Annotated in this window: 31 protein-coding genes and 1 pseudogene (1 of these 32 only partly in view); 16 read left to right on the top strand and 16 right to left on the bottom strand. The window is 58.1% G+C overall.

The genetic code is table 11. The annotated features are described in order from the left end of the window. Positions 1 to 1,984: Ig-like domain-containing protein (locus tag B5F28_RS14735; protein ID WP_343212750.1), on the top strand; the 1,984-nt coding region annotated here is incomplete at its 5' end. Positions 1,985 to 2,202: 218 nt separating this feature from the next. Here the strand turns inward: B5F28_RS14735 and B5F28_RS08615 are convergent. From B5F28_RS08615 to B5F28_RS08580, 8 genes are all read right to left on the bottom strand, one after another. Continuing rightward, positions 2,203 to 3,447, bottom strand: a complete 1,245-nt coding sequence (locus B5F28_RS08615; protein ID WP_247643443.1) for a sensor histidine kinase — start codon at positions 3,445 to 3,447, stop codon at positions 2,203 to 2,205. Further along, complete coding sequence (locus B5F28_RS08610) at positions 3,444 to 3,866, bottom strand: response regulator transcription factor (RefSeq protein ID WP_087295259.1); 423 nt, start codon at positions 3,864 to 3,866, stop codon at positions 3,444 to 3,446. The genes B5F28_RS08615 and B5F28_RS08610 overlap by 4 nt, the downstream gene beginning before the upstream one ends. Before the next feature lie 95 nt (positions 3,867 to 3,961). Beyond that, on the bottom strand, positions 3,962 to 6,763 hold the full coding sequence (locus B5F28_RS08605; RefSeq protein ID WP_087295257.1) for a glycoside hydrolase family 2 TIM barrel-domain containing protein: 2,802 nt from the start codon (positions 6,761 to 6,763) through the stop codon (positions 3,962 to 3,964). A gap of 152 nt (positions 6,764 to 6,915) precedes the next feature. Then, positions 6,916 to 8,619: a DUF2264 domain-containing protein gene (locus B5F28_RS08600; protein WP_087295255.1), complete on the bottom strand. Its 1,704-nt coding sequence runs from the start codon at positions 8,617 to 8,619 to the stop codon at positions 6,916 to 6,918. A gap of 34 nt (positions 8,620 to 8,653) precedes the next feature. After that, a complete protein-coding gene (locus tag B5F28_RS08595; protein ID WP_087295253.1) occupies positions 8,654 to 9,814 on the bottom strand; it encodes a glycoside hydrolase family 88 protein in 1,161 nt (386 codons plus the stop codon). Positions 9,815 to 9,915: 101 nt separating this feature from the next. Continuing rightward, on the bottom strand, positions 9,916 to 10,776 hold the full coding sequence (locus B5F28_RS08590; RefSeq protein ID WP_087295251.1) for a carbohydrate ABC transporter permease: 861 nt from the start codon (positions 10,774 to 10,776) through the stop codon (positions 9,916 to 9,918). A gap of 18 nt (positions 10,777 to 10,794) precedes the next feature. Next, complete coding sequence (locus B5F28_RS08585; protein ID WP_087295249.1) at positions 10,795 to 11,712, bottom strand: carbohydrate ABC transporter permease; 918 nt, start codon at positions 11,710 to 11,712, stop codon at positions 10,795 to 10,797. Between the two features lie 109 nt (positions 11,713 to 11,821). Then, positions 11,822 to 13,138: an ABC transporter substrate-binding protein gene (locus tag B5F28_RS08580; RefSeq protein WP_087295246.1), complete on the bottom strand. Its 1,317-nt coding sequence runs from the start codon at positions 13,136 to 13,138 to the stop codon at positions 11,822 to 11,824. A gap of 300 nt (positions 13,139 to 13,438) precedes the next feature. Here B5F28_RS08580 and B5F28_RS08575 point away from each other — a divergent pair, with 300 nt between their 5' ends. The 7 genes and pseudogenes from B5F28_RS08575 to B5F28_RS08545 all read left to right on the top strand — a co-directional run bounded on the left by B5F28_RS08575 (position 13,439) and on the right by B5F28_RS08545 (position 20,793). Then, positions 13,439 to 15,238: a sensor histidine kinase gene (locus tag B5F28_RS08575; protein ID WP_143424717.1), complete on the top strand. Its 1,800-nt coding sequence runs from the start codon at positions 13,439 to 13,441 to the stop codon at positions 15,236 to 15,238. Between the two features lie 14 nt (positions 15,239 to 15,252). Next, positions 15,253 to 16,521, top strand: coding sequence for a response regulator (locus tag B5F28_RS08570; protein ID WP_275532615.1), 1,269 nt, complete (start codon positions 15,253 to 15,255; stop codon positions 16,519 to 16,521). Further along, a complete protein-coding gene (locus B5F28_RS08565; RefSeq protein WP_087295240.1) occupies positions 16,515 to 18,338 on the top strand; it encodes a heparinase II/III domain-containing protein in 1,824 nt (607 codons plus the stop codon). Before B5F28_RS08570 ends, B5F28_RS08565 begins: the two co-directional genes overlap by 7 nt. Positions 18,339 to 18,417: 79 nt before the next feature. Next, positions 18,418 to 19,233, top strand: a complete 816-nt coding sequence (locus tag B5F28_RS08560) for a carbohydrate-binding protein (RefSeq protein ID WP_087295238.1) — start codon at positions 18,418 to 18,420, stop codon at positions 19,231 to 19,233. 115 nt (positions 19,234 to 19,348) lie between these two features. Beyond that, the gene (locus B5F28_RS08555) at positions 19,349 to 19,666 is read left to right on the top strand and encodes an L-rhamnose mutarotase (protein ID WP_087295236.1); all 318 of its coding nucleotides are present in this window, start codon (positions 19,349 to 19,351) and stop codon (positions 19,664 to 19,666) included. 94 nt (positions 19,667 to 19,760) lie between these two features. After that, positions 19,761 to 20,579, top strand: a pseudogene (locus B5F28_RS08550) (VTC domain-containing protein). Continuing rightward, positions 20,515 to 20,793, top strand: coding sequence for a sensor histidine kinase (locus B5F28_RS08545; RefSeq protein ID WP_343212749.1), 279 nt, complete (start codon positions 20,515 to 20,517; stop codon positions 20,791 to 20,793). The pseudogene B5F28_RS08550 and the gene B5F28_RS08545 overlap by 65 nt, the downstream one beginning before the upstream one ends. Positions 20,794 to 20,907: 114 nt before the next feature. On the opposite strand, the gene argF is transcribed toward B5F28_RS08545, so the two are convergent. From argF to B5F28_RS08515, 6 genes are all read right to left on the bottom strand, one after another. Continuing rightward, positions 20,908 to 21,819 carry an ornithine carbamoyltransferase gene (gene argF / locus B5F28_RS08540; protein ID WP_087295234.1) on the bottom strand — a complete coding sequence of 304 codons (912 nt, stop codon included), beginning with the start codon at positions 21,817 to 21,819 and terminating at the stop codon, positions 20,908 to 20,910. Beyond that, positions 21,816 to 22,982 (bottom strand): acetylornithine transaminase, encoded by a 1,167-nt coding sequence (locus B5F28_RS08535; protein WP_087295232.1) that lies wholly within the window; start codon positions 22,980 to 22,982, stop codon positions 21,816 to 21,818. Before B5F28_RS08535 ends, argF begins: the two co-directional genes overlap by 4 nt. After that, positions 22,969 to 23,844: an acetylglutamate kinase gene (gene argB, locus B5F28_RS08530; RefSeq protein ID WP_087295230.1), complete on the bottom strand. Its 876-nt coding sequence runs from the start codon at positions 23,842 to 23,844 to the stop codon at positions 22,969 to 22,971. Before argB ends, B5F28_RS08535 begins: the two co-directional genes overlap by 14 nt. A gap of 10 nt (positions 23,845 to 23,854) precedes the next feature. After that, positions 23,855 to 25,075 (bottom strand): bifunctional glutamate N-acetyltransferase/amino-acid acetyltransferase ArgJ, encoded by a 1,221-nt coding sequence (gene argJ / locus B5F28_RS08525; RefSeq protein WP_206423061.1) that lies wholly within the window; start codon positions 25,073 to 25,075, stop codon positions 23,855 to 23,857. A gap of 51 nt (positions 25,076 to 25,126) precedes the next feature. Continuing rightward, on the bottom strand, positions 25,127 to 26,053 hold the full coding sequence (gene argC / locus B5F28_RS08520) for an N-acetyl-gamma-glutamyl-phosphate reductase (RefSeq protein WP_087295228.1): 927 nt from the start codon (positions 26,051 to 26,053) through the stop codon (positions 25,127 to 25,129). A 275-nt stretch (positions 26,054 to 26,328) separates the two neighbouring features. Beyond that, complete coding sequence (locus B5F28_RS08515) at positions 26,329 to 27,687, bottom strand: alpha-L-fucosidase (RefSeq protein ID WP_087295226.1); 1,359 nt, start codon at positions 27,685 to 27,687, stop codon at positions 26,329 to 26,331. Positions 27,688 to 28,013: 326 nt separating this feature from the next. Here B5F28_RS08515 and B5F28_RS14890 point away from each other — a divergent pair, with 326 nt between their 5' ends. Then, positions 28,014 to 33,740: an InlB B-repeat-containing protein gene (locus B5F28_RS14890; RefSeq protein WP_158097555.1), complete on the top strand. Its 5,727-nt coding sequence runs from the start codon at positions 28,014 to 28,016 to the stop codon at positions 33,738 to 33,740. Between the two features lie 76 nt (positions 33,741 to 33,816). On the opposite strand, the gene B5F28_RS08505 is transcribed toward B5F28_RS14890, so the two are convergent. Both B5F28_RS08505 and B5F28_RS08500 read right to left on the bottom strand, forming a co-directional pair. Next, positions 33,817 to 35,604 carry a sensor histidine kinase gene (locus B5F28_RS08505; protein WP_158097554.1) on the bottom strand — a complete coding sequence of 596 codons (1,788 nt, stop codon included), beginning with the start codon at positions 35,602 to 35,604 and terminating at the stop codon, positions 33,817 to 33,819. Next, positions 35,601 to 36,677 carry a response regulator transcription factor gene (locus tag B5F28_RS08500; protein WP_087295220.1) on the bottom strand — a complete coding sequence of 359 codons (1,077 nt, stop codon included), beginning with the start codon at positions 36,675 to 36,677 and terminating at the stop codon, positions 35,601 to 35,603. The genes B5F28_RS08505 and B5F28_RS08500 overlap by 4 nt, the downstream gene beginning before the upstream one ends. A 253-nt stretch (positions 36,678 to 36,930) precedes the next feature. Here B5F28_RS08500 and B5F28_RS08495 point away from each other — a divergent pair, with 253 nt between their 5' ends. From B5F28_RS08495 to B5F28_RS08465, 7 genes are all read left to right on the top strand, one after another. Further along, on the top strand, positions 36,931 to 37,884 hold the full coding sequence (locus B5F28_RS08495) for an ABC transporter permease (RefSeq protein WP_087295218.1): 954 nt from the start codon (positions 36,931 to 36,933) through the stop codon (positions 37,882 to 37,884). A 51-nt stretch (positions 37,885 to 37,935) separates the two neighbouring features. Continuing rightward, entirely contained in the window at positions 37,936 to 38,841 is a 906-nt protein-coding gene (locus B5F28_RS08490; protein WP_087295265.1) for a carbohydrate ABC transporter permease, read from the top strand. 83 nt (positions 38,842 to 38,924) lie between these two features. Beyond that, positions 38,925 to 40,469, top strand: coding sequence for an ABC transporter substrate-binding protein (locus tag B5F28_RS08485; protein ID WP_247643441.1), 1,545 nt, complete (start codon positions 38,925 to 38,927; stop codon positions 40,467 to 40,469). Between the two features lie 111 nt (positions 40,470 to 40,580). Beyond that, positions 40,581 to 42,038 (top strand): sulfatase family protein, encoded by a 1,458-nt coding sequence (locus B5F28_RS08480; RefSeq protein WP_087295216.1) that lies wholly within the window; start codon positions 40,581 to 40,583, stop codon positions 42,036 to 42,038. Between the two features lie 35 nt (positions 42,039 to 42,073). Further along, positions 42,074 to 42,763, top strand: coding sequence for a class II aldolase/adducin family protein (locus B5F28_RS08475; RefSeq protein WP_087295214.1), 690 nt, complete (start codon positions 42,074 to 42,076; stop codon positions 42,761 to 42,763). Between the two features lie 18 nt (positions 42,764 to 42,781). Beyond that, a complete protein-coding gene (locus B5F28_RS08470) occupies positions 42,782 to 44,212 on the top strand; it encodes a rhamnulokinase (RefSeq protein ID WP_087295212.1) in 1,431 nt (476 codons plus the stop codon). Between the two features lie 16 nt (positions 44,213 to 44,228). After that, positions 44,229 to 44,231, top strand: partial view of an L-fucose isomerase gene (locus tag B5F28_RS08465; protein WP_087295210.1) — the beginning only. Its footprint extends 1,782 nt past the window's final position; only the first 3 of its 1,785 coding nucleotides appear in the window; the start codon lies at positions 44,229 to 44,231; its stop codon lies beyond the right edge, outside the window.

Genomic DNA, 44,231 nt, shown 5'->3' with positions numbered 1-44,231 from the left:
GAACCAGGACGGCTACACCCTGCGGGTGTACGGCGACGGTGACTGGGAGTTCTACCGCGGCGGCACCAAGCTGTCCAGCGGCAAGGTGGAAGCCGATGCCGAGGGCAAGTACGCTGTGCAGGTTCATGCCAACGGCAACATGATTACTGCCTGCCTGGACGGCCAGGTGGTTTACAGCTACACCGACTCCAATCCCATGGACGCAGGCCGCGTCAAGCTGAGCAGCCCCTGGAGTGTGGTCTACTTCGATAACCTGAAGGTGACCACCATCGAGGGAACCATCCCCTACGCCACCAGCATGGTGGATGGCCAGGATGACAGCGTGACCTACGCCGATAAGAGCGTGTGGGATATCACCAAGCCCGGCGGCGGCAGCGCCGACAACTGGTACCGCACCATGAGCGTGACCAGCACTGCGGGCGCTGAATTCACCTTCGACTTCCCTGTGGCCGGCACCGGCTTTGCCATTACCGGCGGCAACGACGGCAGCGCCGTTCTGGATGTCTATGTGGACGGCAACCTGGTTGCTGAAAACGCAAAAACTTCCTCCAGCGGCACCCGTTTTGAGACCTACACTCTGACCGGCCTGACCAACGACAAGCACTCCGTGAAGGTCGTTCTCAAGTCCGGCACTCTGCAGATCGACGCGCTCTACACCCTGGGTGAGGAGCTGGAAGTGAGCGGAACTGCTCTGGTTTCCATTGAGAGCGAACTGCCCACCGGGCTGACTGTTCTGAGCAATGGCCGCCTGCCCGCCAGCGCTCTGCCCAGCACCGTAATGGTAAAGGACAGCAATGGCGAAATCAAGGAGATGCCCATTGTCTGGGAAGGCAATGAACCCGACAACTTCACCAACGTGTACGGCACCAATGATGTGGTTGGTGTGGTACAGGGCGGCATCACCGTTCTGGGTATGCCCCTGACCGCAAACGTATCCGTGCAGGTCGTACCCAACAACCTGGTTTACTTCATCGATACCGTCTGCAACCTGAACGATGCAAATGCACCGGAGACCACCGAGTACTATGAACTGGTGAAATCTATGCTGGGCGATCAGCTGCTGAACGATAAGTTCGATCAGTTCAAGACCAGTGACAACACCTGGGGTCTGGTGGACACCGATGTTGGCACCAAGGGCTGGTCCGGCACCGCTGACATGTGGGCCACCGGTATTTACGGTAAGGAGAATAAGGTGGGTGAGACCATCTCCTACGACTTCTATCTGGAAGCCGGCGAATATACCATCACCTCTGCCCATCAGGAGTGGTGGTGGATGGACCGCCCGATGAAAGCTACCGTTTCCTATGGCGATACTGTTCTGGATGCGGGCACCTTCGGCGTGAGCGGCTCCAACCTGAGCCAGCTGAACGAGTTCACCTTCACGCTGGATGAGGCTGCAACCGTTCGTTACACCATCACCTGCACCGGCTCTCAGGCTCCCGTTGTGAGCTGGCTGGCCGTTGCCGATGAGAACATCGACTACGTTGCACCCACTCCGGAGCCGACCGCGACTCCTGAGCCCACCGCAGTACCCACTGCAGTACCTACTGCAACTCCCACCGCAGTTCCCACTGCAGTGCCTACTGCAGCTCCCACTGCGGTTCCCACCGCTGCACCTACTGCAGCTCCCACTCAGAAGCCCGATGAGGGCTCCACTCCCTCGGCTACCGCAGCTCCCACTGCAGCTCCCACTGCTGCACCTACTGCGGTTCCCACTGCTGCACCTACTGCAGCTCCCACTCAGAAGCCCGATGAGGGCTCCACTCCCTCGGCTACCGCAGCTCCCACTGCAGCACCCACTGCGGTTCCCACTGAGGAGCCTGCAGCAGAAGAGCAGCCGGCGGACAGTGAGGAAGCTGTTTCCTCTGAGAGCGAAGCTGTTTCCGCACAGGGCAGCGGCAGTGTACTGCCTGTTGTGATCGGTGCTGTGGTAGTGATCGCAGTAATTGCGGCCGTACTGGTTTTCGTCAAGAAGAAACAGTAAGGGACGCAAACTAGCGGAATACCCCTGCAGCGCTAAGAGCTGTAAACACTGAATTGAACAGCGGAAACCGTATATGCGGTTTCCGCTGTTCTTGGTTTGCAGAGCTGCTATAATCACAAAAAAACCGAGGTCTTTGCACAATGTCGTGCAAAGACCTCGGTTTTTTGCTTTGAAATTGGTGTTTTACCAGCGAATCGTAGTTTTTTATGCAGACAGATTCACCACAATTGCAAGAGTGTTGCTGTCCGGCTGCTCTGCCCGGATTTTCCCTTGTGCGCCAGTACGATGCTTTTGGCAATGGAAAGCCCCAGCCCATAGCCGCCGGTCTGACTGTTGCGGGATTGGTCGGTACGATAGAACCGGTCGAACAGACGGGTCAGCTGGGCACGTTCCAGAGGTTTGTCCACGGTGTTGGTGACGGTGAGCAGCGTACCGCGGTCCTGCTTTTCCAGTGTGAGAGTCAGCTGTCCGCCCTCAGGGGAGTATTTGAGAGCATTGTCCAGAAGGATGGGAACCAGCTGGCGAATGGCTTTCTCATCGCCAAGATACGAGAGCATGGGCTGCACCCGGATGGAAAATGCCTTGCCCTGGCTGGTGGCGAGAGCCGCAAAGGACTGGGCTATCTTCTCCACCGCATCCGAAAGGGGAAACTCAATGGGCGAAAGCCTGGGCTGTTCCTCTTCCATGCGGGACAGATAGATCAGATCGGCGGTCAGGCTGGTGAGACGCTGCGTCTGGCGGCGGATGTCGATGAGCCACTGGTTTTCCCCGCAGTCCATCTCGGCCAGGTCCACATCGGCGCTGATGATGGTCATGGGCGTTTTCAGCTCATGGCCTGCGTCGGTGATGAACCGGCGCTGCTTTTCATAGCTTTCCGCCACCGGCCGCACAATCCGGCTGGAGAGGATCAGCAGCAGTGCCAGCACCGCACACAGACCCAGCACAGCCAGTGAAATGCTGGCAAACAGGGTGGTGTGCAGGGAGGAAATGCTGCGCCCGCAATCCAGAAAAATTACCCGGCTGCCCCCGCTCTCCTGGGAGACCTGATAACGGTAGTTTCGGCAGAAACCGGAGGTGCGGCCGCTTGCCAGAATTTCCTGCGCATAGGAGGCGGCCAGTTCAGCATCCACAGCAGCGATCTGGCCGGTATCGATTTGCAGGACCTGGCCGTCTGTTCCGATCAATACCCAGAAAAAACGCGTCTCATAGAGAGTTTCCGGCGACATGCCGTGCCCGCTCATGCCGTCTTTTTTTCCACCGGGTGGTTTGGTCGGAACAGGTTCGCCGCCCTGAGGTTTGGGAAAGACGCCGTCGTTGGCTGCCAGCAGGGTGAGTACGCTGTCTGCATCAGAGACGATCTTGTAATAGCTCATCAGGTTGACGCCGCCCAGGATCACTGTCAGCACAATGGCCAGCGAGACCATGCAAGCGGCAATCAGCTTGCGGCGCAGGCGTTTGATCATGGCAATTCCTCCAGAGAATAGCCTGCGTTACGGGTGGCTTTGATCTGAATATCAGCCCGCAGAGCGGCAAGCTTTTTGCGCAGATAGGCAATGTATACCCAGACCACGTTAGGCTCCACCTCGCTGTCATAGCCCCAGATCCGTTCCAGAAAGCGCTCGGTGGGTACCAGCTGGCGGGGGTTGCGGAGCAGCAGCACCGGGATGGGGTTGCCCTCTGCCCGAAGCTGCCGCAGAACCTCCAGTCCGTCCATACGGGGCATCATGATGTCCAGAATCAAAGAGTCGTAATTGCCGCTTTTCAGATATTCCAGAGCATCCACGCCGTCGTGCACCGCGTCGGCGGAATAGTTGTTCTTTTCCAGCAGGGCAACAAGAGCCCGCGCCAGGGAACGCTCGTCCTCCGCCAGTAAAATGCGCATAGCAGCGCCTTCCTTCCAGTGTTGATACCACCAGCATACAGCAAAAGCCTTAATTATAATTTAAACTATGGCCCTGCAAGAGACGCGCTGTGCACTTAAAGCTGAATGAAAAATTCGACGTGGTGGTTTTGTTCCGCGCTGATTCGGTATTCGGGTTCCACATCAGTGCCCCAGCTGTCGATGCCGCCAACACCTCGAACCGCGCCCATCACGGTCACAATCGTGCGGCTGGGCGGCGGGAGCTGTTCCCGGTGATCGGCGTTCTGCAGCTCCTGGGCGGTGTAAGGCAGTGCACTGAATGCAAAGGGCTCCTTTGCCATGAGCAGCTCCAGCCGTGCGGTGGCTGCTTCCTGGGTGTTGCGCCGCTCCAGTGTCAGCCGGTGGGTGTCCATGTGCACGCCGCAATCCTGGGGAACCAGATAGTCCGGGATATGGGGAATATCGCTGTGACGGCCGAAGGTGGCGCCCTTTTTCCGATCGGGATAGGTTTCGCCGGAAAGGCCCGTCCAGCCAAAGGAGGCTGCCGGCTCCGGCAGAACAAAACGAACACCGAATACAGGCAGCTCGGGCAGCTCCGGCGCGCCCTGGAATTCGGCGCGCACCCTCAGGCTTCCCTGGGCATCCACCGAGTAAATCATTTCCACCGATGCGCCGGGAACCGCGGCGAATTCAAAGAAATAGGCGATCTCTACCCGGCGGGGGCCTTTTTCACGGACCTCCCAGCGGGTGCAGCGGGGCAGTGCATCCGCTGCCATCCAGGCAGCGCTCTTTGCGGCAAAGGCGTTGCCGATGTCGTTTTCCGTGGCTGCCCGCCAGAGTGCGGGGCGAGGCGCACGATAGAGCCACTGTGTGCCCTGGGAGATCAGCGAAACCGGGCCGGCCTCGGTGTAGGAGAAGAGAACCTCAAATCCCTGGCCCTGTACGCCCAGATTCACATCGCCCTCAATGACCACCAGATCGGCGGCGGATTGGGCCTGACGGGCGTTTTCAGCGTGCAGAGAGGCCACCTGTTGGGCAGACAGGCGGCTGGCCTCCACGTTCTTTTGATCGTGCAGAGAACGCTGCTCAGGGCTGGAATACCAGTAGCGTACCTCCTGCATGGCGGGCTTTTCGCTGCCGTCGGCGAACACGATGCCGTTGGCGCTGAAGTTGTAGTCGGTGGGACGCTCACCGAAGTCGCCGCCGTAACCCAGTACCCGGCGGCCCAGGCAGTCGGTGTGCCACAGGGCCTGATCCATATAGTCCCAGATGAAGCCGCCTTGATACTGGGGGAATTCCTCGCCCAAGCGAATGTAGCTTTCCATGCCGCCCAGGCTGTTGCCCATATCGTGCATGTATTCGCACAGGATAAAGGGTTTTTCCGGCTTGGCCTCCAGATACTCCCGGATGGCCTGCGGAGTGGCGTACATACGGCTTTCCATGTCGCTGATGGAGTCGAAGGCCCGGTTGTGGAACACACCCTCATAATGCACCAGACGGCTGGGATCGTTCTCGTGGAAGAAGTGGGTCATGGCCAGAATATCCTCACCCGCGTAGGATTCGTTGCCGCAGGACCAGATCAGAATAGCGGTGTGGTTCTTGTCCCGCTCGAACATGGAACGGGCACGATCCACCACGCATTCCTTCCACTGGGGCAGGCTGCCGGGCACGTTCCAGCTGGGCTCCACTGCGCCCATCTTCTGCCAGGAGCCATGGCTTTCCAGATTGGTCTCATCCATGGTATAGATGCCGTTTTCATCGCACAGCTCATACCAGTGGCTCTGATTGGGATAGTGGCAGGTGCGCACCGCGTTGATGTTGGCCCGGCGGAAGGTGGCCATGGCGCGGTCCATGTCCTCACAGGTGATGGAACGGCCCCGCTCTGCGCTCCATTCGTGGCGGTTTACGCCGTTGAATACCACTCGCTCGCCGTTCAGAAGCATCAGGCCGTCCCTCAGCTCAAAACGGCGGAAGCCGGTACGGTAGGGAACCAGCTCCGCCAGGTTTCCCTGCCGGTCCTTCAGGAGGAACAACACCGAATACAGCACCGGATGAGCGTGGTCCCAGGGCTGAATGTCCGGCAGATGAAGAGCCGTTTCGCCGCTGGGGTCGATGGGACCGTCAAAGAGACAGCGGCCCAGAGGGTCAGTGATCCGGCAGGTTACAGAGCAGCCGTCGGTTTCGCCGGAGAGCAGCAGCCGGGGAGCGAGGGTGCCGGTGGTGTTGTCCTCCTCCAGACCGGCGCGCAGCCAGAGATCCTCCACATGGATGCGGGGCTTGGCGTACAGATACACCGGGCGGAAGATACCGCTGAACCGGAAAAAGTCCTGATCCTCCAGCCAGCTGGCGCTGCATCGCTTATGGACCTCCACGCAGAGCAGGTTGCCGGTGGGACGGATAAACTCCGTCAAATCGAAGTGGGCAGGGGTGAAGGAATCCTCGCTGTAGCCGACGAAATGACCGTTCAGCCAGAGATAAAAGGCCTGCTCCACGCCTTCAAAACAGATGCACACCCGTTTGCCCGCAAGCTCTGGGTCAAGGTCGAACCGGTGAACATAGCTGCCCACCGGCGCATTGTCCCAGTCAATCTGGGGCGGGCGCAGATTGCTGCGGCCGTCCCAGGGATACATGGTGTTGATGTACTGAATCTGGCCGTGGCCCTGGAGTTCCACATGGCCGGGTACCTGGATGGGGCCGAAGGCCGAGCGGTCGAAATCCTCCTGCCAGAAATCTGCCGGGCGGGCAGCGGGGCAGGGGCTGTAGGCGAACTGCCATTCCCCGTCCAGACTCTGACGCAGAGCCATTCGGCCCAGCGCCAGCTCCTGCTCGTTCTGGTACCAGCGATGATCGGAATGAGCGGGCAGCCGGCCCACCGCGAAGACCTCGGGGTCCACGAGCCATTTTAAATCAGGATGCATAAAAGTTCCCTCACTTTTGCTTGCTGCGCAGACCAGCTCCGCGCAGCGATGAATTCTATTCATATTATAAAAGAAGGGGGCATTTTGTCAGCAAAATGCCCCCCAAAAAAAGACGTACTGGTACTTCGCAATGCCGCGAAGTACAAATGTGATTACTGCGCGAAGGCGGTGATCTCGGTCTCCACCACGGTGGTGCCCGCGGCGATCTCGTACCGTACCGAGGGAATCACGGTGTTGGGCGCATACAGGCTGGTGTTGGGCCAGCACTCAATGATCTGCGCCGTGCCGGATTTGCCGCATACTGTGCAGCGCTGGGTCTGGTTGCCCGCTTCAGCGGTGCAGCCATCCGCCTTTGCGGCGAATTCCGGAGTAAACTTTGCCACCGCGAAGCCGCTGTCGTAGGCGGTGCAGGCAAAGGGACTCTGGATGGTGTGCCGCCGGATGTGGCCCTGCTCGGTGGGAATCAGCTCGGTGGTCACGGTGATGCCCTCGAAGGGAGACCAGGTGGCGATCATCCGGTCTTCTTTTACCTCAAAGCTGTCGCTGTGACGGCGCACAAACACCTGGCCGCTGATTACAAAGGCCAGCATGCTGTCCGGCGCGGCCTGCTCCAGCTGTACATAGCTGCGGCTGGCAGAGAAGCCGAACCGGGTGCTGTACACGAACTTGCCGTACTTTTCTGCGAACTGGCCGTGCTCGTTCTGCTCCACCTCAGCGGGGGCATACAGGTTCACCTGGCCGTCCGGAGTGCGCTGCATCAGGAAATGAGCATTGTACATGGGGGTCAGGCCCGGATTTGCGGCCAGAGGAGCGGCCTCTGCCTTCCAGAAGGGGTGATCTTCCGGCAGACCCAGCACGATGAAGCTCTTCATGGACCAGTAGGGACTGCCCGGCGCATTGTAGCGCTCGGTCATGAACATCTGGGGATAGCAGTAACCGATGTTCAGCACGCCGTCCCGATCAACAATGGGCTTTTCCATCCACCACTGGAGGTTACGCACGATGATACCCTTCATCTGCTCCAGCGGCAGGGGCTCCAGCCCGGCCCAGATGCAAACAGAGTAGAAGGCACACTGAGCAAAGCGGTAAGCAAGGCTCCGGCCATAAGGGATGGCAGCGCCGTTTTCATCGAACCAGTGCTGGAATTCCCGGCCGAACACCAGAGCCCGCTCCCGCAGGCGAGCGGCCCGTTCCGGGTCGGTGTCGGCGGCGAATACGCTGTACAGCACGCCGTAGTACTGGATGGCCCAAGGAATGTAGTAGTCGCGCTGAGGCTTGTTCAGCGGAGAACCGTCGCTGTACCAGCCGTCGCCGATGTACCAGCTTTCCATCTCCTGCAGATCCAGCTCCATGCGTTCAGCCTCATAGGGCATGTTTACCGAGCGCAGCGCCAGGTTGACCAGAATGCGGAAGCCCAGCCAGTTGCACATGGGCAGCTCATGCTGGTTGATGGTGCTCAGCCAGTTGACCAGATTCTGCTTTTCCTTGTCGCTCAAGGGCTCCCAGAACGTCTGGGGAACTTCCAGAATGGCACAGGCAATGGCGGCCATTTCCACGAACAGCTGGTCGTAGTCGCCGGGATTGCCCCAGTATTCCGGGCTCTCGGGATCGGTACCGCTGACCAGTCCCTTCTGGTAAATGCGGGTCAGTTCCGGTGCCTCGCCGCCGCCCTGCAGCAGGGGAGCCAGAGCCCACAGAATGCGGGAAAAGCCCTCCATCTGGATGGTGTCGCGGCAGTAGCTGGCGCCGGTGTCGCCGATCTGGAGCCGTGCGCAGCCCTCAGAGTAGAGGGGCAGCAGGGGGTCCAGAAGCTTGTGGGCCAGTGCTTCAAAGTCTTTGCGGGTATTCAGTTCCATTGCGCTCAATCCTTCTTTCCTGTATTGCGCTTTTTTACCAGTACAGCTCCCAGTCCTTGGTCAGACGGGTCAGAGCTTCCATGTAGAAGTAGTCGCCCCAGCTGGTGCATTCATCTACGCCCTCGGGGGTGCAGGTGTTGTAGGGGCTCTTCTTGCTGTAGGTGCCATGCAGGATCTGGCCGGCACCGGGCACGTGCTCACGCACCGCGTAGTTGTCCACCAGGCTGCCCATCATCTGACGGGCCAGCTTCACATAGCCCTCGGCCTCTTCGGCCTCCACGTACTTGGCAGCCTCCAGCAGGCCGCAGGCCACGATGGCAGCGGAGGAGGAGTCACGGGGCTCTTCGGTGCCGCTGGTGAACACCATATCCCAGTAGGGAATCAGATCGTCAGGCAGGCGGGTCATGTAGAAGGCCAGCGCCTTGCGGAAGGTGTCCAGATATTCGGGGTTCTTGGTGTAACGGTAGCTCAGCACGCTGCCGTACACGCCCCAGGCCTGACCGCGAGCCCAGAAGCTGTCATCCTTGTAGCCCTGGCAGGTGGCGCCGTGGCTGGGGGTGCCGTCCGGATTCATGAAGAAGGTGTGGTATGTGGAGCCGTCGGCACGGAAAGAGTTAGCCAGGCAGGTGGTGATGTGCTTGTGGGCAATGTCTGCGTATTTGGCATCGCCGGTCACCTCGGTGGCCCAGTACAGCAGAGGCAGGTTCAGCAGGCAGTCGATGATGTAGCGGTAGTTTTCCGGCGCACCCATCTCACCCCAGGCCTGAATGAACTGGCCCTTTTCCTGGAAACGGCTGATCAGCTGGTCGGCAGCCTTCACGGCGGCCTCCTTGCCGATCTCGCTGCCGGTCAGCTTGTAAGCTGCCACGCAGGAGGGGCTGTACAGGAAGCCCATATCGTGGTGGTCCACCTCGATCTTATGATCGATGCGGTAAGCGAAGCTGTCCACCAGCTTCAGAGCGGAGGCCTTGAAGGCCTCGTCGCCGGTGCGCTCAAAGGCCAGCCACACCTCGCCGGGCCAGAAGCCGCAGGTCCACTGGTTGTTGTCGCAGGCGGGGTAGATGTTGTCCACGCTGGAGTGGTTCTGGCAGCGGTCGGTGTACAGGGGCAGATTGATGCGAACCTGCTCACAGGCCTCGTCAAGAGCCGCAGCGGCGGCGGTATCGGTCAGAATGGGAAGATCAATGGTTTTCATAAAGCACCTCATTGCTCGGAGCGTTTCGGGAAGTCGGAACACTCCTGGAATAAAAAAACAGGGGCACGGAGCAGAATGCCCGTGCCCCTTCGGGGTAAAGGTTAGCCTTTCAGGCCGGCGGACGCAACGCCCTGCACGAAGTATTTCTGCAATGCCAGGAATACAATCAGCACGGGGATCAGCGCGATTACGGAGGCGGCCATAATCAGACCGTACTCAGCGGAATACTGGCTGATGAACATGCGCAGACCGATCTGGATGGTCTTGAGTTCGGTTTTGGTCAGGTAGATCATGGGACCAAGGAAGTCGTTCCAGGTGGAAACGAAGGTGAAGATGGTCAGGGTGGACAGTGCCGGCTTGGACAGCGGCAGCATGATGCGCCACCAGATGCCGTATTCGGACAGACCGTCGATACGAGCGGCTTCACACAGTTCGGTGGGAACGCCTTCATAGAACTGCTTCATCAGGAACACGCCGAAGGCGCTGAAGGCCTGCAGGCAGATGATGGCCAGGTGGGTGTTGTTCAGGCCCCAGGAACGCATCATCATGAACTGGGGAACCATGTAAGCCTGCCAGGGCACCGCGATGGTGGCAATGTAGCCCAGGAACAGGAGCTTTTTGCCCTTGAAGTTCAGCTTTGCAAATGCGTATGCAGCGAAGCTGGAGGTGAACAGCTGCAGCAGGGTGACGATGATGGTCAGCTTGGTAGTGTTTAAAATGAAAGTGGCCAGGGGGATCTTAGTCCAGATGTCCACGTAGTTTTCCGGTCTAGGATTGGAAGGAACCCACTCAATGGGGAAGGAGAAAACGTCCTTGTTCATTTTGAAGGAGGCGGACAGCATCCAAACAAAAGGAATCAGCATTAAGAAGGCAACAACAATCAGAATGACATAAATAGCGACCATCGCGATCTGATGCTGCCTTTTGGCAGATTTGGTTTTTACTGCAAGTGTTTGTGCCATTTTTAAAAGCCTCCTTTCTTAGTTATCAGCGGAAGAACCGCGGAACTGCACCAGAGTAACAATCAGAACAAGTGCAAACAGAACCATACTGATAGCGCTTGCATAACCGTAACGGGGAGTACCCACGAAAGCGACATTGTAGATGTCGTAAACCAGGGTCATGGTTGCGTTGCCGGGGCCGCCCTGGGTGATCATGTACATCTGATCGTATACCTTAAAGGAGGTGATGGTCAGCATAATCACAACAAAGAAGGTGGTGGGACGCAGCTGGGGCAGGATGATGTGCCAGAAGATCTGGCGGCGGTTTGCGCCGTCCAGCTCAGCGGCTTCGTTCAGCTCAGGATTGGTACCCTGCAGGCCGGCCAGGTAAATGACCATGTAATAGCCCATGTTTTTCCACACGCTGAACAGGATAACGGTGATCATAGCAGTCTCCTTGCCAGCGGCCCAGCGGGGCAGTTCCTCCACGCCAAAGGCGGACAGAACCATGTTAATAGGGCCCATGGAAGGATTGAAAATCATGTTCCACACGGCAGCAACAGCAACCAGAGAAGCAACGTAGGGGAAGAATGCCACGGTGCGGAAGAAGTTGCGGGCAAATACCTTCTGATTCAGCAGCAGAGCCAGACCAAGGCTGCAGACCAGAGTCAGAGGAACCGTGCCGACTGCGTAAATGATGGTGTTCACAAAGGAAACCTTAAAGGTATTGTCAGACAGCAGATCAGCAAAGTTCTGCAGGCCGACAAACTGAATGGCATGCACGCCGTCCCAATTACAGAAAGCCAGGCAGATGGCGAAAATCATCGGAACCAGGGTGAATACGCAAAAACCAATGAAGTTGGGAGCAATGAAGCTGTATGCAACCAGGCTGTCCCGCAGGTTTTTGTTCATTCCCTTGCCTCGTACTGCGGATGCAGTTTTGGTGGTTCGGGGCATTCGAAATCCCTCCTCAAGGATATGTTTGGAAAGCTATACAAAACAAGAGGGGGCGGGCGCGATCGCCCGCCCCCGGCTGTTTATGAACGAGTGTAGAAAAGCAAGGGGATTACTCAGCCAGCAGAGCCTGAACCTCGCTGTTCATGTTGGCAATGCCTTCCTCAACGGTGCAGGCATAGGTCATGATGGCGTCATGCCAGGTGTTCAGAACGGTCTCGATCTCAGCAGCCTTGTCAGACAGGGGCATCTCCAGGTACACAGCAACGGTGTTCAGAGCCTCAACAGAAGCCTCGTCGGTGGGGAAGCCTTCGGTAGCAGCAATGATGCTGTTGATTTCGCTGTTGGAAACAGCGGGGAAGGTGCCGGTAGCAGCGATGGCAGCAGCGCCTTCGTCGGAAACACACCAGTTGATGAAGTCAGCAGCGGCTTCCTGGTTCTCGGAGTAGGGGTTGATGCCCAGGCTGGTCACAGTGCCCAGAGTGGTGCCGGCCTCGACTCCTTCGGGATGGGGGTACTTCACGATGCCGAAGTTTACAGGCTCAACACCGTTGGCCTCAGCGTCAGCATTGTAAGCCTGCAGGGTAGCGATGAACCAGCTGCCCATGTTGCACATAGCGGTCTGGCCATTCTCGAAAGCAGCAGAGTAGTGCAGAGCGCTGGTCTTCTGCTCGCCGTAGTCGCCTACAACGCCATCCTTCTGCTCAGCCAGAATGGTCTCGTAGTAGGGAGCCAGGAAGTCGTAGTTGCCGTCGATGATGGTGTTCTGGCCATCCAGGATGCCGAACAGGGTTACGTCGGAACGCCAGGTGTGGTAGAAGTTACCGTAAACGCCGCTGGCCTCGGAAACCTCACGGATCAGAGCGTCGAACTCATCGAAGGTCATGTCGTTGGTGGGGTACTCTACGCCAGCAGCATCAAAGATGTCCTTGTTGTAGTACAGAACCCAGAAGTCGGAACGGAAGGGAACGCCGTAGAAGTTGCCGTCCTCAGCGGTCAGCTGCTCGATAACGCCGCCGAAGTCAGCGGTGTCGCGCTCCAGAATGTCGTTCATGGGAACGAGCATCTCCAGGTTGATCAGGTTGGAGTAACCGGGAATGTCCTTGATGGTCAGAACATCCAGCTCGCCGTTACCGCCAGCCAGCTGAGTAGCCAGCTGAGTCATGTAGTCGGTAGAGCCCAGGTCGGTCATCTCAATGGTCACATTGGGATGGCTTGCCATGTAGCCGTCAGCCATGGCTTTCCAGTAAGCAGTGGACTCCAGATCCCAAACAGCCCAGTTCAGGGTAACCTGCTCTTCCGAGCTGCCGGTGGAGGTGGAGGCAGTGCTGGCGGTGCTGGTGGCGGTGCTGGTGGAAGTGGATCCACCGCAAGCAACCATGGACAGAGCCATTACACTAGCGGTCACGAGTGCAAGAAGCTTTTTCATAGTGTGTGTTCTCTCCTTCTGTTATTTTTGATGAATCGTGAACGGATTCATCCCTGTAATAGATTATAATATAATTTAGCCTAAAAACAGATAGACTTTTTCAAGAAAAATTATGCAAAAAAGTAGGAAGTGGAAAGTCCTCCCAAAGAAAGAGGTTTTTGAAATCATGTATTTTTTTCAGAAAGATATATTTTTTTCATTGGAATTTTGCATTTCTTTGCTTTGACGCGGTGCTTTATTGTATAATAAAAGGGATATTAATAGTATAATAAGGTGAATGATAGCGAAAGGAACGATGTTGTGTTGAAACGCCGCCACTCACTTCAGATGCGAATTATTATGCTTTCCCTTGCGTTTAGTTCCATGATCGCCTTGGGAATCTGTGCGGTGAGTTTAGTTGTAGTATATCGAAATTATCTTCGGGCCAATTCGCAGAGTGTGGAGTACAGTTTGCAGGTTGCTGCGAACCAGCTTCGGCAAAACGTGAGTGAGATCGACGATTTTGCTGATTGGTGTACGGTGAACAGTACAATCCGAAGTTATATATTTGGAAATGTACAAACACAGCAGGTTCTTACGGTTTATGATACTTTACTTAATAAATATTCTTCGCAGTATACAGCGCGCTATCTGGACCGTATTCTGATTACAGATAATAATGGGCGGATTCTGCAGCAGGGAATGACCACCACACAAAGCCTTGCAATCACCGGGGATGGAATCTACCAGTTGCCGGGGTTCTCTGAAGGTACCGAAAATCTGTCATGGACCATGCTGGAAAAAGACCCACTGATCATTGGGAATTCCAAAACGATCATTCCGGTCATGCGAAAAATAGCCAGCTACTCCAGCAATGCCCAGGCGCAGGTTTACATTGCGGTTTCCAGCAGGATGATCACCGATGTGCTGCAGGAAACCAATGCCTGCGAGGACTGCGAGCTGTTCTGGATTATGAATGATCAGATGTGGCGGGTAAGCGGAAATGAGCTGATCGCGCTGGAGCCCGGCACGGAAATCCAATCTGTGGAAGAGATTCCGGATTACGTGTCGCTGATGAACCAGCAGACACGCCTGATCCGTTATAACGAACAGCTTGCGCTTGCATACCCTGTGGGAGTTCACGATTTGTACATTGCGCAGCTTCTGCAGCAGCCGGTGATCTGGGATCAATTGCCCAGCATGTTCCCCTTCTTCGTTATGATGCTTGGCGGCCTTTCGCTGCTGGGCCTTCTGTTGGGTCTTGTGCTGCGTCAGATGATTGCGGTCACGGTGCAGGCGCTGCAAAAACAGCTGGCACGGATCAGTGAGGGCGACTTTACGCCCAATCCGGACATTGAGTGGGACAATGAAATGGGCGACATTGGCCGCGGAATCAACGGACTTTCCCGTTCCATCAGCACGCTGATGGAAAAACGGCTGGATGACGAGCGACAGAAAAAGGATCTGGAGTATCGGATGCTGCAAAACCAGATCAACCCCCATTTTATTTATAATACATTAAATAGTATCAAATGGATGGCGGCGATCCAGCATGCCACCGGTATTGTGGAGATGACCATGGCGTTGTCGCGCCTGCTGAAAAGCGTTTCCAAGGGCAATGAGCGCCTGGTTACGCTTCAGGAGGAGTTCGCTCTGCTTAACGACTATTTTACCATCCAGCATTATCGCTACGGAGGAACGATCATGCTGGATGTATCCTACATTGAAGACGAGCGCCTGTGTCAGAATTGCATGATTCCGCGCTTTACCTTGCAGCCATTGGTGGAAAACGCGATTTTCCATGGAATCGAGCCAAAGGGCTGTGCAGGAAACATCGAGATCATCGTTACTCGCGATCCGTGCGGGGATACGCTGATTGTTTTGAAGGATAACGGTGTGGGTATGGATGAGGAAATGGCGGCAAAGGTGCTTCGTGCGCCGGAAGGCGAGGAGGCCGAGGCGAAATATCGTCATGTGGGCATGTGGAACGTGCACCGCCGTTTGCAGTATAGCTTTGGTGAAGAATATGGGTTGTCCATTTCTTCTCAGCCGGGGGTTGGAACATCGGTCACGATTCGTCTTCCCCCTGCCCATAATTCGGAGGAGGAGAGTACGGATTGATTCGTGTCTTACTTGTGGACGATGAACCGCTGGTTCTTATTGGCATGCAAAGCATGATCAATTGGGCAGAACAAGGGTTTGAACTGGTTGGAACAGCGCGAAACGGAAGCGAGGCATTGGAAAAAATCGATGATTTGAAGCCGGACATTGTGGTGTCGGACATTCGCATGCCGGTAATGGACGGGCTGACGATGGTGGCGCGCTGCAGGGAAAAGGACAACGCGCTGCCGGCGTTCATTATGCTGACCAGCTACGAAGAATTTTCCTATGTGCACCGGAGCATGAATCTGGGAGCGGTGGACTACCTGCTCAAACTAGAATTGACCGAGGAAAATCTGCTGGCCGCGCTGGAGCGTGCCCGGAATGCGGTGAAAAAAGAGAAGGCGCTGCGCCAGCCATCCTCGGAGACGGTGACTGGCTTGGAGCGGTATCGGGACCGGTTCTTTATTCATATGTACAGCGGAGCGTTCGACAGTGATGTTCAGATCCGCTCTGCGGCGGAGGAGCTGGGCATCAAGCTGGATTCGCCCTGGTATGCGGTGGCAATTGCCAGCATACGAAACCGCAAAGAGGATATCGAGCATCAGATCACGCTGAGCGCGGGCGTTACCCGCATGGCGGCGGATGTTTTGCCCAAATATATGCCCTGCTTTGTCACGGTTGTGGACCCAAGGCATTTTTCGGTGCTGTTCCCGCTGGAAACACCGGACGATATGCAGCAGTGCCTGATGCCGGTGCTGGAGAAGGCGAACAGCATTTTGTACAAATATTTCAGCGCCACCTTGTGGTGGGGCATCGGCCCTGCGGTAAACCGGCTGGATAAAATCCCGCACAGCAAGCGGGAGGCGCTTTCGGTCCTGCCGGTTCTGAGCTCCAGTGAGCCCATCGGTTTTACCGGAAGCGGAGCAAAACCGACGCTGGATCACCGGGCAAGGATCGTGGCGGACATTCAGAAATACATTCGCAATAATCTGGACAAGCGGCTTTCGCTGAACGATGTGGCGGCGGTGTTCAATTTCAGTCCGGGTTATCTCAGCCAGCTGTTTACACAAAACGGGGAAAGCAGCTTTGTGGAGTTCGTAACAGAAACCCGCATTGCAGCTGCGAAGGATCTGATGGCATCCACAGATCTTAAGATCTATGAGATCAGCCATAAGCTGGGCTTTGAAAGTGCCTTCTATTTTTCCAAGGTTTTTAAAAAGCTGGAGGGTGTAAGTCCGCGTGCCTACATGCAGAAGCTGCGCGGCATCTCTTTTGATAAGGAGGAGACAGCAGAATGTTGATGGAATTTCTTCAGCAAACTCCTGCATTTGTTCCGGGGCAGTGGAGACCTTGTCCCCCTGTATCGGATCGGAATGCATGGGAGTCGCTGCCCGGCGCAGCCCGGCTGCTGCAGGCAGGGCAGCAGGCGGCGAAGAACGATACCGGTGTACCGGCATTGCCGCTTTCGCTGTGGCTGCGGTTCACTGCCGACGGGGACCGTACCCAATACGAGAACGCGTATTTCGGCCGCCGCCGCACGCTGGCGCGCCTAGCATTGGCGGAAGCGGTAGAAAATCAGGGGAACTTTATTCCGCTGATCGGGGACTATGTATGGGCCATTTGTGAGGAGAGCGCCTGGCAGCTGCCTGCCCATAACAGTTATATTCGGGATACGCCGCAGCTGCCTCTGGCGGATACCTCCCGGCCGATCGTGGATCTGTTCGCTGCCGAGACCGCGGCGCTTCTGGCGATGGTCCACTACCTGCTGGGCGACGCGCTGGAGCGCTATGCTCCCGGCTTGCCCCGGCGGCTGGTCCGGGAAGTGACCTTCCGGGTGCTGACGCCCTGGCAGCGGGATCACTTCTGGTGGAAGGGCAACGGCGGTGAGCCCATGTGCAACTGGACACCTTGGTGCGTGCAGAACTGCCTAATCGCATTTTCTCTGCTGCAGCCGTGTAGCAAGGAATATCTGTATACCGTGGTGCGCAGCGCCGCCTACAGTCTGGATTGCTTTTTAAAGGACTACGGTGAGGACGGTGCATGCAGCGAGGGCGCCCAGTACTACAGCCACGCCGGTCTGTGCCTGTTCAATGGGCTGGACATTCTGTGTGCCATTGCTCCGGGAGTGTTTGACCGGGTGTGGGAGCAGCCCAAGCTGAGGGGAATCGCCGAATACATTTCCAATGTACATGTTTCCGGTTCGTTCTATCTGAACTTTGCGGATTGCAGCCCGCTTGCCGGTGCACGCGGTGCACGGGAATTCCTGTTTGGCAGAAAGATTGGCAGTCAGCCGCTTATGGCGCTGGCAGCAGAGGATTTTGTGCGCTGGCCGGGCGGCGAACCCACCTCGGATTCGGTGGCGGGCATCAACCTGTACTATGCGGTACAGGCAGCCTTTGCGGAGGCGGACATCTGCGCCTATGCGAAGGAACACGCCGGAAGCGCCGCTGTGCTTCCGGAGGACAGCTGGTATCCCAGCATCGGGCTGCGCATCTGCCGCCGTGCGGGTTATACCGTGGGCATCAAGGCAGGCTGCAACGCTGACAGTCACAACCACAACGACACCGGCAGCGTGACACTGTATAAAGACGGAAACCCGCTGCTGATTGACCTGGGCGTGGAGAGCTACACCAAAAAGACCTTCAGCCCTCAGCGGTACGAGATCTGGACCATGCGTTCCGGCTGGCACAATCTTCCGGAGTTTGACCCGGAAGGGGCTGCTTATGAGCAGAAGCCGGGCGCGGAATTTGCCGCCCGGGAGGTACAGAAGCTGGAGGGTGGTCTGAGCATGGACATTGCACCCGCCTATGGAACGGTTCCCGGCCTGGGCAATTACTGCCGTAAAGCGGTTCTGCAGGAGGACGGCTTGCATCTGAGCGATGAAACCGACTATCCCGGCGAGGTGGCTCTGAGCCTGCTGAGCGTGGAAGCGCCCCAGGTGGAGGAGTCCGGCATCCGATTCGGGGAACTGGGCTTTGCTGCAATCGAGCAAATGCCTTTGCGCATCACCACCGAGAAGGTGGAGGTGACCGATGCTCGCCTGCGCACGGCCTGGCCTCAGGTGATCTGGCGTACCCGAATCTGGTTTAAGCATGGTCTGGATTTGATCGTTGGATAATGTTCAATCGAAATGCTGCATTGCAAAGCGGAAAATAGGCAATGCGGCATGAAAATAGAAAGTGAGGAATCGACTGTTCATGGAAACCATTAAACTGAAGGTGCTGGATGTGCCCGGCCATACGCTGCTGACCTGCAATGCGGCGCAGCAGGTAAGTCTGGTTTATACGAATGCCTACCGTCCGGGCGATCGGGTGGCACTGGAGATCAACACCCCCGGGCGCTACTGCTGGATTCAGTTCGAGGATACGATGCCGGAAGTGCTGGTCTATGTGGAAAAGCGGGAAATCAACTTTACCATTCCCTTTGGCGAGCAGGCAATCACCTACAGCCCCAAAAGCTTTACGGGTGAGCGTCATGTGATCCGTGCCCGGCTGGCAACCCCCGAAGAGGTGGCGGTGCGCCGGAACCTGGCGTTTAATCCCTACGATCAGCATGGTGATACCGGCTTTTATCCCCATGCGGTGGCAAACGTGGAGACCCGCGGTGAAGCGGTGTTTGCAGCGCGCAATGCCATTGACGGAATCTTTGAAAACACTGCGCACGGGGAATACCCCTATCAGAGCTGGGGCATCAACCGGGACCCGAAGGCGGAGCTGCGCCTGGAATTCGGCCGTCCGGTCACTCTGGATGAGCTTCGGCTGACCCTGCGGGGTGACTATCCCCATGATAATTACTGGACGCAGGCCACCGTGGTATTCTCGGATGGCAGCCAGGAGAAGCTTTCCCTGACCAACAGCCTTGCGCCCCAGCGTTTTCCGCTGGAGACGCCCAAGACGGTGACCTGGCTGGTGCTGAAGGATCTGATTCAGGCGGAAGGCCCCTCGCCGTTTCCGGCCCTGACCCAGATCGAAGCCTGGGGCTGTGAGGCTGCTGAGGTCGCAGAACAGGCATAAAGGTTAAAAAAATATCCCCGGCGGGCAGCGTCTGCTGCCCGGTACGGGGATGTTTTTTCAGGAAGCAGGGGCAGATGAAGCCCCGCGGAATTGTTTGCAAAGGAGAGAAGAGCAAATGGAACGTATGGCCTGGCGAGGCAAGATCAAACCCGGTAAAAAGGAAGAATACATCCGCCGCCACAATGAAATCTGGCCGGAGATGGTGGAGGTTCTCAAGAAGGCAGGAATCTGCAACTACACCATTTATGCGGACAAGAATGAGCTGTTTGGGTACTATGAATGCGAAAAAGGCGTTGCCTATGCAGAAAAGACCCAGGCGGAAAGCGCTGTTGTGGATCGCTGGAATGAATACATGAAGGACATTCTGGAGCTGGAAATGGACCCGGAAACCGGAGCGCAGCCTAAGCTGGAGCCTGTATTCCGGCTGGACTGAGAAAGCGGCAGTAATGATACCGGCATAAAAACGAAAAAGCGAACCGATTCCCAAAAGGGAGTCGGTTCGCTTTTTTGAGTGCAAAGGGCAGAGGATGTGCCCACAAAACTTTTTCAGGATTTTTAAAGTTCAGTTAGGGTTGACACGGTACACTGAACACAGAAAATCCAAACGAGGGAGGCACATCGCCGTGAAAGATCAGATGATTTTTCAGCGTTATGAATTCAAATATCTGCTGACGCGAAGTCAGCTGCGGACCGTTCTTCTGGCCGCAAAGCCCCACATCGTACCCGATGCTTACAGCCACAGCTCCATTCGGAATATCTATCTGGATACCCCGGATTTCCGGCTCATCCGCCGCAGCCTGGAAAAGCCGGTCTATAAAGAGAAGGTTCGCCTGCGAAGCTACGGAACAGCAGAGGCGGGGGATTCGGTTTTTGTAGAGCTGAAAAAGAAATACCGGTCGGTGGTATATAAACGACGTCTTTCCATGGAATGGGAATAGGCCATGGCCTGCGTTTTTGGAAAGAACCCCTGGCCGGATACCCAGATCGGCCAGGAGCTTGCCTATGCAATGGACTTTTACGGCGGCCTGCGTCCGGCAGTGTTTCTTTCCTACGAGCGGGATGCCTACCAGGGCATCGAGGACCCGCAGCTGCGGATGACCTTCGACTCCCGGATTCTGTACCGCCGACAGGGACTCAGTCTGGCTGCAGAGCCCTGGGGTGTACCGTTGCTTGGGGCAGACCAGGTGCTGATGGAGCTGAAGGTGGCCGGTGGACTGCCGCTCTGGCTGGCACGGGTGCTGTCCAGTCAGGGGATTTATAAGACCTCGTTTTCCAAATACGGTGCTGCATATCAGGATAAGCCTGAACAATACAGGGGATTGGGCAGAACTGTGCGTGGAGGATGACGGTCCGGGGCTTTTACCGGAGGAGCGGGAGAGAATTTTCGAACCCTTTTATCGGTTGGACCGTTCCCGCAGCAGGGAAATCGGCGGCAATGGTCTGGGGCTGGCCATTGTGCGGCGGATCACCCGGCAGTATGGTGGAACGGTATATGCAGAGCAATCCTCCCTGGGCGAGGCTTGCTTTGTAGTGCAGCTGCCATTTCGGAAAACGGAATGATTATCGCAGAAATAAAAAGGAGTATCTCTGTGGAGACACAGAGATACTCCTTTTTCGTAAAAGATAACAACCGGGAAACAGATGTCTGGGGGTGCAATGGATAAGATAGAGCGGTTATTGCTCGCCGCCCATGCACTTGACCAGAACGGCCTTCTGGGCATGCAGGCGGTTTTCGGCCTCCTCGAAGATCTCGTCAGCGTGCTGCTCGAACACCTCGGCGGTGATCTCCTCCTCCCGGTGGGCGGGCAGGCAGTGCATGACCATGGCGTCCGGCTTGGCCAGAGCCATGTTGACGGCGTTCACCTGGTAGGGGGCGAACACCTTGCGGCGCTCGGCGGCCTCGTCCTCCTGACCCATGGATGCCCATACATCGGTGTAGACCACATCCGCGTCCTGAATGGCCTGCTGCACATCGGTGGTGCACAGGAAGTTTCCGGTTTCGCTGGCCCACTGCATCAGCTTTGCGTCCGGCTCATGCCCGGCGGGGCAGGCCACGGATACCTGCATGCCCATGGTGATGCAGCCGGCAATCAGGCTGTTGGCCATGTTGTTGCCGTCGCCCACAAAGCAGAGCTTTTTGCCTGCCAGTGCACCCTTGCGCTCCCGGATGGTCATCAGGTCCGCCAGCACCTGACAGGGATGGCAGTAGTCGGTCAGGCCGTTGATGATGGGGATGGAGCCGTATTTGGCCAGATCCTCCACCTCCTGCTGGGCGAAGGTACGAATCATGATGCCGTCCAGATAGCGGCTCAGCACCCGGGCGGTGTCCTCCACCGGCTCGCCGCGGCCGATCTGCAGGTCCCGGCTGCTCAGAAACAGCGCGGAGCCGCCCAGATCGAACATACCCACTTCGAAGGATACACGGGTACGGGTAGAGGATTTGGAGAAAATCATGCCCAGAGTTTTGCCTTTCAGCAGGGGATGAGGCACCCCGTTTTTCTTTTCGTACTTCAGCTGATCCGCAATGTTCAGCAGCTCGGTGATCTCATCCGCGGTCAGATCGGCCAGTTTCAGTAAATGTTTCATTTCGCACACACCTCTTTTATGATGGTTACTGCCTGCTCCAGCAGGTCGTTTGGAATGTTCAAAGGCGGCAGCAGCCGCAGCTTGTTCTTGGCCCGCAGGGGCAGTACGCCCAGGGCCTGACAGTCGGCCAGCACCTGGCCCGGGTCTCGCTCGGTCTCGATGCCCAGCATCAGGCCAAGACCGCTCACGCTGCGCACGCCGGGCGCGCCCTCCAGCTGAGCGCGAATCCATTCGCCCTTGGCGGTGACCTCCGCCAGCAGGGTGTCGTCCAGCCGCTCCAGAATGGAGATTGCTCCGGCGCAGCACACCGGGTTGCCGCCAAAGGTGCTGCCGTGGCTGCCTGGGGTCAGCACACCGGCCGCCTTACCGCCCAGCAGCACTGCACCAAGCGGCAGGCCGCCGCCCAGTCCCTTGGCGGTGGTCACCACATCCGGCTGGATGCCGTAGTGCATGTAGCTGAACAGCTTGCCGGTGCGGCCGTTGCCGGTCTGTACCTCATCCACCATCAGCAGCAGCTTGTGTTCGCTTGCCAGCTGGGCCAGTCCCTGCACGAAGGCCTTGTCCTGCACCAGCACGCCGCCCTCGCCCTGAATCATCTCCAGAAGAACAGCGCAGCAGGGGACTTTGTCCAGAATTTTTCGGATGCCTTCCAGATCGCCGGATTCACCATACACAAAGCCGGGAGTCAGGGGCAGGAAATCCTTGTGGAACACCTCCTGCCCGGTGGCGGCCAGGGTGGCCAGAGTGCGGCCGTGGAAGCTGTTTTTCAGAGTAAGTACGGTGAAGTGCTCCGGCCCCAGCTGTTCCGCGCCGTACTTGCGGGCCACCTTGATGGCGCACTCGTTGGTCTCCGCGCCGGAATTGGAGAAGAACACCTCCTGCATGCCGGTGCGCTGGCAGAGCATGGCCGCCAGTTTGGCGCAGGGCTCGGTGTAATACAGGTTGGAGGTGTGCTGCAGGGCGGCGGCCTGATGGGTAACCGCCTCCAGCCACTGAGCGTCGCAGGCGCCAAAGGCGTTCACGCCGATGCCGCTGCCCATATCGATGTACTGCTTGCCGTCGTCACCGGTGAGCAGTGCGCCCTGGCCGCCGGTGAGGGTCACCGGGAACCGGGCATAGGTGTGGGCCACATAGGATTGGTCCAGCTGTTTAATGTTGTCCATAATTTCCTCCGGAAACAAACATGGTGCCGATGCCCTCATCGGTGAGGGTCTCGATCAGGATGGCGTGGGGGATGCGGCCGTCAATGATGAACACCCGGCTCACGCCCCGGCGGATGGCCTCGATGCAGCATTCCACCTTGGGAATCATGCCGCCGGAGATCACGCCCTCCCGCATCAGCTGGGGTGCTTCGCTCACGGTGATCTGGCTGATCAGGGTGGAGGGGTCGTCCTTGTCCCGCAGGATGCCGCAGATGTCGGTCATGGAGATCAGGCTCTCGGCCTTCAGCTCGGCGGCGATGCGGGCGGCGGCGGTGTCCGCGTTGATGTTGTACACGTTGCCCTCCGCGTCGCAGCCCACGGTGGAGATCACCGGGATGTAGCCCTTCTCCAGCACGTCCAGCACCGGCTCCACGTTGATGTGGGTGATCTCGCCCACATACCCCAGCTCAGGCCGCAGGGGCTGGGCCTGAATCAGATAGCCGTCCATGCCGCTCAGACCGATGGCCTTGCCGCCCTTGCTCTGCAGCAGGCTCACAAGGCTCTTGCAGAGCTTGCCCGCCAGCACCATCTGCACGATGTCGGCGGTTTCCTTGTCGGTCACCCGCAGGCCGTCCACGAATTTGCTTTCCTTGCCCACACGCTTGAGCATGTCGCTGATTTCCGGCCCGCCGCCGTGCACCAGCACCACCTTCACGCCGATCAGGCTCAGCAGCACCAGGTCACCCATTACTGCTTGCTTTAAATCCTCGTTGATCATGGCGTTGCCGCCGTATTTCACCACCAGAATTTTACCGGTGTACTTCTGAATGTAGGGCAGGGCATGAATCAGCACCTGCGCCCGTTGTGCATTGCTCAGTTCCATGGCTGCCTCCTCAGGTGCGGTAATCGCCGTTGATTTTCACATAATCGTAGGTCAGATCGCAGCCCCAGGCCGTGCTTTCGGCGCTGCCGCTGTTCAGCTCCACCTGAATCTCGATCTCGTGCTCCAGCAGAATCTGCTTGGCTTTTTCCTCCGAGAAGGGGATGCCCGCCCCGGCCTTGCACACCTCAATGCAGCCCGCCTTGCTGACGAAGGCCACATCCACCGCCTGCACGTTCACATCCGCGCCGCTGTAGCCGATGGCGCAGAGAATGCGGCCCCAGTTGGCGTCCGCCCCGAAGATGGCGGCCTTTACCAGCGAGGAGCAGATCACCGACTTTGCCACGGTACGCGCGGTGGCCAGGTCAGCCGCGCCGCTCACCTTGCATTCCAGCAGATGGGTCGCGCCCTCGCCGTCACCTGCCAGCATCTTGCACAGCTGCATGGTCACGGTGTTCAGTGCCTTCATAAAGACGGCGAAATCCTCGCCCTCCTGAGTGATGGGGGTGTTGTCCGCCATGCCGTTGGCCAGAACGATCACCATGTCGTTGGTGGAGGTGTCACCGTCCACGCTCACCATGTTGAAGGTGCTCTGCACGTCGGTGCTCAGGGCCTTCTGCAGCAGATCGCTGCTGATGGCCGCGTCGGTGGTCAGGAACACCAGCATGGTGGCCATGTTGGGATGAATCATGCCGCTGCCCTTGGCGATGCCGCCCAGATGGCATACCTTGCCGTCCAGCTCAAACTCCACCGCCGCTTCCTTGGGGATGGTGTCGGTGGTCATGATGGCGGTGGCTGCGTGCAGGCTGTTGTGGTAGGCAAGATCCGCCGCCAGCGGAGCCATGCCCGCCTGAATCACATCCAGATTCAGGGGCTGGCCGATCACACCGGTGGATGCGATGGCCACATCCTCGGGGGCGAGACCCAGCTGGTCCGCCGCCAGCTGACACATGGCGTTGGCGATCTGGGGGCCGTCCGCATTGCAGGTGTTGGCATTGCCGCTGTTGCAGAGGATAGCCTGAGCGGTGCCGTCTGCCAGATGCTCCTTGGTCACCAGCAGGGGGGCACCCTTCACCAGGTTGGTGGTGTACACCGCCGCGGCGCTGGCCTTGCAGTCGCTCACGATCAGGCCCAGGTCCCGTTTGGTCTGATTTTTCCGAATGCCGCAGTGAACGCCCGCGGCCTTGAATCCCGCTGCGGCGCAGACGCCGCCTTCGATCTGTTTCATGTTCATTTTCCCTTCCCTATATATAATGAAAATATAATAAAACTGCTGTTGAACGGCTTAAAGGCTCAGGCCGGTTTCCGGGGCAAGACCCAGCACAAGGTTCATACATTCCACCGCCGCGCCGCTGGCGCCCTTGCCCAGATTGTCGTATCGGGCGGTGAGCAGGATGCGATCGCCGTTGCCCGCCACCGAGATCTCCATTCCGTCCAGACCGGTGAGGGCTGCTGCGGAGAAGAAGCCCTCCTCTCCGCAGGATTCCTTCCAGTGCACCACCGGACCGGTGTAAAGGCTTTGGTACAGCTGGCACACATCCTCCACGCTGCCCTTCAGCTGGCTGGCAAACAGGGGAACCGTTACCGCCATGCCGCTGTAGAAATCCGCCACGATGGGGCAGAAGATGGGCGGTGCTTCCAGCCCGGCGACGGCCTTCATCTCGGGCAGGTGCTTGTGCTGCTGGCCCAGGCCATACTGACGGGGAGCGTCCAGCAGCGGGCTGCGGGCTGGGTCCTCATACTGGGCGATCATCGCCTTGCCGCCGCCGCTGTAGCCGGTGACGGAGTGACAGGTGAGCAGGGCATCCTTTGCCAGAAGTCCGGCGCTGACCAGTGGCTGTACCAGCGCAATGAAGCCGCTGGCGTGGCAGCCGGGAACCGCGATACGCTTCCCGTTTTTCACTGCCTGAGCAAAACTGTCTCCCAGCTCAGGGAATCCGTAGGCCCAGCCCGGGGCGGTCCGGTGCGCCGTGGAGGCATCAATGATCACCGTGTCCGGGTCAGTTACCAGGGCCACGGCCTGCTTTGCCGCCGCATCCGGCAGGCAGAGAAATGCAATGTCGCATTCGTTCAAAGCAGCCTGTCGGGCCGCATCGTTTTTTCGCAGCTCCTCGGGCAGTGTGAGCAGGGTGATGTCCTGCCGCTGTGCCAGCCGCTGGTGGATGCGCAGGCCTGTCGTTCCGGCGCTGCCGTCGATAAATACCTTGGTCATGGTGTTGACCCTCCTTGCTTGCGGGGGTTGTTTGCGTGAATAGCGAATGAATATATTTTGTATCCATGTGAATATATATTCAATATTTTTTGGAAGAAAATTCCTCTTTTAGGTTTTTTCTACGGAATAAATAACAAAATGTCCAGCGTAAAAATACATAGGAAAATACAAAATACAGCCCGGGCGGCTCCGATCCTGTCTGATACAGGAACAAAGCCGCCCGGGCTGTTTTGATGAAGATAAGGGAAAGGAAATGAAGAAGGAGTTTGAAAAAATCAGGCGAAGGTCAACTCAAAGCCTTCGGCGTAGAAGGCCCCGCCCATGGGCAGGCAGTCCAGATCAAGGGTCACTTCGCCATCACCCTGGCGGAAGCGCAGAGTCTGGCCGGTGCGCATGCAGCGAACCGAAGCAACCGGCTGGGGCAGATGCAGGGTGAGCTTGCCCGGCAGAGCGGGTACCTCGTCGTAGGCATAGAAGGTATAGGCGCGCTCGTCGGTGCGGGTGTAGAACAGCCGCTCCTCAAAGTAAGGCGCGCAGATGCGGGTGTTGTAGATGCCCTGGCCGAACAGCTTGAGCCAGGCACCCATCTCCCGCAGAGAACGCTCGGCAGGAGCGGGGAGCAGGCCGTCCGGCTGCGGCGCGATGTTCAGTGCCAGGTTGCCGCCCTTGCTCACCACATCCAGAAGCAGGTGGACCAGCTGGCGGCCGCTCTTGAAATGATCGGTGTAATGGAAGGAGAATTTCTGCCCCACGGTGGTGCAGGTCTCCCAGGGTACGGTGAGGGCGGTGTCCGGCACCGTCTTTTCCGGGGTGATGAAATTCTCGTACTCACCGCCGCAGGTGCGCTCACACACGATCATCTGGGGCTGGGTGGTGGCGCGCATCTCCTCCACGATCTCGCCCAGGCGGATATCCTGGCCCAGATTGTCCGGACGGACCCAGCCGCCGTCCAGCCAGAGCACATCGATCTGACCGTAGTTGGTGCAAAGTTCCCGGATCTGCTCGTGGGTGAACTGTACATACTTTTCCCACAGCTCGGGGTGCTGGTCCACATCGTAGTTCACGTTGCGGGTGGGGGCAGTACCGAACTGGGGTGCCCAGTAGTAGGGGCTGTGCCAGTCGGGCTTGGAGAAATAGGTGGAGATGGCGAGCCCCTTGCGGCGAAACTCCCGATAAAGCGCACCCACCACATCTGCGTCCGGATGGGTGTGGAAGGGGCAGTCCGGTCCGGTGATCTTGTAGTCGGTGGTCTTAGTGTCGTACATGCAGAAGCCGTCGTGATGCTTGGTGGTGAACAGCAGGTATTTGAAGCCGCACTCACTGGCCAGCTCCGCCCAGGCGGCGGCATCGAACTTCACCGGATTGAAGGTCTTGTTGGCATCCCAGTACTGCTGCTTACACACTTCAGCAGGCGCCCAGGTGAAGTCCTCCTGGCTCCAGGCGGCGTCGCCGTCACTCAAAGGCCAGCTCTCGTAGGTGCCCAGCTGACTGCCGGGAGCCCAGTGCATCATAAAGCCAAGCTTCAGGCCCATGAACCAGTCCAGATGCTTTTGAACCTGGGGAGATTTGGGAGGAACATATTCCTCCGGCGGGGTGTAATTATGAATGCCGTTGGCAACGATCTCTTTTTTCATGGCATGTGGTTCCTTTCGCAAAATGGGCGCTCAGCAAAGCGCCCTTTTCTTATGCCGCCCCGGCGGTGGGGGCCCTTTGGTTCCACTATAAAAGAATTTTTGCTGCGGCGAAAGGGGCAATTCTTTTGCTGATGTGCACTTTTTTTGGCTGCGGTGTTCCGGGGGAACCGGTTAAGAGAAAATCCCGACTCGAAGCAAGAAAAAAGACACATAAACCGAAATAATTCCACTTTTCCGGTGGGAAAATGGCGGTTATCATGAAAACATACTTCCGCCATTTCGCAGACCACGGTGGCCTGCGGAGAAAACAGCAAGGAGGAACGAGAATGAAGCAAACGCAAAACAAGCCCGTATCGCTTTGGCGAACGGGGCTGGGCAGGCGGGCGGTCAGCCTGCTGTGTGCCGGTGCGCTGGCCTTGACCGGGGTGTTGCCCCTGTCGCTGGGGGCCAGAGCGCAGGGCGAACCGCCCCGACTGAACAACCTGATTCTGGACCGGGTGTATGAGCTGCAGCCTGTGAACGGTTACCCGGAAGGTGCAGTGCCGAACGATACCGGCTTTGCACCCCAGGTGACCGACTACACCGGAACCGCTTATGCCTCGGTGGATTCCATCCAGGTGTACCCGTTTGCCGCTTCCGATACCGCGCAGGTAACGGTGAACGGCACAAAACCCAATGACAAGGGCTATGTGGAAATGGACGTTTCCCAGCCCGGTGAGCATCCCTTGAAGGTGCAGGTGAGCGACGGCGGTGCCACCAGTACCTATACTGTAACCGTAAACAAAACCGAGAGCGACTACCGGGGCCGTGTGCCGGTGGTGAAAAACGAAGCAATCAGCAATGCACTTTCGGTTAAAACGGAAGTGGGTGACCAGAACAAGCTGCTGGAGATCCTGAAAAAGGATTACGAGGTAGTCCTGCCGGAAAGCAGCAAGGCAGACGGCAGCTATGTGGACACCAGCGAAAGCTATTGGAAGGTTTCTCCGGATAAACTGCCGGATGCAAACGGAACCAAATCCCCGGTGACGCTGTTTACCGTGGATCTGGGTGCGGTGTACAGTGTCAGCCGTATCCGCGCGGCGTTTGGTCCCTCCAATATGGGCCTGGGCAATAACAAGGCTCGGATCTCGGTAAGTACCGACGGAGAACACTGGCAGACTCCCATCACCAAGGGCAACATGAACACCGGTGTACAGTATCATCAGAATGTGACCCGGTACGAGTTCGGTGTTTCCTACGACGCCCGCTATATCCGGTTTGAGGTCACTCACTGGCAGCGGCCGGAAAAGGAGCTGCGGCTGTACCAGTTCATGATCTTCACCGACTCCGGCACCGTGCCGGAGAAGCAGCCTGCCCCGGAAGGCGGCAGCGTGCCCTATCAGCATGAAGAGCGCCACCAGTATCTGGCCAGCGGTCAGGCGACCGTGGTGGAGCGGGGTCTGCCCATGCTAGGCTGGACCCCCAGCAGCGGTTACGGCCGCGGCACCCCCACCGTGGAGGAGGCCAGACAGTTCGGCTACGACGGCCCGCTGTTCTATGACCCGGACTTTGCCAATGCGGACTACATGCTCTATAACCCGGATTCGCTGTGGGGCATTGCAAAGGCTCCCTTCGGCGGCAATAACATGGGCGGCGCAGGTGATCCCAGAGAGTTTGTGCCCGAGTCCATGAAGCCGTATATCCATAACGCCATCAGCTTCTGCTTCGGTGACGAGGGCGGCTACAGCACCGGCGAAGCCGAGGCCTTCGGCAAGTGGTTTGCCTGGACCCGCCAGCATTACCCCGGCGTGATCCTGCATACCAACCAGTTCCCCAACCAGTGGGGCGAGACCAATGTGAAGGAATACCTGCGCATTGCCCAGCCGGACCTGCTCACCTGGGACGACTACTACGGCGATGCGAGCTGGGCCAATCCCTCCAGCATCAACCTTTCCAACGGGGATGTGCAGAAGAACGCAGCCCGAAAGCTGCTGAATCTGCCCACCTGGGAAAGCTACCGCAAACTGGCTTACGGCGGTGTGGATGGTACCGGAAGCATGCCCATCATGTTTGGCCAGTATCTGGACGCCTTCGCCTTCAACCACTCCCAGTCCAACAAGAATCTGGTGGTAAACACCTCCATTTTGTCCGGTATGAAGTGGCTGAACTTCTTCCGGGTGGAGTACCAGTTTGACCGCAGCTATCTGTGGGATGAGGACGGCACCCCCACCCGCGGCCTGCTGGAATGGGGTCAGCTGATCGACCGCGTTCACGCCATTGACGATCAGCTCACCCGCCTAAACAACGACTGGATCATGTTCAAGGTGGGCCAGATCGGCAGCGAAGACGGTGCGTCGGCCAGCGGCTTCCACCGCGGCAACTTCGACAGTGAGCAGAGCGCAGCCAAGAATCGGGAATTCGGCCTTTCTGCCGTGCAGGTGCAGAGCCTGTCCAAGGCGCATGGCGGCAAAACCGGCGATGTGGTGCTGGGCTACTTCAACACCCTGCCCGGTCTGTACGAGAGCGAGATCGCCGAGCATTTTGCCGGTGCCACCGCACCCAAGGCGTTCATGGTGATGAACGGTCTGGTGGCAGGCACTGCCGAGCGCTACAATCAGTTCAACATCCCCCAGCGTGAGGCGGGCAGCGCCGAGAACACCCGCCAGCAGATCACCCTCACTGCAGATCCGGCTTTTGTGAAGGCCGGCTACACCCTGTACGAGGTACAGAAGGACAACGGCGGCAAGCTGAGCCCGGTTGCTCTGGACGAGAACGGCAGCTTTACCGTTACCCTGGGCGGCGGCGAAGCCAACCTCTATTTCTGGAACACCAACACCACCGCTTCGGCCAGCTCTCAGGCAGAAGGCACTTACGCCTCCTTTGCCTTTGACGGCCACCCCGCCACCTACTGGCAGCCTCAGCAGGCCGCGGAACAGTACACGCTGGAAAACACCTTCGCACAGAGCCAGGTGAGCCAGCTGACCGTGGTGGAAAAGGGAAGTGCCATCCAGACCATGAAGGCGGAATACAAGGATGCCGCCGGTCAGTGGCAGTCTCTGGGCGAGCTGACCAAGAACGAGGGCGTGTGGACCGCTTCTGTTGCTTCTCCCGTGGAGGCAGAGGGCGTCCGGCTCACCGTTTCCAAGGCAGAGGGCCTGCCTGCCATCTATGAAGTGAAGATGGAGCGCACCGAGCTGGACCCCGGCCGGGTGAATACCATCACCGTGAACGATAACACCATGGGCAGCGGCCTGTTCCGTTTTGACTACGACGGGCTGTGGTCCTATCGGGAGACCGAGACCAACGGCAGCAGCATGACCCAGTATCCCCTGGAAAACGACGGCCATTTCTCCAACTGGAGCGGTGCCCGTGCCACCTTCACCTTCTATGGCAATAAGGTGGAGCTGCTGCTGCGGGCAGATCAGGCCGGGAACATCCGTGCGGCCATCACCAAAGAAGGCGAAGAGCCTCAGTGGAAGACCGGCTCCGGCCGCAGCCTGGTGTTCGACAATCTGGAGCAGGGTGTCCACACTCTGACCATTGAAAAACTGAACGACAGCCAGGCGGGTATCGACGGCGCAAAGGTAAGCTATCAGGGCAGCCTGCCGGCTGATATCACCGCACAGAACAGCACCGGTGCCAATGCGGTACAGGAATATCTGGATCAGCGCACCACCGATGCGTCGGCAAAAAATCACTTTGCATATCAGCCGGAGTCCGTGGCATCCAAGCCCATGGGCACTGACAACAATGGCTTCAAACCGGACGGCGACGAGGCAAACGGCTGGGTGCAGCACGTGCAGAATGCCCAGTATCAGAATCTGGGCTTTACCCGCACCACCAAAGAAGATGCGACCTACAGCATTCAGTTCTACGGCACCGGCGTGCAGCTGTATGCAGGCGTTACCCCGCTGGGTGAAGCCGACCCCTCTGCGCAGTACGGCACGCTGACCTTCCAGCTGGATGGCAAGGACGTACAGCCCACCCAGCTGGATGCCTCCAAGCTGGGCAATAACGGAAAAGTGTCCGCCCGCATGTGGGCGGTGTCTGTCCCGGAGGCAAAGCAGAACGAAAACCACCTGCTCACTGTGTCGGTCAAGGGCGGCTACAGCCGCATCGACTATGCCGTTGTGGAGCGCATGTGGGAAAACGAGCCCGGGGCAGAGAGCTTTTCTGTGAGTGTGGCGGCCAGTGAAAACGGCAAGGCTGAGCTGCTTACCGCCGACCGGGTGACCGCCGGCGGCAGCGCGGTGGTCAAGATCACCCCGAATGAGGGGTATCAGGTCTACCGGATCGTGGTGAACGGCGTGGCTCAGAACATCCCGGCGGACGGCCGTCTGGTGCTGACCAATATCCAGGAAAACAAGAATATTCAGATCACCTTCGCCCCGGCGGCTTATCCGATCCAGCTTGCACCCGGCGAGGGTGGCGTGATCGTTCCCTCGGTACTGAAGACCCAGGCAGGCAGCAAGGTAACGGTGAAGACGCAGGCCTTTACCGGCTATCAGCTGCATGCAGATTCGTTGAAAGCCACTGCGGCAGATGGCACGATCGTCCCGCTGGAAGCAGGGGAAGAGGGAGTGCTTTCCTTCGTCATGCCTGCCCAGGCAGTGACTCTGAGCGCGGTCTTTGACGCGCAGCAGTATCCGGTGACCCTGGCCGAAGGCATCACCGGCGGCAGCCTGGAACTTTCGGTACAGGGAACGGCGGCCTATCGCCAGACGGTCACCGTAACGGTACGTCCCCAGGAGGGTAGGCGTCTGGTGAAGGGCAGCCTGAAGGCTCTTCTTGCCGATGGCGGAACGCTGGCCCTGGATGCAGTGGACGGCGAACGGTATGAATTTGTCATGCCTGCTCAGGCGGTGACCCTGCAGGCTGCTTTTGAAGCGGTTCCGGATCACACCGTAACGGTGGAGAGCACCGGTTCCGGTACTGCCCAGGCCACGGCCTCCGGCGTACAGGATGGCGGCTCGATCCAGATCCGGATGCAGCCGGAAGAAGGCAACATCGTAGGAAGCATCGCCGTGAACGGCCAGCCCTGGCCGGTTCCCGCACAGGGCAATGAACTGACCATTGAAAACGTGACCAGCGATCTGGCGGTAGCTGTGGAGTTCGTGAGCGCCGATACCCGGATGCACACCGTTGCCGCAGCCGCAGGCGAAGGCGGTACCGTTGTGCCGGAACGCCAGCTGGTAAAGGACGGCGGCAGCGCTGTTGTGATTCCCAAGGCTCAGACTGGCTACATGGTGGAAGCAGTCAAAGCAGGGGAGCAGAACGCTCAGTATAACGAGACCAACGGCACCTGGCTGCTGAATGGTGTAACTGCCGATCTGGATGTACAGGTAAGCTTTGTAAAGAATCAGTATGCCATCACCTTGACTCAGCCGGAGCATGGTACCCTGTCGGCCTCTGCGTCCGCAGCGGGCCTGGGCGATACCGTCACCGTGACGGTACAGCCGGCCGAGGGCTACCGCTTTGAAGACGGCAGTCTGCGAGTCACCGGAGAGGACGGCGCGCAGCAGAGCGTGACCGCTCAGGAGGCAGGCAAGAGCTATTCCTTCCGCATGCCCGGTCAGGCGGTGCAGGTGACCGGTACCTTCGTACAGGTGGAAGCGCCCGCGCCCAGTCCGGACCCGAATCCGGACCCGGAACCCACTGCGAAGCCCCAGCCCAGCCCGGCCCCCACACAGGCGCCGGATCAGAATCCCCGCCCGGACCCCACCGCGGCACCTGCTCCTGCGCCCACTGCCGCGCCTACGGCAGCTCCCGCACCCACGGCGGTCCCCCCGGTGAACACATCGAATACGGAGAAGAAGCCCGTGAAGGCGACTCCCGCCCCGGAAAGTGAGAGCCAGTCGGAGCAGAGCGATGCAGTCACCCCCACCGCTGCGCCCACTCCTTCTCCGGAAAACAGCACCGCACAGTCGGATTCCAGCGCCTCTTCTGTTCCTGTGACCGAAGCGAACGCCAACAAAAATCCCATGCCGGTTATTCTGGTGGCGGGTGGAGCAGTGCTACTGGCCGCAGTGCTCGGAATCGTTCTCTGGAAGATGAAAGCAAATCGTGAAGAGTAATTGATCCAATTGCGGTAAATAAACACTAAAAAACACCTCTGTGTCATTGGCACAGAGGTGTTTTTGTCGTATAAATTTAATCTGCAAAGCAGGAGGATGCAGAGTCAAGATCTTTCGGAAGCGTGAGCCGGGCCAGCAGCCGCTGTCCGTCGTAGTTGAAGTAGCGCAGCCCGCCCTGATCGCCGAAGCGCAGCATCAGCCGCTCATTCACATTGCGGATGCCAAAGCCGTGCGTCACCTTGAGGGGAACGTCCTGATAATCCAGATAGGCATTCAGTAGTTCTGCATCTGCGCCGCAGCCGGTATCGGTGACTTCAATAATGTGCATGCCATTTTCCTCCCGGGCACTGATCCGGATGATAATGCCTGGATCCTGCCGGGTGATGCCATGGCGGATGGAATTTTCCACCAGAGGCTGCAGGGTGAATTTTGGAATGACCACCTGAGAAGGCGACAGGCCGGGCAGGATCTCCAGGCGAATGTCCTGCCGGAAACGAAGTACGTACACCGAGATGTATTCCCGGATGTTGTCCAGCTCGGTGGAGATCGTAACCATCCGGTCCGGCTCTGTGATGCTGTAGCGCATCAGGCTTGCGATGGAATCCACGGTGGCGGCGATGTCATCCTCTTCCCGTTCCAGCGCCATATAGTTCACCGCGTTCATGGCGTTGAGCATGAAGTGGGGGTTGATCTGGGCCTGCAAGGCTCGCAGTTCGCTTTCTCTGCGCATGTTTTCCTTGGTGGTGAGCTCCTGGATCAGTGTGTTGACACGATCGATCAGGTTGCCGAAGCTGCGACTGAGCTGTTGGATCTCCCGTGGACCGCGGATGGAAGAAGCGTCCCACTGCACGCCGCGGGTATCCTGAATGGCTTCGATTTTTTTTGTGAGCTGCACTACCGGACGGGAAATGCTGGCCGAAAGGACCAGCGATAATAAGATTCCCAGAACGACGAAAGCGATGGAGCACAAAAGATAGGGGAACATCATTACCCATACCTGTGTGATGATGTCCTGATAAGGGGTCAGGAATACCAGCTGCAGTCCCCATTGCAATTCCTGCGAAGTACACAGATACTGCTCGTTCTCGATCTCCAACAGGGAGCTGACCGAGTTTGGGATCAGCAGAGTTTCAGAGATGTCCAGCTCGCTCAGATTGGGGCTGCGGAATACCTGGGTCCCCTGGTCGTTCAGCAGCAGAAAGCCACTGTTTTCGGTTACCGGAACCAGCGAGAGCAGGTGCGGCAGTTGGGTCACTGGCAGGCTGCCACGCAGCACGCCCACACCATCCGGCAGGTGCGCGCCGGTGAAGGTGCTGCTTTGCAGCCGGCAGGCAAAGCACAGCCGTGTCTGATCCTCACTCAGAAAGATGTGCTGCCCGCTGCGGCGGCTCAGGGCCGCCTGATACCAATCTTCGTCGGCAACAGTGGCACCGCTGAATACCCGGCTCACATTGGGAATGGTATTGGAGGGCAGAAACAGCTGGCTGACCTCCAGCTCCGGATTCACGAACAGCTCGGTCTTGAAGCCGTTGTTCAGCAAAAGTGCTACGGCATTCAGCTGGTAGGAAAGGCGGCTGTTCAGATTGAATTTGGTGTTCAGGTCCTGCAGTTCATCCTGGCCGATCTTTCGGCTGAGCAGCTCGCCCAGCTGCTGGTCGCTGGTATATTGGTAAACCAACTGATCCACCGCCTGGGTAAAGATGCCGCTCAGCCGCACATTGGCCTTGATCACCGCCTCCTGGGAAGTGATCAGCTGCCGGGCGATGGAGTACCGGAACAGCAGATAAGTCGCGCCGTTCAGCGTGAGCAGAATGGCTGAGATGATGCAGCAGACAATCAGAAATGTGCGCTTTTTGATGCTCATGGCATGGCCTCCCCGCTGGCGTTGCTCGGGCATCCGGCATACAGGTTGCGGAACTCGCTGGGAGTCATGCAGGTGTGCTTTTTAAAGAACTTGGCAAAATAGCGGGGATCATCGTAACCGGAAGAGAAGCACACATCCTTGATGGGGATGGAGGCGTCCCGCAAAAGGGCCTGGGCCCGCTCCAGCCGCCGGGCGGAAAGATAGTTGCTGATGTTCTGGCCGGTGGCATTTTTGAAAACCGTGCTCAGGTAGGACAGGGAAAGATGCAGCGTATCCGCCAGATTGGAGATGTTGAAGTTGGAATCGGAGTAGTTGTCCTGAATGGCCTGCAGACAATAGGAGACAATGGGGTTTGCATACTCGCTCTTGCGATTTTCCGCGTATTCCATCAGATCGTAATATTGGGTAGCCAGGTAGGCCAGGCGTTCCTGCTGGGTGGTGAGCTTCCAGTATTCCTCCATGGCCTTCTGACGCATGGCGTCCAGGCTGGCCCGGTCCTTGCCCAGCTCCTCCTGATATAAGAAGAGGTAATTCAGCAGCTGGATGCCCAGCACGTCCCGCCGGTCCGAGAGAGAACGGAACACATCGTTGCTGATGAGCAATTCACCCATAGCGGCCATATCTCCTTTATGAAGCGCCTGACTCACCTGAGTGCGCAGGGCTTCATCGCAGGCATACCAGGGCGGCACATCCGCCGTGAGCTCGGCGCTGATCGCTGCAAGCCGTTCCTCCAGGCTGTTCAGCTTTGCCCGGGTAATGGGCTTCAGAATATAATCCGTCACCTGATATTGCAAAGCCCGCTGGGCGTATTCAAATTCACCGTGGCCGCTGATCAGGATCATGCGGGTGTTCGGGCAATGCTCATACAGATAGCGGGCTAGATCCAGACCGTCCATGCCGGGCATGCGGATATCGGAAATGACCACATCCGGATGATGCTCCTCAAGCAGGGTTACCGCTTCATCACCGCTGGTGGCACAGCCCATCAGCTGGCCGCCGAACCGGTCCCAGTGCAGCATACGGGAAATTCCGTCCAGGGCCATGCGGTCATCGTCCACAAGAATGATCTTCATAAAGAGGTGCTCCTTTCAGATAGGAAGGGGAACAAATGCAAAAGAACTGTTCTCCAGTATAGCACACTTTTTGCCTGCGTGGTTGTAGATGTTGCAAAAAAATATAAGACAAAGAGAACTTTTCTTGTGGAACCGGCTATGCCTAAAAAAAGTGCACCCCACTTAAAATTAGTATCGTTGTTGGCGAACAGGGCGGCGTTTATAATTAAGGCAGACGGAAAACAAGGCCACTGTGCCGCAAGGAGGAAACGCAATGAAACAATCGGCAAAGTACGCCGGCGGAGCGTACAACAAGGCTGGCTTTTTAAAAACCTTCAAAAAGAATCTTCCGCTCACGCTGATGGCGCTGCCCGCGTTGATCGTGATGTTCCTGTTCCGGTATCTGCCCATGTCCGGCCTGCTGCTGGCCTTCAAGCGATTCAGTGTTCGCAAGGGCATCTTCGGCAGCGACTGGGTGGGACTGAACAACTTCAAGTTCCTGTTCCAGACCTCTGATGCCTGGGTCATCACCCGAAACACCATCTGCTACAACGTGCTGTTCATTCTGATGGACCTGATCCTGGCGGTGGCCATGGCGATTGGTCTCAGCGAGCTGCTTCGCAAGCGGCGGGCCAAGATTTACCAGACCATCTTCATGGCGCCGTACTTCCTGTCCTGGGTGGTTGTTTCCTTCATGGCCTTCTCGCTGTTCAGCGTGGACGATGGCCTGTTTAACCACCTGCTGGCCTACTTCGGCTTCCAGGGCGTGGACTGGTACTCCGAGCCGGGCAAATGGCCCTTCATCCTCACCTTCTTCCAGATCTGGAAGACCATCGGCTACTCCACGGTCATGTACATCAGCAGTCTGACCGGCATCTCCAACGACTACTACGAGGCAGCCATCATCGACGGCGCAACCAAATGGCAGCAGATCAAGCGGATTACGCTGCCTTGCCTGAAGCCCATGATGATCGTACTTACCATCCTGGCCATCGGCCGCATCTTCTACGCGGACTTCGGTCTGTTCTTCCAGCTGCCCCGCAACTCCGGCCCCCTGTACCCGGCAACTCAGGTCATCGACACCTACGTATATCGGGCCCTGAAGGAAACCGGCAACGTGGGTATGGCGGCAGCTGCAAGCCTGTACCAGTCCATCGTGGGCTTTGTGATGGTGGTGGGCGCCAACCTGGTGGTGCGCCGCATCGAGCCGGACAGCGCCCTGTTCTAATGGTCTAAGGGAGGAAAGCAACCGATGAAACTCTTCAAAAAAGTATCGGAGATGCCGAGCGATGAACTGTCCATCAACCGCATCTCCAAAAAGACAAATGCAGTGCTGAACCTGGTGTTTTTGCTCTGGTCTCTGGCCTGCGTGCTGCCGCTGGCACTGGTGGTCGTTGTGTCCTTCAGCAGCGAACAAAGCATCTTCCAGAATGGCTACAGCTTTTTCCCCAGTGAATGGAGTCTGGATGCCTACCGCTTTTTCTTTAAACTGGGCGATCAGCTGATCCGCTCCTACGGCATCACCATATTTGTGACCGTGGTAGGCACCCTGTTCAGCCTGGCTATCACCGCCATGTTCGCCTATGTGCTCAGCCGCAGCGACTATGCCTACAACCGGGTATTCACGCTGCTCATGCTCTTCACCATGCTGTTTAACGGCGGCATCGTGGCCACCTACATGGTGAACACCCAGATGCTGGGTCTGGGCAACAGCGTGTGGGCACTGATCCTTCCCATGTCGCTGAATGCCTTCTATGTGATTGTGCTCCGCACCTTCTATAAGAGCATCCCGCTGGAAATCATCGAAGCCGCCCGCATCGACGGTGCCGGTGAATTCAAAACCTTCTTTAGCATCGTGCTGCCCCTTTCCAAGCCCGGTCTTGCCACCATCGGCATGTTCACCACCATCGCCTACTGGAACGACTGGTTCCTCGGCATGCTGTACATCGTGGACCAGAAAAAGTACCCGGTGCAGACCCTGCTGTGGAGCATGCAGAACAGCCTGGAATTTATGAAGCAGTCCTCGGCCAACGCTTTGGAATATGCCGAAATGGCAGCCAATGCTCCCACCGACAGCGGCCGTATGGCACTCACTGTTCTGGTGGTGCTGCCCATCCTGCTGGCCTACCCCTTCTTCCAGAAGTACTTCGTAAAGGGTCTGACCGTGGGCGGCGTAAAAGGCTGACCGCATCGCAATAAAATATGGAACGACCGCGTTTTCCAAGCAGGAAAATGCGTTGATAGAATCAATTTTCAAGGAGGAACATTATGAAAAACATCTCCAAGCGCGCTGCGGCGCTGGCCATGACCGCAGCCATGACTGCCGGCCTTCTGACCGGCTGTGGCGGCGCAGGCTCCGCTTCCGGCAGCGCGGCTTCCGGCGGCGACGACGTGACCACCCTGACCTGGTACATGTCCATCAACCCCGTTGCGGCAGATACCGAAAAGGTGATCGCCAAGCTGAATGAGTACACCCGCGAGAAGATCGGCGTGGAGATCGACTACAAGGTCATCGCCAACCCGGACTACAAGGAGAAGATGCCCAACCTGATCAACGCAGGTGAGTACTTCGACATCTGCTTCACCTCCAACTGGACCACCGACTACCTGCAGTTTACCGGCAAGGATGCCTTCCTGGACATCACCGAGCTGCTGCCCCAGTACGCCAAGGAGACCTACGACTTCATTCCCGAAGCGGTTTGGGATGCCGTTAAGGTAAACGGTTCCATCTACGGCGTGCCCTCCTACAAGGAGATGGGCTGGCAGGGTGGCATCGTGTACAACAGCGATATGGCCGAGGCCTATGGCATCGACATGAGCGCCGTCAAGACCCTGGAGGACTACACCAAGGTGCTGGAGGTCGTGGCCGAGAAGTCCAAGGCCGAAGGCAAGAACGTGGTGGGCGTTTCCGGCCTGACCAACGCCTGGCCCATGGCTGCCCCCTACGAGTCTCTGACCGGCAACCCCAAGCTGCCTGCCGCTGCTGCTGTGCCTGAGTTCGGCAACTTCCAGGATGTGGCCAGCCAGACCGTATTCAACCAGTACGCCAGCGAAGAGTACATGGACTACTGCCAGACCGTTCGCGGCTGGAACAAGGCCGGCTACCTGGGCGGTGACCCCGTGAACTACGACAGCGACATCGCCAACCGTGACAACGACTTCAACAACGGCGCACTGTTCTCCTACTTCATCCAGTATGCTCCCGGCACCTCCGAGTCCATGAGCGCTTCCAGCGGCCACGGCGTTGGTTTTGTTGCCCTGATGGACCCCCTGTTCGAGACCCGCAGCGCCATGGGCGGCCTGCTGGCCATCTCTTCCGCCAGTGAGCATCCCGACAAGGCTCTGGAGTTCATCAACCTGCTGAATACCGATGAATACGTGGGCACCCTGATCCGCCACGGTATCGAGGGCGAGCACTACACCGCAGTGGGCGACAAGCAGGTGGACAAGACCATGGGCGGCACCCTGACCGAAAACGGCTACGACTACACCTACGGCTGGCAGTTCGGCACTCCCTTCAACCAGAAGTGGGATATCAGCTACCCCGATAACATCGAGCAGCTGTTCCAGGACTACAACAACTCCGCTCTGATCTCTCCCAACAACGGCTTCACCTTTGACGCAGTGCCTGTGGAAACTCAGGTTGCGGCTCTCACCAACGTGATCGCCGAGTACACCCCCTCTCTGGAGACCGGCTCTGTGGACCCCGCTGAGTACATTCCCAAGTTCCTGGAGGCCATGCAGGCCAACGGTGTGGACGATCTGATGAAAGAGGTCGAGAACCAGCTGACCACCTTCAAGTCCGCAAAATAAACATGTTTGCATCCGGGCTGGCGAGGCACAGCCGAGCCAGCGCACGCAGAAAAAAGGCCGGCAGCCCCGAAGCGGGGCTGCCGGCTTCTTTTTGAAATGAGGCAGAATTTCATGAAAAAAAGACCCAATCTTCTGTTTATTCTCACCGACGACCAGGGCGCCTGGGCCATGCACTGCGCAGGCAATGCGGACATCCAGACCCCCAATCTGGACCGGTTGGCCGCACAGGGCACCCGGTTCGATAACTTCTTCTGCGCCTCCCCGGTGTGCAGCCCGGCCCGCGCTTCCATCCTCACCGGCCGCATACCTTCCCAGCACGGCGTGCACGACTGGATTCGCAGCGGCAGCCTGGATAAAAAGGCCCTGGGGGAACATGCGGACCATACTTATTTTGCCAGCGAGGATGTGCCCATTCAGTATCTGCAGGGGCTCACCACCTATCCGGATCTGCTGGCTCAGAACGGCTACACCTGCGCACTGGCGGGTAAGTGGCATCTGGGCGACAGCATGCAGCCCCAGCACGGCTTCTCCCATTGGTACACCATCGGCCGGGGCGGCTGCCTTTACAATCAGGCAGACGTGATCGAGGACGGTAAGCTGCATTTTGAAAGCCGCTACATCACCGATCTGATCACCGAGCACGCGCTGGATTACCTGGACGCCTTCGCCGGGAAGGAAAACCCCTTCTATGTGAGCGTGCATTACACCGCCCCCCACGATCCCTGGGACGAGGACCAGCACCCGGCGGAGTATATCGATCTGTATCGGGACTGTGAATTCACCGCAACGCCGGATGAACCCCTTCATCCGAACCGCATTCCCACCGCTCCCGGCGGTACCGGCGAGGAGCGCAAGCGGCTGCTGCGGGGTTACTACGCGGCGGTGAGTGCCATGGATGCCGGTGTGGGCCGTCTTCTGGATAAGCTGGAGCAGCTGGGCATCGCGGAAGACACCCTGGTGATCTTCACCGCCGACAACGGCATGAATATGGGCCATCACGGCATCTGGGGCAAGGGCAACGGTACCTTCCCGTTCAACCTGTTTGATACCGCGGTGAAGGTGCCCTTCATTGCCCGCTGGCCGGGCCATATTCTGGCAGACCGGGTAACTCCCAGCATGTGCAGCCATTACGATATCATCCAGACCCTGAACGAACTGCTGGATCTGGGTGCACAGCTGCCGGAGGATCTGCCGGGTCACAGCTTTGCCAACGTGCTGGAACAGGGAGAGGACACCGACAACCATGTGGTGATTCTGGACGAGTACGGCAACAGCCGGATGATCCGCAATCAGGAATGGAAGTACATCCACCGGTATCCCTATGGCCCCCACGAGCTGTATCACCTGACCACGGACCCGGGCGAGAAGGAAAACCTGGTGGACAAACCGGAATACGCCCCCATCCGGGAGCAGCTGCTGAGCCAGCTGCAGAACTGGTACTACACCTATGCGGACCCGGCCATGGACGGCAGCAGGGAAGCGGTGACCGGCTTCGGCCAGATGCGCCGCCCCGGCATCTACTCTGAGGGCAAGCCGGTTTACGAGAGCAGCCCCAAATATCAGAAATAATCCCCAGAAATTCATAGAGAAACGAGGAACCCACAATGGAACTGCAGGTTTTGAAAGAACAGATTTGTGATGTCTGCCACAAGATGTGGCAGCTGGGCTGGGTTGCCGCCAACGACGGCAATGTGTCCGCCCGTCTGGAGGACGGCACCTTCCTGTGCACCCCCACCGGTATGAGCAAGAGCTTCATCACTCCGGAAAAGCTCATCCGCATCAATGCGAAGGGCGAGGTACTGGAAGGCGCCGAGGGCCTGCGCCCCTCCAGTGAGATCAAGATGCATCTGCGCTGCTATGAAAAGCGCCCGGATATCTGGAGCGTGATCCATGCCCATCCTCCCGGTGCCACCGGCTTTGCCGTGGCCCACAAGGCGATGGACATGTACAACATGATCGAGGATGTGGCGGTGATCGGCAGCGTTCCTCTGACCCCCTACGGCACCCCCAGCACCACCGAGGTGCCGGACGCCATCGAGCCCTATCTGGAAGAGCATGATGTGATGCTGCTGGAAAACCATGGCGCACTGGCCGTGGGCAGCGACATCATCACCGCCTTCTACCGGATGGAAAGCCTGGAGCTGTGGGCCAAGATCACCATCAACGCGGTGATCCTGGGCGGCAGCATCGACATCAGCCGGGAGAACATCCAGAAGCTGATCGACCTGCGCGGTTTCTATCAGGTGACCGGCCGTCACCCCGGCTACAAGAAATTCGACAACGGCCTGCGCTGACCGGGAAAGGAAACGCCCATGAAACGAGTTCTGGCCTTTGATTTCGGCGCATCCAGCGGGCGGGCCATTCTGGCACAATACAGCGATGGAACACTGACCTACCGGGAAGTGCACCGCTTTGAAAACCGTCCCCGGGAAACAGACGGCCATTTCCGCTGGGATTTTGCCGACCTGATGGAAAATGTGCACAAGGGCATTGAAAAGGCAGGCGAGTTCGACAGCATCGGTTTCGACACCTGGGGCGTGGACTTCGGCCTGCTGGACGAAAACGGCAAGCTGCTGGGTGACCCGGTCCATTACCGGGATGGCCGCACCACAGGTATGGTGGAGCAGGCCGAGAAGATCATGCCGCAGGCGGAGCTCTACGGGGCCACCGGCAGTCAGATCATGGCCATCAACACGCTGTTCCAGCTGCTGGCGCTGCAAAAGGAGCAGCCGGAGCTGCTGAAACAGGCCAAACGACTGCTGTTTATGCCGGATCTGTTCGCCCACGCCTTGTGCGGGAGCGAAGTCTGTGAGACCACCATCGCCTCCACCAGCCAGATGCTGGATGCCAAGAGCGGCGGCTGGAGCAAGCCGGTGCTGGAGGCATTCAATATCCCCGAGCACCTGCTGGCTCCGCTGGTGCCCAGCGGCAGCGTGGTGGGGGAATACAAGGGCGCCAAGGTCATCGCGGTGGCTGGGCACGATACCCAGTGCGCGGTGGCGGCCATGCCTGACCCGCAGCCCGGCGCGGCCTTCCTCTCCTGCGGCACCTGGAGCCTGATCGGCTGCGAGTTGGACGGGCCGGTGCTCACCGAGCAAAGCCGGGAGCTGGCCCTCTCCAACGAGCGGGGAGCAAACGGCAAGGTCAACTATCTGAAAAACATCATCGGTCTGTGGCTCATTCAGGAAAGCCGCCGTCAGTGGCAGCGGGAGGGAATGGACTACTCCTTTGCCCAGCTGGCTCAGATGGCCCTGGAAGCCGAGCCGCTGCAAAGCTTTATCGACCCGGACGCGCCCGAATTTACCCCGCCCGGCGATATCCCCGCCCGGGTGCGGGAGTTCTGCCGCCGCACCGGTCAGCCGGTGCCGGAAACGGTGGGCCAGGTGATGTGCTGTGTGTACCAGAGTCTTGCTCTCAAGTACCGTTTCGCGCTGGAGCAGCTGAGCCGTTCCACCGGCCAGACCTTCACTGCCCTGCACATCATGGGCGGCGGCGCACAGGCCCGGCTTCTCTGCCAGATGACGGCCAACAGTCTGGGACTGCCGGTGATCACCGGGCCCATCGAAGCCACTGCGCTGGGCAATATTCTCATCCAGCTTGTGGCTCTGGGTGAACTGAAAAATCTGGACGAGGGCCGGGCCCTCATTGCCCGCACCGAGCCGGTGCAGCGGTATCAGCCGGAGGATACGGCGCTCTGGAACAGCGCCTTTGAACGCTACAAAACCATTTTGAAAGAATCCTGAACGGAGGAATAAGAATATG

Origin of the sequence: Gemmiger sp. An194 (genome assembly GCF_002160145.1) — a bacterium.
Classification (GTDB): Bacteria; Bacillota; Clostridia; order Oscillospirales; family Ruminococcaceae; genus Allofournierella.
Note: the sequence above shows the minus strand (reverse complement) of the source record. Positions and strands in the feature narration are given on the sequence as shown.

Bases quoted from the DNA above. Each gene is read 5' to 3' on its own strand.
- B5F28_RS08515 (WP_087295226.1), bottom strand. From the start codon at position 27,687: ATGAAAAAAGAGATCGTTGCCAACGGCATTCATAATTACACCCCGCCG.
- argB (WP_087295230.1), bottom strand. From the start codon at position 23,844: ATGGAACTGAGCAATGCACAACGGGCGCAGGTGCTGATTCATGCCCTG.
- B5F28_RS08485 (WP_247643441.1), top strand. From the start codon at position 38,925: ATGAAAAACATCTCCAAGCGCGCTGCGGCGCTGGCCATGACCGCAGCC.
- B5F28_RS08470 (WP_087295212.1), top strand. From the start codon at position 42,782: ATGAAACGAGTTCTGGCCTTTGATTTCGGCGCATCCAGCGGGCGGGCC.
- B5F28_RS08605 (WP_087295257.1), bottom strand. From the start codon at position 6,763: ATGCATCCTGATTTAAAATGGCTCGTGGACCCCGAGGTCTTCGCGGTG.
- B5F28_RS08480 (WP_087295216.1), top strand. From the start codon at position 40,581: ATGAAAAAAAGACCCAATCTTCTGTTTATTCTCACCGACGACCAGGGC.
- B5F28_RS08600 (WP_087295255.1), bottom strand. From the start codon at position 8,619: ATGGAACTGAATACCCGCAAAGACTTTGAAGCACTGGCCCACAAGCTT.
- B5F28_RS08580 (WP_087295246.1), bottom strand. From the start codon at position 13,138: ATGAAAAAGCTTCTTGCACTCGTGACCGCTAGTGTAATGGCTCTGTCC.
- B5F28_RS08565 (WP_087295240.1), top strand. From the start codon at position 16,515: ATGTTGATGGAATTTCTTCAGCAAACTCCTGCATTTGTTCCGGGGCAG.
- B5F28_RS08490 (WP_087295265.1), top strand. From the start codon at position 37,936: ATGCCGAGCGATGAACTGTCCATCAACCGCATCTCCAAAAAGACAAAT.
- B5F28_RS08560 (WP_087295238.1), top strand. From the start codon at position 18,418: ATGGAAACCATTAAACTGAAGGTGCTGGATGTGCCCGGCCATACGCTG.
- B5F28_RS08505 (WP_158097554.1), bottom strand. From the start codon at position 35,604: ATGAGCATCAAAAAGCGCACATTTCTGATTGTCTGCTGCATCATCTCA.
- B5F28_RS14890 (WP_158097555.1), top strand. From the start codon at position 28,014: ATGAAGCAAACGCAAAACAAGCCCGTATCGCTTTGGCGAACGGGGCTG.
- B5F28_RS08500 (WP_087295220.1), bottom strand. From the start codon at position 36,677: ATGAAGATCATTCTTGTGGACGATGACCGCATGGCCCTGGACGGAATT.
- argF (WP_087295234.1), bottom strand. From the start codon at position 21,819: ATGAAACATTTACTGAAACTGGCCGATCTGACCGCGGATGAGATCACC.
- B5F28_RS08495 (WP_087295218.1), top strand. From the start codon at position 36,931: ATGAAACAATCGGCAAAGTACGCCGGCGGAGCGTACAACAAGGCTGGC.
- B5F28_RS08610 (WP_087295259.1), bottom strand. From the start codon at position 3,866: ATGCGCATTTTACTGGCGGAGGACGAGCGTTCCCTGGCGCGGGCTCTT.
- B5F28_RS08555 (WP_087295236.1), top strand. From the start codon at position 19,349: ATGGAACGTATGGCCTGGCGAGGCAAGATCAAACCCGGTAAAAAGGAA.
- B5F28_RS08595 (WP_087295253.1), bottom strand. From the start codon at position 9,814: ATGAAAACCATTGATCTTCCCATTCTGACCGATACCGCCGCCGCTGCG.
- argC (WP_087295228.1), bottom strand. From the start codon at position 26,053: ATGACCAAGGTATTTATCGACGGCAGCGCCGGAACGACAGGCCTGCGC.
- B5F28_RS08535 (WP_087295232.1), bottom strand. From the start codon at position 22,982: ATGGACAACATTAAACAGCTGGACCAATCCTATGTGGCCCACACCTAT.
- B5F28_RS08475 (WP_087295214.1), top strand. From the start codon at position 42,074: ATGGAACTGCAGGTTTTGAAAGAACAGATTTGTGATGTCTGCCACAAG.
- B5F28_RS08590 (WP_087295251.1), bottom strand. From the start codon at position 10,776: ATGGCACAAACACTTGCAGTAAAAACCAAATCTGCCAAAAGGCAGCAT.
- B5F28_RS08585 (WP_087295249.1), bottom strand. From the start codon at position 11,712: ATGCCCCGAACCACCAAAACTGCATCCGCAGTACGAGGCAAGGGAATG.
- argJ (WP_206423061.1), bottom strand. From the start codon at position 25,075: ATGAACATGAAACAGATCGAAGGCGGCGTCTGCGCCGCAGCGGGATTC.
- B5F28_RS08615 (WP_247643443.1), bottom strand. From the start codon at position 3,447: ATGATCAAACGCCTGCGCCGCAAGCTGATTGCCGCTTGCATGGTCTCG.